Origin of the sequence: Reyranella sp. (genome assembly GCF_965229815.1) — a bacterium.
GTDB lineage: Bacteria > Pseudomonadota > Alphaproteobacteria > Reyranellales > Reyranellaceae > Reyranella.
Window position 1 is genome coordinate 1857886 of sequence record NZ_CBDDJN010000006.1, and the last position, 56797, is coordinate 1914682.

A 56797-nucleotide genomic window follows, 5' to 3' on the forward strand; every position below is an offset into this window, starting at 1 on the left:
CTGCAGCGCCACGGCGTCGAAGCCCGGCATCATCTCGCCCTGCATCTTGAAGCTGGGCTCGAGCGCCGCCAGGGTCTGCATGGTGGTGGTCGGCCGCATCAGCTCGTCGTGGCCCAGCAGCTCGATGCCGTTCTGGTCCTTCACCGGCACGATCGACTTCTTGAAATAGCCCTTGTCCCAGGCGTGCTTGGCGCGCTTCTGCGATTCGACGGCATAGGCGTCGACGTCGTCGCGGCTCATTCCGTACTTGGTGGCGATCACGTCGGCCGAGATGCCCTGCGGCACGAAGTACATCGGCATGGCGACCGCCGGATCGGTCGGCCAGGCGCCGCCGTCGGAGCCCATCGGCACGCGCGACATCGATTCGACGCCGCCGCCGATCGCGGCCTCGCTCTGACCCGACATCACCTGGGCCGCCGCCATGTTGGTGGCCTCGAGACCGGAGGCGCAGAAGCGGTTGACCTGGACGCCCGACACGGTCTCGGCATAGCCCGCCATCACCGCCGCGGTGCGGGCGATGTCGGCGCCCTGCTCGCCGACCGGCATGACGCAGCCCAGCACCACGTCGTCGACCAGGTGCGTGTCGAGCTTGTTGCGGTCGCGGATCGCCTGAAGCGCCGTCACGGCGAGCTTCACCGGAGTCACCTCGTGCAGCGAGCCGTCCTTGCGGCCCTTGCCGCGCGGCGTGCGGACGGCGTCGTAGATGAATGCGTCAGTCATGGTCGGTCTCCTGATTATGTCGTCCTGAGCGTAGCGAAGGACCTCATCGCCGCTCGCCGCTCGCCGCTCGCCGCTGGCATGAGATCCTTCGCTACGCTCAGGATGACAGATTAACTAAAGCGTCCTTCCGATCAGTTCCTTCATGATCTCGTTGGTGCCGCCGTAGATCTTCTGGACCCGCGAATCGGCATATAGGCGCGCGATCGGGTATTCCCACATGTAGCCGTAGCCGCCGAAGAACTGCAGGCACTCGTCGATCAGCGCGCACTGCAGGTCCGTGGTGTAGTACTTGGCCATCGCCGCCGTGGCGACGTCGAGCTCGCGCTTGAGGTGCTTCGCCACGCAGTCGTCGACGAAGACGCGCGCCACCTTGGCCTTGGTCTTGAGCTCGGCCAGCTTGAAGCGGGTGTTCTGGAAGTCGATGACCGGCTTGCCGAAGGCCTTGCGCTCCTTGACGTAGGCCAGCGTGTGCTCCAGCGCCGCCTCGATGGCGGCGATCGCCTGGATGGCGATCACCAGCCGCTCCTGCGGCAGCTGCTGCATGAGCTGCACGAAGCCCATGCCGGTGCCGCCGCCCAGCAGGTTGTCGGCCGGCACGCGCACGTCGTCGAAGAACAGCTCCGACGTGTCCTGCGCCTTCATGCCGATCTTCTCGAGGTTGCGGCCGCGCCGGAAGCCCGGCGTATCGGTCTCGACGGCGATCAGCGAGGTCCCCTTGGCACCGAGCTTGGGATCGGTCTTGGCGACGACGACGACGAGGTCGGCGAGCTGGCCGTTGCTGATGAAGGTCTTGGAGCCGTTGATCACCCAGTGATTGCCGTCCATGACCGCGCTGGTGCGCACCGCCTGCAGGTCCGAGCCGGTGCCGGGCTCGGTCATGGCGATCGCCGTCACCAGCTCGCCGGAGCAGGCCTTCGGGATCCACTTCTTCTTCTGCTCCTCGGTGCCGTAGTGCAGCAGGTAGGGCACGACGATGTCGTTGTGCAGCGAGAAGGCCGGCCCCGAGGCGAGCGCCCGGCCCTGCTCCTCGATCAGGATGGCGCTGTAGAGGAAATCGGCGCCGGCGCCGCCATAGGCCTCGGGCATGGTCATGCCGAGCAGTCCCTGCTCGCCCGCCTTGCGCCACAGGTCGCGCGGCACGACGCCGTCCTCCTCCCACTTCATGTGGAAGGGCACGACTTCCTTCTCGAAGAAGCGCCGGCAGGTGTCGCGGAACATCTGGTGTTCGGGCGTGTAGTGGGCAGCCAACGCAGTCACGGAACGCTCCTCCGGCGGTCTGGTCGAACGGTCTTGTTGTTGGGACTTTGGTCCGCCGGCGCAGGCTCCGCCAGCGCCTCGGATGTAGTTTACCTTTACGTAAACGTCAACCTCGCCAACGGCCGGGCCTGACCGGCCGAGCCGCTTGTTAGTTCGACGAGGGCAAGCCCGCCATCACGGCCTCGGCTCGCGCGCTGCGGGCCCGGGCCGACGGTTCCAGGTGCCCGAGTACCGCCTCCAGGAATGCGCGCTCCTCGGCCTCTGAATGGAACGAGGCGCGGCGAATGGCGAGGGCGCTGACCGGCACGAAGAGGATCCAGCAATCCTTGACCGGCATCAACTCGCTGATGAAGGGCCAATGGAACCGGACGGTCCCGACCGCCGATTCCACCAGCAGGCCGTCAGTCCGAACCGAGACGGTCATGACAGTCTGGGTCGGCGCGCCCCGCGCCTGCCATTCCTGCCGCATCTTCCTGTCGACGAACCGCCGGGCCGCGTTGTTCAAGCCGAACGCCAGGGTCAGGAACAGGACGATGACCGCCAGCCCCGGCACACCTCGCACTTCCATCGCTACGCCCAGGCCGATCACGACCAGGACGACCGCGAGCACGGGCGACGCAAGGAGCAAGATCCGCCAGCGGCCCATGATGCGGCGGCGAACCGGCTGATTGAACCGGAAGGGCCCGAAGGCCGACCCGATCGACGTCGCGCCGGGCAATTCACTGATCATGGCTCGCACTCCCCCTTTTCTCGAAAGACGAGAGTGACGGGCGCCCCGTTACACGACCTAGCCAGCCGCACGGCAGCGGGCCGCCCCTCAGCTGCAAGACGACCCCATTGTGGCAATCCCCACCTTGGCGGCAGCGCGGGCAATCATTCCGGACGCGCGGGCATGTCGGCGCGAGGCCACTCCTCCTAGGGTCCGGCCGCCCGAGCCAAGGAGGAAACCGTGTTCGGCCTGTCGCTCCCGACCTTCACCGCCCTGCATGTCGCGCTCAGTCTCGTCGCCATCGCCGCCGGCGTGATCGCGTTGCTCCGGCCGGCCATGCCGGCCCGCGCGTCGAGCGTCGCGACGCTCTTCCTCGCCACCACGCTCGCAACCACGCTCACGGGGCTGCTCTTCGCCCTGCCCTTCCCGCGCTTCGGGCTGGGCCACGGGATCGGCATCGTTTCCCTGGTCGTCCTCCCGCCGACAGCGCTGGCGCTCCATCGCCACCGCGCGTCCGGCAATTGGCGCCGGACCTATGTCGGCGGCGCGACGCTGCTGCTCTACCTCAATGCGTTCATCGGCGTCCGCCAGGCCTTCGCCAAGATCGGCTTCCTGCGCGACCTGCCGGCGACGCCCGGCGGCAGCCCGCTCCTGCTGGCGCACCTTCTCCTGGTCATGGTCTGCCTCTGGCTCGCCCTGCACGCGGCGGCGAGACTGCAGTCGGTCGCGCCGAAGCCGCGCCGCCGGGCGCGGCCGCTCTACGTCGTCGACCGCTGGGGCTGAGCTTCAAGCGCTTCCGTCATCGACGATGCGGCACGAGATCCGGGCATGGGTGGGCAGGGGAACGCACGTCGCAGGCACTCACCTTCGCGAAGTACGCCTCAAGTCGCGCCACCTGCTCGGGCGTGTCGGCGGCACGCACGGCACGCTGCACCAGATACAGTGCATCCTTGCCCTTGATGGCGCGGAACATCGTCATCTCGGGCTTGCCTGTCGACGGCAGAAGTGGACAGCGGAGCAACATGGTTGCCGCCGTGTAGCCATTGATTCTTTCTGCCGTGACCGGCGCGGAGGCGCTGCCATTGCACTCTGCCTGCCACCGGGTCTGGATCTTGGCCAGGAAGTCTTTGGGATCGAGGTCGGGCCGGTCTTTGAAAACCTGCACCGTCATCATTTCCGTCCAGTCCTCGAGTGTCTCGCCGTTCGGAACCCACTCGAAAATCCCGACGTCATCGCGCGAGCCCCTGAACGCCATCTTGAACCCCGCCGGCGGCGCCAGCAGCAGGTTTTCGCCTTCAAGCTTCTGCTGGGCCTGCGATGACAGGCCGCCCAGGAAAAGGCACGACAGCGCGCCCAGCATCGCAACCCACTTCATGGAAGCCTACTCCAGCGTCGTCGCGCTCATCCCGAGCTGCGCCCGCCGGCGCAGCCACTGGCTGGGACGGTAGCGGTCGTCGCCGGTGATGGCCTGGAGCTGCACCAGGATCTCGTGGCAGTCCTTGACGCCCAGCCAGTCGGCCAGCGCCAGCGGCCCGCGCGGATAGTTGAGGCCGAGCGTCATGGCGGTGTCGACGTCGGCCGCCGAGGCGATGCCGATCATCGCCATCTCGCAGCCGAGGTTGGCGATCATGGCGCACATGCGCTGGGCGATGAAGCCGGGCGAATCCTTGATCAGGGTCACCTTGGCGCCGGTGCGCGCCAGGATGGCGGCCGCGGCGTCGCGCACCAGGTCGTCGGCGCCCGGCGCCGTCATGATGGTCAGTCGCTTGGCGACGTCGCCGGTGACGTCGACCGCGACCGTGCGCCTCGGATCGAGGCCGCGCTCGACCACGGTCGTCGTGCAGTCCTTGCCGACCGGCGCCACCAGGATCGGGCTCTTGCCGTCGTCGACCGCCAGCGCCTGCGCGCCGGCCGCTATCACCAGGCCGACCAGCTTCTCGTTGTGGCTGTCCATCACCACCACGCGCGCCGCCGGCACGACCGACGGCAGGTGGTCGGCGCCCGGATCGACCTTGCCGCCCTTGGCGTCATAGGAATACCAGCCGCCGCCGGTCTTGCGGCCGAGCCGGCCCGCCGCATAGAGGCTCTCGTGATAGGGGCTCGGCGTCATGCGCCGGTCGTGGAAGAAGCCCTCGTAGATGATCCTGCGCGCCGGGAAGTTCACGTCGATGCCGGTGAGGTCCATCAGCTCGAACGGACCCATGCGGAAGCCGCACGTGTCGCGCATCACCGCGTCGACCTGGGCCGGCGTCGCGCGGCCCTCCTGCATGATGCGCAGGCCCTCGGTGCCGATCGCCGTGCCGCCGAGATTGACCAGGAAGCCCGGCGTGTCGCCCACGACCACGGGCACGCGCGTCTGGCGCTTGCCCAGCGCCACCATGGCGTCGACCACCCATTGCGCGGTGTCGGCGGCGCGGATCACCTCGACCAGTTTCATCAGCGGCACCGGATTGAAGTAGTGCATGCCGCACACCCGGTCGCGGTGCTTCAGCGCGCGCGCGATCGAGGCGATGCGGATCGACGAGGTGTTGGAGGCGAGGATGCACTCGGGCGCGACCACGGCCTCGAGCTCGCCGAACAGCTTCTGCTTGACCTCGAGGTTCTCGAACACCGCCTCGACCACGACGTGGGCCGCCTTGAGGTCGTCTAGCGTCTCGGCGACCGCGAGGTTGGCCTCGGTCTTCGCGAGGTCGGCGTCGGTCAGCCGGCCCTTGGCGACCAGACCCTTCAGCGTCTCCAGGATGGCCGCCTTCGCCTTGGCCGCGCCGCCCGCGGCGGCGTCGTACATCACCGCCTTGATGCCACCCTGCGCCGTCACCTGCGCGATGCCGCGCCCCATGGCGCCGGTCCCCACGACGCCCACGACCAGATCGGGGCGGTTCACATCGAGAGCCATACTACTATCCTTCCCTTCATTGCCGGGGGCGCGCCACTCTGTGGCGCGTCTTCGCGAACACAATAACCATGAGCGCCACGGAGTGGCGCTCCCCCAGCACTAACCCTTGTCGGCATACCCCGCCGTCTTCAGCCCGCCGGTGATCTCGTCGAGCGCGCCGGGATCCTCGATGGTCGCCGGCATCTTCCACGGCTGGCCGTCGGCGATCTTCTGCATCGTGCCGCGCAGGATCTTGCCCGAGCGCGTCTTGGGCAGGCGCGGCACGACGATCGCCGTCTTGAAGGCCGCCACGGGGCCGATCCGGTCGCGCACGAGCTGGACCACCTCGCGCACCGTGTCCTGCGACGGCCGGTCGACACCCGCCTTGAGGACCAGGAAGCCGAAGGGCACCTGACCCTTGAGCTCGTCGGCGACGCCGATCACGGCGCACTCGGCCACGTCGTCGTGGCTGCCCAGCACCTCCTCGATCTGGCCGGTCGACAGACGGTGGCCGGCGACGTTGATCACGTCGTCGACGCGCGTCATGACCGAGACATAGCCGTCCTCGTCGATGAAGCCCGCATCGCCGGTCTTGTAGTAGCCGGGAAACTCCGTGAGGTACGACTGGCGGAAGCGCTCGTCGGCATTCCACAGCGTCGGGAACGTGCCGGGCGGCAGCGGCAGGCGCGCCGCCAGCGCCCCGACCTCGCCCGGCTTCATCGCGTGGCCCTGCTCGTCCAGCACCTCGAGGTGCCAGCCCGGCGACGGCACCGAGGTCGAGCCCGGCTTGATCGGCATCGGATCGAGGCCGACGAAGTTGCCGCAGATCGCCCAGCCGGTCTCGGTCTGCCACCAGTGATCGACGACCGCCACGCCGAGCAGCCGGCGCGCCCATTCGATGGTCGGCGGATCGCCGCGCTCGCCGGCCAGGAACAGCGTGCGGAAGTGCGAGAGGTCGTAGGACTTCAGGAGCTTGCCGTCCGGATCCTCCTTCTTGATGGCACGGAACGCCGTCGGCGCGGTGAACAGCGCCACCGCCCTGTGCTCGGAGATCACGCGCCAGAAGGCGCCCGCATCCGGCGTGCCGACCGGCTTGCCCTCGTAGAGGATCGTGGTCGCGCCCAGGATGAGGGGGCCGTAGACGATGTAGCTGTGGCCCACCACCCAGCCGACGTCGGAGGCGCACCACCAGACCTCGCCGGGCTTGATGCCGTAGAGATTGCGCATCGACCATTCGAGCGCCACGGCATAGCCGCCATTGTCTCGCACCACGCCCTTGGGCTGGCCGGTCGTCCCCGACGTGTAGAGGATGTAGAGCGGATCGGTCGCCCGGACCGGCACGCAGGGATGCGGCTCGGCCGCCGCCACGGCGGCATTCCAGTCGAGATCGCGCCCCTCGACCATCGAGGCCTCGACCTGCGGCCGCTGCAGCACCAGGCAGTGCGGGATCTTGTGGCTGGCCAGCACGATCGCCTGGTCGAGCAGCGGCTTGTACTGCACCACGCGGCCGGGCTCGATGCCGCACGAGGCGGTCAGCACGAGCTTCGGCGTGCAGTCGTCGATGCGGGTGGCGAGCTCGTTGGCCGCGAAGCCCCCGAACACCACCGAGTGCACCGCGCCTAGTCGGGCGCAGGCCAGCATCGCCATCACCGCCTCGGGGATCATCGGCATGTAGATGATGACGCGGTCGCCCTTGCCGACGCCGCGCGCGGCGATGGCGCCGGCGAGCCGCGCCACCTCGTCGCGCAGCGCGCCGTAGGTGAAGCTCTTCTTCATGCCGGTCACCGGCGAATCGTAAATCAGGGCCGTCTGCTCGCCGCGGCCCCGCTCGACGTGGCGGTCGAGGGCATTGTAGCAGGTGTTGAGCTCGGCCCCGGCGAACCAGCGGTAGAACGGCGGGTTGGAGGCTTCCAGCACCTTGTCCCAGGGCCGGTTCCAGTCGATCGCCGCGGCCTGCTCGGCCCAGAATCCCTCGGGATCGGCGAGCGAACGCTGATGGACGGCACGATACCTGTCGCCGACGGCCATGGCTGTTTCCTTCCCTTCGGGCGGGCAGGCTTAGCCCCGCGCGCGCCGGGCTGCAACATGGCTGGAGCAACCGCCAACCGGCCATGGACCGCGACGCGCCGGATGTGTGACCATCGCGGCCGGAGGAAGCCTTGCCCAAGCCGTTGATGCACCTCGCCCAGTTCCTGGTGCACGGTCCGACCTACCACAGCCTCGCCATGTGGCGTCATCCGAAGACCGCGGCGGCGGGCTTCGACTGGTCGCGCCCCGAGCTCTACCAGCACATCGCGCGGGTCTGCGAGCGCGGCAAGTTCGACATGGTGTTCTTCGCCGACCTCAACTACGTGTCCGACACCTTCACCGGCTCGCTGGCGCCGGCGCTGCGCAACGCCACCCAGGCGCCCGAGCACGATCCCATCCCGCTCCTCTCCTTCATGGCGGCGGCGACGACCCATATCGGTCTCGGCGCCACCTACTCGGTCAGCCACCAGCACCCGTTCCATGCCGCGCGCCTGTGGGCGACTCTCGACCACCTGACGCGCGGGCGGGCCGGCTGGAACGTCGTCACCACGCTCAACCACAACCAGTCGGCCAACTACGGCGAGGAGATGCGGCCGACCGACGAACGCTACGACCGCGCCCACGAATTCATGGAAGTCTGCCGCAAGCTGTGGGCGAGCTGGGACGAGGGTGCGGTGGTCATGGACCGTGCCGGCGGCGTCTTCGCCGATCCGGAAAAGGTCCATCGCATCGAGCATGAGGGCCGCTTCTTCCGCTCGCGCGGACCGCTCAACGTCGTGCGCTCGGCCTATGGCGGACCGGCGATCCTGCAGGCCGGCACCTCGGGCAAGGGCCGCGACTTCGCGGCGCGCTATGCCGACGCCGTATTCGCCATCCAGCCCTATCTCGCCGGCGCCCGGGAGCTCTACGAGGACATCAAGCGCGGCGTCGTGGCGGCGGGGCGGCGGCCGCAGGACTGCAAGCTACTGTTCGGCGTGCAGCCGATCGTCGGCGCCAGCCGCGCCGAGGCGGCCGAACGGCAGGCCGAGCACAACGAGCTGGTGCCGCTCGAGGGCGGGCTCGCCATCCTGTCCGGCCATCTCGACTTCGACCTCGCGACGCTGCCGCTCGACACGATCATGGCGCATCGCACCGAGCCCAAGCTGCAGCGCATGCAGACACGCTACCGCTCGATGACCGGCGAGCTGCTGACCCTGCGGCAGGTGGCGCTCAACCACGGCCAGTCGGTCGGCCTGCCGCAGATGGTCGGCACGCCGGCCGACATCGCCGACCAGCTCGAGGCCTATTTCGACGCGGTCGGCGGCGACGGCTTCATGATCTCTCCCATCCATTCCCCGGGCGCGATCGAGGAGTTCGTCGACCTGGTGGTGCCCGAGCTGCAGCGGCGCGGGCGCTTCCGCCGGGACTATGCAGGCACGACGCAGCGCGACCACCTTTTGCAGGACACCTGAACGGTTCCGCGCTGCGGGGATGCCCAGCCGCGCCGGGCCGTATCTCCCGACGGACTGGGAGACTGCCGATGGACCTCGAGATCAGCCCGGAGCGGCCGCGGCGCAGACTGAGCTATGCCCTGACGGACCTGGCGGTGATCGTCGCCTGCAGCGCCGCCTTCTTCGTCGTCGTCATCGGCAGCAAGGCGCCGCCCGACCGCGAACCTCCGGTCGACCTGATCGCGCGCGACCTGGGCACCACGCCTGAGCACCTGAACGAGGTCTCGCGCAAATTCATTCCGCCCCCGCATCATGGACGGCCGAGCGAATCCCAGCGGCTGCAGGTCGCGATCGCGCTCGACATTCCCCTCGAGCGGCTGGACCGGGTGATGGAGAAGTACCGGCCCGACCGGCTGCACCAGCGCTGAGCCAGCCGGGACTTTGGCGAAGCGGCCGCTGGTATTCGGAATCACCACTGCCGATACGGGCCTGTTGTTATCCCGAGCGTAGCGAGGGACCTTTCCTGTGGCCTCAAAAGCCCCTCGCTACGGTTCGCGCGCGGACAACCCCGCGCCGGGTGACAGCACCCGGAACGGATCGGCGGCTCAGGAGAAGACGTCCGACACGTAGCGCCCGTGCTCGTGCTCGACGGCGTCCGCCCACTGCTCGGCGTCGCTGTCGCTGGCGCCGGACGCTTCCTTGTAAATGCGCAGCAGCGTGTCGCGGACCGCCGGCGCCATGAGGCGACCGTCGCCGCAGACATAGACGATGGCGCCCTGGCGGAAGAACTCCGAGACGCGGGCCCGCTCGGCCCAGACCCGGTGCTGCACGAACGACACCTCCCCTTCGGGCTTCTGGGAAAAGGCCGGCAGCAGCGTCGCGACGCCTTCCTTCTCCCAACTCGCCAGCTCCTCCTGGTACAGGTAGTCGATGTCGGGGTGGTTGGTCCCGAAGAACAGCAGCGCGGGACCGACCTGCTGCCCGCCCTGCTTCTGCGCCGCCCGCTCCTGCAGGAAGCCGCGGAACGGCGCCACGCCGGAGCCGGCGCAGATCATCACGATCGGCGTCCCGGGATCGGTCGGCGGATGGAAGCGTGCATTCGAAGGCCGGACGGCGAGCGAGACCCGGTCGCCCGCCTGCAGCCGCGCGAGATAGGAGGATGCGACGCCCTGGAAGCGGCCGGCACCGGACAGCGCCGCCGCGTCGACCACCGACACCGTAAGGGTGACATGGTCCGGCTTCCATAGCGGCGACGACGAGATCGAGTACTGGCGCGCCCGCATCGGGGGCAGCATGTCGAGATAGGGACCGAAGCCCAGCGAACAGGACTCGAAGCGTTCGAGCAGATCGATCACGCTGCACCGTCGCTCGAGGACCAGCGATTCGTATCGTTCGCCCGCCATGGCCTCCAGCTCCGCCTTTTCCGGCGGGCAGGCCGTCGCCGCGGCAAGCATCGCGACCTGCGCGCGCGTCGCCGGCTGCGCCAGCTCGACATAGCTGGACAGCAGCTCGCCGCAGCTCATCGGCCGGCCCGTCGGCAGGGCGGCCGGGCCGACGTCGCGGTGCAGGACCACGAGCGTGTCGCGGGAGAGCCCGAAGCGCCGCAGCACCCGATCGACCGCGGCGTCGGGATTGCGCGCCAGCACGGCGAGATAGTCGCCCGTGCGGTAGGTCATCCCGGCGGGCAGGAGGAACTCGATGTGCCGCTTGGAGCGGGCGCCGGGCGACGTCATGTCGACCAGTTCGCGGCTCTCCACGACGATTCCCTGCTGCAGGTCGCCCAGGCGCAGGGCGCTCTCGCGGCCCGACTTGACGAACTCGACCCGAAGCCCGGCCGGCGGGGCCGGGCGGACCGCCCCCTTGCCCATCGCCTTGTCCAGCAACGGCAGGAAGGCGGCGTACCATTCGTCGAAGGCGCCGAAGAAGTCGCCGCCCGAATCCGTCTCGCCGCGCTCGGCGATGCGGGTCGCGCCCGCCTTCGCCAGCGCCGCGTCGACGCGCTTGGGAACCGCCTGGTAGGTCCGCGCCCACTGGCGGTTGCCGCAGCCGAAGACCGCGAACCGCGCCCCGGCCAGGGCGCCCGCGGGCAATGCCTCGACGGCGGAGACGAACTGACGGGCATTGTCGGGGGGCTGGCCTTCGTAGGACGCCGTTACCACGACGATCGCGCCGTGCCGAGGCAGGCCGCCGGCAAAATCGTCCATCGGCGCCACGGTCGGCGCGTAGCCGTGCGCCGGCGCCTCGCCGGCGATCCGGTTGGCAAACGCCTCCGAGGACCCGGTGTTGCTGCCGTAGAGCACGAGCAGCGGCGCCGTCCCGCCGTCCGTCGCCGAAGGCGGCGGGGCCTGCGGGCTGAGCGCCCGCTGCGGCGTGGCCGCCACGGCGCTGCGCAGCAGAGATCCCGCGGAACGGCGCGACCGGGCGCGGATGCGCAGGTCCTCGGGCTTGAGCGTCAGGGTCTCCTTGATCTTCAGCGTGTAGGCCGGATCGTCGAGCACGATGTCGAAGCGCTGCAGCATCATCGACAGGACGAGCTGGGCCTCCTGCATGGCGAAGGGCCGGCCGATGCAGGCCCGCGCACCGTTGCCGAACGGCTTCCAGGCGTTCGGCGGCAGGCTGCCCGCCAATTCGGGCGCGAAGCGCTCGGGCCGGAAGGCCTCGACGTCGTCGCCCCATGCCTTGGGATCGCGATGGAGCATCGGCTCGAGGATCATCACGGTGTCACGCGTCGTGAGCGGATACTTGCCGGCCAGCACCGTGTCCTCCAGCGGCTTGACCGAGAAGACCGACGCGGTCGGCCAGATGCGCAGGCTCTCCATCAGGATCTGCTCGATGTAGCGCAGCTGAGCCAGGTGCTCGACCCGCGGCATCTCCTGCCCCAGCACCTCGTCGACGATCCCGCGCGCCTTCTGGAGGATCGCGGGGTTCTTGAGCAGCAGGTAGGTGGCGAAGGACAGCAGCCCGCTCGTCGTCTCGTGGCCGGCGATCAGGAAGGTGATCATCTGATAGCCGATGTTCTCGTCGCTCAGCTTCTCGCCGCTGACCGGATCGACGCCGTTGAGCATGAGGTTGAGGAGGTCGTGCTTCTCGTTGCCCTTCGGGTCGCGGCGCCGCTCGGCGATGAGCTGGCGCGCGACCTGGTCCAGCAGCTCCTTGTCGGCCTGGAACTGGCGGGCCTTAGACAGCATGAGGCTGGTCAGCACCTTCGGGCGGTTCGCGCGGCCGCCCGCCTCCTGCAACGCGCCGACCATCGCCGACACGAAGGGATGCATCTCGTTCTGGTAGAAGCTGTTGAAGCGATAGTCGAAGGCGCAGAGCGCGATCGTGTCGAGCGTGAGCCGCGTCATGTTGTCGGCGACGTCGATGACCGCGCCGGGACCGAAGCGTTCCCAGCGCACGAACATCTGGTCGGCGATATCGAGCATCCTGTCGAACATGCCGCGGATCGCGATCGGTCCGAACGCCGGCATCAGGATGCGATGGGCCTTGGCCCAGTTCGGCTCGTGACTGTGCGCCGTGAACAGGCCGTCGCCGGCCACGGCGCGGATCTCGTACAGCGGCCCCTGAATGCGCTTGCCGAAACGGGCCTCGTCGCAAAGCTCGTTCACCAGCTCCTGGGAACTGGCGACGTAGACATCGCGGTCGAGGATCGTGAGCTTGAAGAAGGCGCCGTAGGTGCGCGCCAACCCCATCAGGCTCTGGACGGGAGCGCCCCCCTGGAGCTCCGACAGGTTGCCGATGATCGGCTTGAGGGGAGGCTGCGGCACCGACGGTGTCGACGACATGCTTCCTGGCCTTCCGAGGGTCGCGACTCGCCGGGCTGACGGTCTGCGAGCGACCCCATCTTATAGAGCATAGAGTTTCCCGCCGATGCCCATCCTCCCTGCATAGGCGGGTTCAAGGAATTGGTGGAGAAGACCGGCTTTTCTGTGTGAGAGTGCAGCCGCGTCCAGCATGGGAAAGCGGGCATGGCCAAGGGAAAATCGCGCAAGGGCTCCGGCAAGACGAAGAAGCCGGCCAGGAGCAAGACGGCCAAGGCCAAGAAGCCGGCGAGCAGGAAGGTCGCCCGGCCGAAGAAGCCCGCCGTTTCCAAGCCGGTCGGCAAGCCCGTTCCCCGCCCCGCGCCGCGGCGGCCGGTCAAGAACCGCGCCTCGGTCGCGCGCGTTCCCGCGGCGCGGCCGGCGCCGCATGCCGCCGCCCACCGCGCGCCGGTCCTCACCGCCAACATCTACGAGCGCGACCTCGACCGGAATCCGGCCAACTACGCCCCGCTGACGCCGCTGCAGTTCATCGAGCGCACGGCCGCGGTCTATCCCGACCATCCGGCCCTGATCCACGGCGCCCGCCGGCAGAGCTGGGCGGAGACCTATGCGCGCTGCCGCCGCCTCGCCTCCGCGCTCGACAGGGTGGGGATCGGCGTCGGCGATACGGTCGCGATCATGGCGCCCAACATCCCCGAGATGTACGAGGCGCATTTCGGCGTGCCGATGACCGGCGGCGTGCTGAACTCGCTGAACACGCGGCTCGACGCCGCGATGATCGCCTTCATCCTCGACCACAGCGAGACCAAGGTCCTGCTGGTCGACCGCGAATTCCATCGCGTCGTGACCGAGGCGCTGGCGATCGCCCGGGTCCAGCCGCTGGTGGTCGACATCGACGATCCGGCCTGCGAGGACCGCGCCCAGATCGGCGACACGACCTACGAGGAGTTCCTCGAGACCGGCGAGGCGGACTTCACCTGGGCCTATCCGGCCGACGAGTGGAACGCGATCTCGCTGAACTACACGTCGGGCACGACGGGCAATCCCAAGGGCGTGGTGTTCAGCCACCGCGGCGCTGCGCTGTCGGCCTACGGCAACGCCACCCAGTGGCCGATCGGCCTGCATCCGGTCTACCTCTGGACGCTGCCGATGTTCCACTGCAACGGCTGGTGCTTTCCGTGGACCCTGGCGCTGGTCGCCGGGACGTCGGTCTGCCTGCGCCGGGCCAATGCCAGGACGATCTACGACGGGCTGGCCGACCACGACGTCACGCACATGTGCGGCGCGCCCATCATCATGCAGTTCATCATCGCCGCCGGCCCCGACGAGCGCCGGCCGCTCGGCCGCCGGGTCGAGTTCATGACCGCGGCCGCGCCGCCGCCCGCCGCCGTCCTGGAGGCGCTGGAGAAGGAGAACTTCCGCGTCACCCATGTCTACGGGCTGACCGAGGTCTACGGCCCGGCGACGATCTGTGCGTGGCACGGCGAATGGGACTCGCTGCCGGCGCACGAGCGGGCGCGCCTCAAGGCGCGGCAGGGCGTGCGCTATGCCGCCGAGGACGGCGTGACGGTGATGGACCCGACGACCATGAAGGAAGTGCCGCGCGACGGCGCGACCATGGGCGAGGTCATGTTCCGCGGCAATCTCACGATGAAGGGCTATCTCAAGAATCCGCAGGCGACGCGCGAGGCGTTCGAGCACGGCTGGTTCCATTCCGGCGACCTCGGCGTGCTGCACGAGGACGGCTACATCGAGCTGCGCGACCGCTCCAAGGACATCATCATCTCGGGCGGCGAGAACATCTCGACCATCGAGGTCGAGGGCGTGATCATCGAGCACCCGGCGGTCGCCAACGTCGCCGTCGTCGCCAAGCCCGACGAGAAGTGGGGCGAGACGCCCTGCGCCTTCGTCGTGCTGAAGCCCGGCGCCTCGGCAACCGCCGAGGAGATCGTGGCCCACTGCCGCGCCAACCTCGCCTCCTTCAAGTGCCCGCGATACGTCGTGTTCCGCGACCTGCCCATGACCTCGACCGGCAAGGTGCAGAAGTTCGTGCTGCGCGACTGGGCGAAGACCCTTTAGTGGTCGAACGCATACCGGGCGGCGCAATCATCGCGCCGCCACAATCGGTTGGCTAATCTGGCCGAGGAATGGCCGGCGAAACCACGTTGATCGCGACGACGCGCGGCGGTGTCCGCCCCCTCGGGGTGCGCGGCGAGCCGCTGCACAACGCGGCCGCCCAGCTCCGCCGGGTGGTGCGCCGCCGGCTGGGTGACGCCACGGCGGGCCTGCTGGCCGACCCGCAGCCGCACGAGGACGGCAAGGCTATCGACTGGTACGCCGACGGGACGGGTCCGGTGCAGCCGCTGGACGCCCTGCCGCCGGAACGGCAGCGCGAGGTGATGGCTGACGTCGAGCGCGCCCTGGCCGACATCCGGCGCCTGGGCGACACGCTGGCCGGCGCCGGCCCCAAGGAAGAGAGGGGAATCGTCGGCCTCTCGCTCCAGCTCGCGGCCCGCGCGCCGGCGCCCTCCTTCATCTTCGTCGTCGGCGACCGTCCGGTGATCGCCTGCTGGGGCTACGAGAAGGACACGGCCGGCAGCGTGCTGCCGGCGCTCGCCGCAGCTCCCGAACCCGTACCCGCGCCGGCGCTGCCGGCCGTCGACCGACCGGTGCATCATCAGGTGCTGCGGGCGCCCGCCGCCCTCCCGGTGGCGAGGCCCGCCGCCGCGACCATTCCATGGCTGCGCACCCTGCTGCTCGCCCTGCCGCTGCTGCTCCTGCTGCTGGGCGGTGCCTGGCTGCTGCGCGAGCTGCTGCCCGACGAACCCGACCTTTCGCTCGCCACGCGCGAGGGGCCGGAGGCGCCGGCTGCCGCGGAAGCGCCCGCCGATCCCTTGCCGGCCCTGAAGGCCGCCTACACGACCGAGCAGTCGCGCGCCCGCGTCCTGCAGGTGGAACTGTCGCTGATCGAGGCCGAGCTTCGGAAGCGCATCGCCGAGTGCAAGCCGCCCGAGGCGAAGAAGCCCGCACCCAAGCCGCCGCAGGTGGCGGTGGCACCGCCCAAGCCGGCGCCTGCCCCCCAGCCGCCGCCGCAACCGGTGCGGCCAAACGACAATCGACTGCGCCTGCCCGCGCCGACCAACGACTATTCCTTCATGTCGGGCTGCTGGCGCACCGATCCGTTCCGCCACGAGACGGTGCAGATGCAGCCGGGAATCTCCTCCTACTGCTTCGATGCCCGCGGCAACGGCCAGCTCGAATGGCGGCGCGGCCGCACCGCCTGCCGCACGCGCGCGCAGGCTCGCTTCGAAGGCGCGGTCCTGCGTCTGCGCGACAGCGACACGACCTGCAACGACGGCTCGCACTGGTATGCCGACCAGCTCGTGTGCCGGCGCGGCGCCGACAATGTCGCGTTCTGCAGCGGTTCGTCGCGCGGCGCCTTCGGTCCCGTTTCCTGGACTGTAAACCTGCATAAGCTGAGGTAGACTCCGCCCCATCAGCCTCGTCCCCGTGCCGTTCGAGAGTTCAAGAGTTCCGTGTCCCTTTCCGCGCGCGTGACGTGGCGCAGCTTCCAGGCCGGTGCGTGGCGCATGGTGCTGCCCGGCCTCGCTTCCTTTCCCTTCGGCATCGGCTTCGGCGTCGCCGCCGCCCAGAAGGGGCTGAGCGCCTTCGAAGTCTGGCTGATGAGCCTCACTGTCTTCGCCGGCACCAGCCAGATGGTGGCGCTCGACCTGTGGGCGCAGCCGCTGCCGCTGGCGGCGATCGCGGTGTCCGTGTTCGTGGCCAACCTGCGCTACTTCGTGATGGGCGCGGCGCTGCAACCTCACCTCCCCCGCCTGCCCTGGTACCTCCAGCCCCTCGTCTGGCACGTCACCGTCGACCAGAACTGGGCGGTCGGCATCGCCGAGTACCGTCGCGGTCGCGGCGATCTCGGGCGGTTCATGGGCGGTGGCTTCACGCTGGCCTGCATCTGGTCGGGCTCGTCGCTGCTCGGCCACCTCGCGGCAGGCGGCGTGCTGTCCGACCCTGCCGTCGCGCGCCGGCTCGGGCTCGATTTCGTGGGCGTCGCCGTGTTCGTCGTCGTCGCCGCCATCCTGTTCCGCGGCCGGCGCGATGTCGCTCCCTGGGCGGTCGCCATCGCCGCAGCGCTCGGCGCCCGACTGGCGATCGGCGGCAACTGGTACATCGTGGTCGGCGGACTGGCAGGCGGACTGTTCGGCGCCTGGCAGGAGTTGCGGCATGACCGCCAGTCCTGAGAACCTGGTGGCCATCTTCGTGATGGCGCTCGCCGCGCTGGGCGCCAAGGGCGGCGGCTTCTTCCTGATGCGATGGCTGGGCAAGCACCGCCTCGTGGCAGCCTGGCTCGATCATGCGCCGGGCGCTGTCATGGTGTCTGCCGCGATCGTTCCGATCGTGCAGTCGGGCGGCGCCTATTGGCTGGGCGCCGCCGCAGCCGTCATTGCGACCCGCCTCGCGGGCGGGTTCACCGGCGGACTGTTCGCCGCCATCGGCGCCGTCGCCCTCGCCCGGTGGGCGGGGCTGGGCTGACGCCCGTCAGCTGTCGGTGTTCAGCTGTCAGTGGGTGGTGGCGCGGGATCTTGTGTCGGACACAGGGGACGAAAGCCTGACGATCTCGTCTTTGATTTGAAGCTTTCGCTTCTTGAGGCTGCAGATCGCATCGTCGTCGGGATGCGGTCGCGTGCTCTCCTGGGCAATCGCCTGCTCAAGGGACGCATGCTTGGCCTTGAGCGCTTCGATATGGTCCACTGTGCTCACGGGCGACCTCCGGGCTGGTTGCGGACAAAACGACTGTGACTCTTACATTGCGACGAGTCACGCCGTTTCAAGGGTGTTTTCCACCACCGCGCCGGATACCGAAATGGTCCTCGGGCACGAACCATCATGGTCGTTCACGATTGACACCGGCTGCGTCCGCGGCGCAGCGCGGCCGTCAGGTGCCGACGACCTGCGCAATCTCCGCGCGCGTGAGCGTCGGGAAAGTCCCCTGCATCATGGTCACGACCGACGCGCGGTCGCGGCTGTCGGGAACGACGCCGAGGCACACGGCATAGATTCCGAGATTGCCCACGGCCGCGCGCAGCCGCTTGTCGAGCGGCCGGTCGCGGTCGGCCATGGGCGCATGGAGGCCGGCCAACTGGATCTGCTCGGCGTGCTCCGCAGCCAGCTCGGCGTCGGCGACGCGACGGCGCGCGGCATCGACGGTCTCGGGCAGGGCGCCGGGCCAGGGCTTGTCCTTGAGCAGGCGCCGCACCGCGCGCAGCGGCTGCACGATCCCGGCCTGCCAGGCGTCGCTCGCCTTCAGGATCGCGCGCAGGCGGTCGGCGGTGAGGGTCGGCCGGCCGGACGCGCCGAGCCAGCAGCAGAACAGCAGGATGTTGACGTCGCAGCCGCGCCTTTCCTGGAGGTCGAGGCAGGCGTCGGCCACGCCCTCGGCGGCATAGAGCTCGAGCGAGAAATTCCAGAACGGATGAGGCAGGAAATCCGACACAGGTACTCGGGTTCCTCGTGGATCGTGAGTGCTTCCCTTTGGCCGGGCGAAGGGGTACACGGCGCAGGTCGAGGTGGCTAGAGCATGAGCACCCCCCCTTCGGAGCCTGTTGACGCCCAGGTCATCAAGGCCAAGCTCGAGGCGCTGAAGAGCGAGCACCGCGACCTCGACGAGGTGATCGATCGCCTGATCGAGAAGCCGCCGTTCGACCAGCTGCAGCTCCAGCGCCTCAAGAAGCGCAAGCTCGGGCTCAAGGACGAGATCCTGAGACTGGAAAGCCGGTTGATTCCCGATATCATCGCCTGAGAGAGCATGGCCAAGACCAAAGCGAGCCGCCGGCCCGCCGCCAGACCGGCGGTCGGCCTGATCATGGGCAGCCAGTCGGACTGGGCGACCCTGCGCCACGCCGCCGAGACCCTCGAGGCTCTGGGCGTGCCCTTCGAGACCCGCATCGTGTCGGCCCATCGGACGCCCCGGCGCATGATGAGCTACGCCTCGAGCGCCAAGCGCCGCGGCCTCAAGGTGATCGTGGCCGGCGCCGGCGGCGCGGCCCACCTTCCCGGCATGACGGCCGCGATGACTCCGCTGCCGGTGCTGGGCGTGCCCATCGAAAGCGCGGCGCTCAAGGGGCAGGACAGTCTTCTTTCCATTGTCCAGATGCCGGCGGGCATCCCCGTGGGGACCCTGGCGATCGGCCGGGCCGGGGCGATCAACAGTGCCCTGCTGGCGGCCTCGATCGTCGGTCTTGGCGATGCCAGGATCATGGCTTCCGTGGAGCGCTGGCGGGCCCGCCAGACGGCGGCGGTCGCCCGGGTCCCGACGGACGACCCGCCCGCCCCTCACCGCTAGCCTCGATGGCCCTCCCCCCGCCCCTCCCGCCCGGATCGACCATCGGCATCCTGGGCGGCGGCCAGCTGGGCCGCATGACCGCCCTGGCGGCCGCCCGGCTGGGCTACCGCTGCGTGGTCTATTCCCCCGAGGCGCACGCGATCGGCGGCGACGTGGCCGTCGCCCATGTCCAGGCCGACTACGGCGACATGGCTGCCTTGGCGCGCTTCGCCGCCCAGGTCGACGTCATCACCTACGAGTTCGAGAACGTGCCCGAGGCGACGGTCGAGGCGTGCCAGCGCCACAAGCCGGTCCGGCCGGGCGTGCGGGCGATCCACGTCGCACAGCACCGGCTGCGCGAGAAGGCGTTCTTCCGCGAGCTGGGGCTGGCCACGGCCGACTACCAGGCGATCGCCAGCGAGGCCGACATCGCCGCGGCGACGGCGCTGCCCGGTATCCTCAAGACCTGCACCGAGGGCTACGACGGCAAGGGGCAGGTCCGCGTCGCCGACCGTGCCGCCCTGGCCGCGGGCTGGGCGGCCCTCGGCCGGCGCGGATGCATCCTGGAGGCGCTGGTCGACTTCACGGCGGAGACGTCCGTGATCGTGGCGCGTGGCCTCGACGGCGAGACGCGCTGCTTTCCGATCGGTCGCAACGACCATCGCGACGGCATCCTGCGCACGACGATGGTCCCGTCGGGCCTGCCGGCCGCGACCGTGGCGACGGCGGAGCGCTACGGGATCGCGCTGGCGCGCGGCCTCGACCTCGTAGGCCTGGTGGCGCTGGAGCTGTTCGTCGCCCGCGACGGGTCGGTGCTGGCCAACGAGATGGCGCCCCGGCCGCACAATTCAGGGCATTGGACCCTCGACGCCTGCGCCACCAGCCAGTTCGAGCAGCTCGTGCGGGCCGTCTGCGGCCTGCCGCTCGGGCCCACCGACATGCTCTTCCCGTCGCGCATGGAGAACCTGATCGGCCACGAGGCCGACGACTGGCTGCGCTACCTGGCCGATCCGGCCGCCCGGCTCCATCTCTACGGCAAGACGTCGGCGCGTCCCGGCCGCAAGATGGGCCACGTCACCTTCGTGCCGGCCGCGGCGCCGTCGCGGTCCACGACCTGACCCGCGCCTTGGCCTTCTCGACCTTCATGACGTCGTCGATCCGCCGGTCCAGGAAGGCCCAGGTGGCCTCGGCCCCCGGCGATCGGTCGTTCAGCCAGTAGAGCAGGGTCGAGGAGTAGACGCCGGCCAGGGTCGCCCGCTTGGTGTAGAAATTGAAATCGGCGCTGCTGTCGCCGGCGGCGTACCAGAGCGCGTCGACCGTGCGGTAGAGGAGCTTTGCCGCCAGCCCCGCCCGGAACGGCAGGGCCAGGGCGGCCAGCGCCCGCCGGACGGCCTCCCGAGTGCCGGCATGGCGCTCGAGGCGCAGCCGGACTGCCCGCCGGATCCGCTCCCGGATGGGCAGGTTGAGGATTCCGTCCCGCGCGAGCTCGTCCACGGTACGCTGGTCGGACCGCTCGCTGAGGAAGGCCAGGACCTGCACCGGCCCGCCCGGGAAGAGGCGGTCGGCCTCGCCCGCCGGCAGGCCGAGCTGGCGCCCGGCGGCCGCCAGGGCGGCCCGGTTCCAGCCGTCGAACTCCGCCTCGGCGGCCGTGGCATCGGCCAGCCGGTCGCGGGCGGGGGCGTCCGGATCGTCCGGAGGGGCGGAATTGGGTCCGTTTTCGTCGGTCATCGGCCGGAATATAAGCGTTTCCCCGGCCTTCCCAAGGGTCTTTGGCTGTGATACCACCGCCGCCTCTGAATTGCCCCCGGGTCGGTCCGGGGCGCCGCACCATGCATGGAAGGAAGCGATCGAAGTGCAGGTTCTCGTCCGTGAAAACAACGTCGATCAGGCGCTGCGCGTCCTGAAGAAGAAGATGCAGCGCGAGGGGATCTTCCGCGAGATGAAGCTCCGCCGCAATTACGAGAAGCCGTCCGAGCGCCGCGCCCGCGAGCGTGCCGAGGCGATCCGCCGGACCCGCAAGCTGATGCGCAAGCGCATGGAGCGCGAGGGCTACTAGGCCCTCACCCTCCGACCGAGCCCGACCCCCGGCTTGTCCGGGGGTTTTTTGTTGGGCCGACGGCGTCAGGTCGGCCGGCGCTCGTAGGCCGGGATGCCATCCGGGATCTGGTGGAACGGCTGCTTGTCGACCGTGAAGATCGCGAGCTGCGGGCCGCCGAACGACTTCGGCTCGTCGAGCGTGCCGACCTTGATCACCACGACGGGACGCTGCGGCCGGGTCGCCACGTGGGTGCCGCACTCGGGGCAGAATTCGCGCGTCACCGGCTTCTCAAGATCGCTGCGCGTGAACTGCCGGGGCGTGCCCTGGGTGTAGCGGAAGCCGTCGGGCGGCATCACCATGAACATGTTGGGAGCGCCGCCCGAGATGTACTGGCACTCGCGGCAATGGCACTGTGCCTTCAGCATCGGCTCGCCTTCGGCGACGTAGCGCAGCTTGCCGCAATAGCATCCGCCCTCGAACTTCATCGCGTTTCTCCTCTGGCACTTTGTTTGCGAGACTGGCGGCCATGGCCAGCAAGATCAAGCATCCCTACTCCATCGTCCGCGGCGGCAAGCTGCTCGACGCCGACAAGCGCGTCGCCCGGCCCGCCGACATCCTGATCAAGGGCGACACGATCGCCGAGATCGGCCGTCCCGGACTCGCGGCCCCCGAGGGCGCGACGGTCGTCGACGCCCGCCACCGGCTGCTTCATCCCGGGCTGATCAACGCCCACACCCACAGTCCGGGCAACCTGGGCAAGGGCATGGGCGACCAGTGGTCGCTCGAACTCCTGCTCACCGCCAGCCCGTGGATCGGCGGCGGCCGCACGCTGGAGGACAAATACCTGTCGGCGATGATCGGCGCGGCCGAAATGGTGCTGAAGGGCTGCACCGCGGCCTACGACCTCGCCGCCGAGTTCCCGCTGCCGTCGGTCGAGGGCCTGTCGGCCATGGCTCGGGCCTACGAAGAGGTCGGCATGCGCGCCGTGCTGGCGCCGATGGTGGCCGACACCACCTTCTTCGAGGCCATTCCCGGCCTGATGGAGCGCCTGTCGCCGGCGCTGCAGAAGGAGGTCGAGGCCTACCGTTACGCGCCATGGAAGGCGACCACGAAGCAGATGCGGAAGGCGCTGCAAAAGTGGCCGTTCGAGAAGGTCATGCTGGCCGTGGCGCCGACCATCCCGCACCATTGCAGCGACGACTTCCTGGTCGCCTGCCGCGACCTCGCCCGCGAGTTCGACGTCGGCATCCACAGCCATGTCGCGGAATCCAAGGTGCAGGTGGTGGCCGGCTACAAGCGCTACGGCACGACGCTCGCCGCCCACATGGACGAGCTCGGCCTGGTGAACGAGAAGTTCACGGTGGCCCACGGCGTCTGGCTGGACGACGAGGACATGAAGCGGCTGGGCGGCCGCGGCGCCTCGGTGGCGCACAATCCCGGCTCCAACATGCGGCTGGGCAACGGGCTGGCCGACGTGCGCGGCATGCTGTCGGCCGACGTCAATGTCGGCATCGGCACCGACGGCGCCAACTGCTCCGACAACCAGAACATGTACGAGGCGATGCGCCTGGCGTCCTTCGCCTCGAAGGTCCAGGGACCGGACTGGCAGCGCTGGGTCACCACGGGCGAGGTCCTGCGCGCCGCCACCGAGGGCAGCGCCCGCGCGCTCGGCCTGCACAAGCAGATCGGCCGGCTGGCGCCCGGCTACAAGGCTGACATCGTGTTCCTCGACCTGCACCACATCAACTGGATCCCGACCAACGATCCGGTCAATGCGCTGGTGCACACCGAGGACGGCACGGCCGTGCATTCGGTGATGATCGGCGGCCGCATGGTGGTGCAGGATCGCAAGCTGCTCACGGTCGATCTCGCGAAGCTGGCCGAGAAGGCCGAGGCCTCGCGGGTGCGGCGCGAGAAGATCACGGCGCCGGCGAAGAAGCTTTACGACCGGCTGGAGAAGGTCGTCGGCACCTTCTGCCCCGGCCTCGCCAAGGCGCCGCTACACATCCACCGCTTCGGCGCCAGCCACCACCATCACTGAGCGAGAAGCGCGTCGATCGCCCGCTCCAGCTCCAGCGCATCGGTCACGACGGCGTCCGGCTCCTCGGCCGCCGTCCGCGGCCGCTGCCGGCGATGGCGACCGCCGCGCACCAGCACGGTCGCCAGGCCGAGCGCCCGGGCCGGGGCGATGTCGTTGTCGATACGGTCGCCGACCATGATCGTCTCGGCCGGAGCCGCGCCGAGCGCCTCGCAGGCCATCGCGAAGGCGCGCGGGTCGGGCTTGCGCAGGCCGGTCAGCCCGCTCAGCCCGAGATGGGCGAAGAGATGGCCGATGCCTTCCCGTCCCAGCCGGTCGGCGAGCCGCGCCGGCTGGTTGGCGACGATGCCGAGCTTCAGGCCGCGGTCGGCGAGCCCCTGCAGCAGCGCCGGCAGGCCGGGCCGCATCTGGAAGACGTCGAGATTGCCGATCATCGCCCCCACACGCCGGCCGACCCGCTCGACGGTCAGCGGATCGCCGCCGCACAGCGACTCGATCATGTGGCCATAGGCATCGGGCGCGAAGGCCGCGACCGCCGCCTCCGACGCCGCCTCGACCATGGCCGGATCGACCCGGATCCCTTCCAGGCCGCAGGAGGCGGCGATTGCGCCGTCGACCGCGATCTCCCACGCGAATTCGAGGTCGATGGGACCGCCGACGTCGAACAGGACCGCACGATACGGCATCACGGCACGACAAGATCCATGCCGAAGTGTAGTGCAGCGGGCGCGCCGCCGCCCCGGCGATGTTGGCCGCCCCGTGGTGCGCGACGCGCTACAGGCTCAGGCGCAGGCCGACATTGAGGGCGTGGTTGTCGGTGCCGCTGCCGATGTCGCCGTCGTATCGCAGGAAGATCGAGGTCCGCTCGCCGATCGTCGTCGATGCCGAGAAGCCGAGCACCGCCGCGTCGCGCTGCGGCGTCGCGCCGTACACCGTGAAGGAGGCACCGGGCGCGCCGGCGAACGCCGCCGTGATCGGCCGGTCGACGTTGGCGAACTCGTGCAGCCAGCCCAGCCGGAACGCGAGGTCGAGCTTGCGGTCGCTTCCCAGGCCGATGGTGCCCGCCAGGTCGGCGCCGAACGTGGTTCGCAGGGAATTGGTGGTCTGCTGCGCGACGCTGAGGCTGAGCGCGTTCGCGCCCCATTCCGAGAAGGCGTTCTGGGTGACGCTCGAGACCTGCAGCCGCGCGAACGGCGTGACGGTCGCGGCGGCCGGCGCGTAGACGGCGAGCCGGTAGCCGGTCTCGGCCTGCCCGAGGAACTGGTTGGCGCCGGCGCTGCCGCTCGCCTGGCGCGTCGGGAGGCCCGGGATCGAGATCTGGCGCTGCAACTGGTTGTTGGAATAGGCGTAGCCCGCCAGGGCGTCGGCGTAGAAGCCGTCCTGGGTGAAGCTGCCATAGGCCGCGACGCTGATGCTGTCGCTCCAGCCGCGGCCCTGGAAGCCGTTCACCCACTGGGTCCCGCTCGTGTAGCCGACGCTGATCCCGGCCAGGAAGCGCGGATCGAGCCGGTAGTCGATGCCGGCAGCAGCGCCGCCGAAGTTGTACGTGAGCGCCGCGCCATTGCCGTTGCCCAGGACCGAGCCCAGGCCCCCCAGCGCGCTCGCCCAGGCGCTGAACGGCGTGGTGCCGTCGCACGCCTCGACCTCGCAGCCCTGCGCCAGCGCCACCCGCGCCGCCGAGCCCGTGCCGCGCGCGGCCGCGGCCTGCTGGCCGACGGCGTTCATGAACAGCGCGCCGCCGTTCAAGTTCATCGTGCCGAAATCGGCCCAGGGCTGGCCGCTGATCGTATCCAGCGCAGCGGGCCCCTGCTGCGTGCTGAGCACGCTGAGCGCCTGCGTCACCGCGGCGAAATCGCCGCTGGCGCCCGCGAAGGAGCGGTCGAGCGCCGCGCCAACAGCCTTCTGGTTCGCCGTGTTGCCGCCGAACGAGAAGGCATTCTGCTGCATCGCCAGGGTCAGGAAGACGCTGTTGGCGTCGTAGGCCAGCGACGGCGTCAGGAAGGCGAAGTTGCTGCTGACCGACGAATAGGTGCCGGACAGGCCGCCGGCCGCGCTCAGGATCGTGTAGGTCGTCCGGGGGGCGTAGGAGCCCGACTCCGCCACCACCTGCACGGCCGTGCCCTGGATCGAGGCCGTCCCGGAGACGTTGAGGCGATCGCTCTGGCCGGCGGCATTGGCCTCGACGACATAGACGCCGCCGTTCTGCGCCAGGTTGCCGCTGACGTTCAGCGTGCCGATCGAGTTGCCCGGCGACACCGTGCCGCCGCTCGACACCAGGCCGCCGATCGTGCCGTTGCCGCCGATCGTGCTGGAACTGTCCAGCGTCACCGTGCTGCCGACAAGGCTTCCGTTCACAACCACCTTGCTGCCGGTGACGGCGGTCGTGCCGGTGAACGTGTTCGTGCCGGTGAGGGTCAGCACGCCGCCGCCCTGCACGGCGAGCGTCCCGCTGCCGGTGATCGACGCGCCGAAGGTCGAGGCGCCGGAGCTGTCGTAGGTCAGCGTGCCGCCGCCCAGCATGACCGAGCCGCCGCTGCCGGCCAGCGTGTTGAGCGACAGGTTGGCCTGCCCGACGTCGAACAGGCCGCCGTTGATGGTGAGCGCGCCGCCCGTGGGCAGGCTCGCGCCCAGCCCGAGCCGCAGCGTGCCGGCATTGATCGTCGTGCCGCCCGCGTAGGAATTCGCGCCGTTGAGCGTGAGCGCCCCCGCTCCCGCCTTGGTGAGTCCGCCCGCGCCGGTGATCGTCGTCGCGAACGCGACATCGTTGCCGTTGGTGTCGAAGGTGCCGCCGCCCGCTCCCAGCGGTGCGAGGCGGCCGGACATGTCGGTGGTGTTCCCCGCCGCCCATTGCAGGCCGCCGCCGTTCAGCGTGATCGCCCCGCTGCCGAAATTGCCGGCCGCCGAGAAGTTGACCAGGCCGCCGGTGAGCGTGGTGCCGCCCGTGTAGGTGTTGGTTGCCGTCAGCGTCACCGTGCCGGCGCCGCTCTTGACCATGCCGCCGCTACCCGCAAGGACGGCGTTCACCGTCCCCGACGAGAGGGCGAAGCCACCCGCCGACGACAGGGTGCCGTTGCGGATCGTCCCGCCCGAGAGCCTGACGCCGCCGTTCTGCACCTGCGTCGAGCCGCCGAGATCGAGCGTGCCGCCCGCCACCGTCGTCGTCCCCGAGACGGTACCCAGCGTGCCGGCCCCCGAGAGCAGCAGGAGACCGGCCGTCACCGCCGTGCCGCCGGTATGGGTGTTGGCCGCCGTCAGCGTCAGGGTGCCGTTGCCGGCCTTGACCAGTGTGCCGGCGCTGGCGCCGTCGGCGATCGCGGTGGCCTGGGTCACGGTCTGGCCGGAAGCGACGTCGAGCGTCGATTGGCCTGCCACGGTCAGGGCGTGGGCGTAGAGGCCACCGGCGGTGAAGGCGAGCGTCGCACCATTGCCCAGCGCCACGGTGCCGCCGCCGAGGTTGGCATCCGACGAGATGCTGAGCGTGCCGCCGGCCACGGTGGTGCCGCCCGTGTAGGTGTTGACGCCCGACAGCGCCAGCGTGCCGCCGCCGGCCTTGACCAGCGCGCCGGGGCTGCCGCCGTCGGCGATCGTGGCGCTTTGCGTCGCCGTCTCCCCCGACGCGACGGCGAGGGTCGATTGACCCGTCAGGGTGATGGCATGAGCGTAGGTGCCGCCGGCCATGAAAGCGAGCGTCGCCCCGTCGGCCAGCGCCACCGCGCCGCCAATGCCGAGGCTGGCGTCCGACGAGATGCCGAGCGTGCCGCCGGTCACGGCGGTGCCGCCGGTGTAGGTATTGATGCCCGACAGCGTCGCCGTGCCGTCGCCGCTCTTGGTCACGCCGCCGCTGCCGGCCAGCGTCGCGCTCACCGCGCCCCCCGACAGGGCGAAGCCGCCCGCCGAGGACAGCGTGCCGTTCCGGATCGTGCCACCCGACACAGTTACGCCGCCCTCCTGCGTCTGGGTCGTGCCGCCGAGATCGAGAGTGCCGCCCGAGACCGTCGTCGCCGCCGCGGTGTCGCCCAGCGTGCCCGCACCCGACACCTGCAGCGTTCCGGCATTGACCGTCGTGCCGCCGGAATAGGTGTTGGTGCCCGACAGGATCGCCGTGCCGCCGTCGTTCTTCGCCACGCCGCCACTGCCGGCCAGCGTCGCGCTCACCGTGCCCGCCGAGAGGCCGAAGGTCGCCGCCGAGGACAGGGTGCCGTTCTGGATCGTGCCACCTGACAGGGTCACGCCGCCATTCTGCGTCTGGGTCGTGCCGCCGAGGTCGAGCGTGCCGCCCGAGACCGTCGTCGCCCCCGCCGTGCTGCCCAGCGTGCCGCTTCCGGAGACCTGCAAGGTGCCTCCGCTGACCGTCGTGCCGCCGGTGTAGGTGTTCGCGGCCGACAGCGTCGCCGTGCCGGCGCCGCGCTTGGCGACGCCGCCGCTGCCGGCCAGCGTCGCGTTCACCGTGCCGGCCGAGAGGGCGAAGGTCCCCGTCGAGGACAGGGTGCCGTTCTGGACGATGCCGCCCGACAGCGTCACGCCGCCATTCTGCGTCTGGGTCGTGCCGCCGAGGTCGAGCGTGCCGCCCGCCACCGTCGTCGCCCCCGCCGTGCTGCCCAGCGTGCCGCTCCCGGACAGCTGCAGCGTGCCGTCGTTGACAGTGGTGCCGCCGGTGTAGGTGTTGGCGCCGGACAGCGTCACCGTTCCGGCGCCGTTCTTCGTCACGCCGCCGCTGCCGGCCAGCGTCGCGCTCACCGCGCCCGCCGACAGGGCGAAGCCGCCTGCCGAGGCCAGGGTGCCGTTCTGGATCGTGCCGCCCGACACAGTCACGCCGCCGTCCTGCGTCTGGCTCGTGCCGCCGAGATCGAGCGTACCGCCGGCAACCGACGTCGCTCCCGACGTGCTGCCCAGCGTGCCGCCGCCCGAGAGCCGCAGGGTCCCGTCATTCACCGCCGTGCCGCCGGTGTAGGTGTTGGCCGCGGTCAGGACCAGCGTGCCGATCCCGCCCTTGCTGAGCGTCCCGGGGCTGGCGCCATCGGCAACGATCCCGCTCTGGGTCGCGGTCTGGCCGGAGGCCACGGTCACGTTCACGCCGCCCGAGATCGCCATGGCGTGGCTGTAGGTGCCGCCCGCGGTGATGGCGAGCGTCGTCCCGTCGGCCATCGCCAGCAGGCCGCCATTGCCCAGGTTGGCATCCGACGAGATGCTGAGCGTGCCGCGATCCACTGCGGTGCCGCCGGTATGAGTGTTGGTGCCCGACAGCGTCAGCGTGCCGTCGCCCTCCTTGACCAGCGTGCCCCCGCCCGAGAAGACGCCGCTCCAGGTCGCGCCGAGGCCATTGGTGTCGATGGTCGAGCGCGTACCGTCGACCAGGGTCGCCCTGACCGATGTCGAGAGCGCCGAACCGATGACCCGAACGGTTCCGCCGCCGAGATTGAACGCATAGGGGACGGTGCCGCTGCCATAGTTCCCGCGCAGCGAGGACCCGCCGATCTCGAGCGCGCCGCCGTTCAGGTTGTACGTGCCGCTGCCGTAGCCGCCGAGATAGAGCTCGGACGTGCCGACGACGCGCAGCGTGCCGCCCGTCTGGTTGACGACGCCGGTGCTGTTGGCGATGCCGCCGCTGCTGGGATCGCGGTCGCCGATGACGAGGAAGCCGCGGCTGAGGCCTGACGGGCTCACCTCGACGAGCCCCGTGCCGCTGATGTTCAGCGTGCCGCTGCCCGGTGCGTTGCTGCCGGCGTTCCGCCCGATCGAATGGCTGCCGCCGTTCAGCTGCAGCTCGCCGCCGCTGATATTGTAGGTGCCGGTGCCGCCCTGGTTGCCGATGTTGAGCGCGGCGCAGTTGTTGGTGTTGTCGCAGGTCTGCTCGACCCGCACGACGCCGCCCGTCTGCTGGACGATGCCGGTGCCGCCGAAGTCGCCGACGCGCAGCGCGGTGTTGATGGTCAGGGATCCGCCGCTGACGTTGAGCGTGCCGGTGCCGCCGGTGCCGGTGCCGACGTTGATGTCAGACCAGGCCGTCGTGCCGGCGCTCTGGGTCATCGAGCCGCCGACGATCGAGCCTTCGCCCCGCAGCATTGTCGAGCCGTTGATGACGAGGTCGCCCTCGCCGGCTTTGCGGAACTCACCGTAGTTCGCCTGGTAGGCCCAGGCATCGGACACGATCGTGCCCGAAAAGGCCGAGCTCTGGCCGCTGCCGATGGTCGAGACCAGGGCGCTGTCGCCCAGCAGCACCATGCCGGAACCCGACAGGGCGCCGATGTTCACGCTGGCGCCCGCCGCCAGGCCGGTAAGGTCGAGGTTGGTCCCCGTCGCGGTCGCGACGGCATTGTTGGCGTTCAGCCCGTTCATGTTGCCTAGCGCGATCGTGCCCTGCTGCAGGGCGACGCTGCCGGCGTAGCTGCTGTTGTTGCCCGACAGGGTGAGCGTGCCCGCCCCCGTCTTGGTCAGGCCGCCGCCGCCCGACAGGGCACCGCTCCAGGTCGCGGCCAGCCCGTTGGTGTCGAAGGTCAGGCGCGTCCCGTCGACCAGGGTCGCGGCATGGCTGGTCGTCAGGTTGGCGTTCTGGACGCGCAGTGTCGCGTTGCCGAGGTTCAGCGTGCCGGTAGCGCCGGAAATGGCGTTGGTTCCGCCGATCGCCAGGGTGCCGCCCGACAGGTTGTAGGTGCCGGTACCGCTGCCGAACTGCAGCCGGCCGCTGCCGTTGAAAGAGACCGTGCCGCCGGTCTGGTCGACGACGCCGGTCGAGCCGGCCGTGTTGCCGACGATCAGGGAGACCGCGACGTTGGCCGTCCCGCCCGCGACCTCGAGCCGTCCGGTGCCGCCGGACGCGGCGCCCAGTTGCAGGCGGTCGGAGCCGCCGTTCAGGAGGTTGAGGGTGCCCGCCTCGAGGCGGTAGGTGCCCGTTCCGCCCCCGCCCGGCTGGTTGCCGATGTTGCTGCCGAACAGGATGGAGTTCGTCACGCCCAGCGTCACGACACTGCCGGCGCCGGTCTGGCGGATGGTCCCGGTGGCGCCGGCATCGCCGACATAGAGCTGGCCGCCGCCGAGGACTCCCGAGGTCATCGTGAGCTGCGCATTGTCCTGGATGGTCAGCGTGCCTGTCGAGGCCTGGCCGCCCGTCCCCTTGCGCGACCCGACGTACATCGTGAGGCCGCCGTTGCTGGCGTCGAAGGTCGCGTTGTTGCTGAGCGTGTAGCTGCCCGTGCCGCCCTGAGTGCCGAGGTCGACCGCCGCGATGCTGCCGAAGCGGACGGTACCGCCCGTCTGGTTGACGGTCCCCTGCACGCCGGTGCTGCGGCCGACCGCCAGGCCGCCATAGTTGGTGTTCGGCGTCACGACGTTGGCGAATTCCAGCAGCCCCGACGAGATGTTCAGCGTGCCGGTGCCGCCGGTCGTGTTGGTCAGGCCGCCGCCCACCCAGATGCGCCCGATCGAGGTCGAGGCCGACGTCGTCCCGGCGGCGACGTTCACCCTGAGCGTGCCTCCGTTGATGTTGAGGGTCCCGCTGCTGCCCGAACCGTTGCCCAGCTCGATGCGCGACGCGGTGCTGCCGTTCGCGGTGTTCATCTGAACCGTGGCGCCGGCATTGACGTTGACGGTACCGACGCCGGTCTGCCCGACGACCAGCGCATCGGAGAAGGACTGGCTGGCCGGCGGCGGGAAATCGACGACCTGGCCGTTGTCGACGATGCTGTCGGCCCGGGCGGCAACCGGCAGGCCGGTCACCACAGCCGCGCTGCACAGCAGCAGCATTCGATAAGACCGACGCCGCGCGCGCGCCTGGTCAGAACTGTATCGAACGGGCGCGGTCGGTCCGGCCGACTGCGCCCCCAACTCCGGTCCCCTTGCCACAGCATGCCCCCCAAGAACATGGCCGTTTCGCCGCCGGAACAGGCGCTGGCGCGGGAACCATCGAGGAAGAAGCGGTCCTGAAAGCCCCGGAACCGTGCGTCACAGTCCGGCGTCTACACGTAATGCGGGAACCTATCTCCTAATATTTTGAGTCTCAAACGAATCATAACGCATTGAAAATGCGGTCTTTTTGACTCATAAAAGTTCTCTCATCAGTTGTGCAATCATAATGCTCATTCTGGGCATTTGTGGGAGTTGATTGCATCGCCGGACAAGAAATCCTCGCGCAGGCACAGGCCAGCAACCGTTGCCGCGCCGGCATGCAAATCAAGACGGCGCCGGCCTCGCCGGCCAGCGCCGTCTTTCACGAAAGTTGAGAGATGGATCCCGCCGGGATCGGCGTCAGTGCGCCGATCCCTCGAGCGCCTTGACGATGTTCTCACACATCGCCTTGGCGTCGGCGAACAGCATCATCGTGTTGTCACGGAAGAACAGCTCGTTGTCGACGCCGGCATAGCCCGAGGACATGCCGCGCTTCACGAACAGGACGGTCTGCGCCTTCTCGACGTCGAGGATGGGCATGCCGTAGATCGGGCTGGTGGGATCGGTCTTGGCCGCCGGGTTGGTGACGTCGTTGGCGCCGATCACGAAAGCGACGTCGGTCGAGGCGAAGTCGCGGTTGATGTCGTCGAGCTCGAAGACCTCGTCGTAGGGCACGTTGGCCTCGGCCAGCAGCACGTTCATGTGGCCCGGCATGCGGCCGGCGACGGGATGGATGGCGTAGCGCACCTGCACGCCGTCCTTCTTCAGGAGATCGGCCATCTCGCGCAGCGCATGCTGGGCCTGCGCCACCGCCATACCGTAGCCCGGCACGATGATGACGGACTGGGCATTCTTCATCAGGAAGGCCGCATCCTCGGCCGAGCCCGCCTTGACCGGCTTGTCGGTCTTGGCGTGGGCCGCGCCCGCCGCCGCGCTGTCGGTGCCGAAGCCGCCCAGGATCACGTTGAAGATCGAGCGGTTCATGCCCTTGCACATGATGTAGCTCAGGATGGCGCCCGAGGAGCCGACCAGCGCGCCGGTGACGATCAGCGCGGTGTTGCCCAGCGTGAAGCCGATGCCGGCCGCCGCCCAGCCCGAGTAGGAGTTGAGCATCGACACGACCACCGGCATGTCGGCACCGCCGATCGGCAGGATCAGCAGGAATCCCAGGGCCAGCGACAGGGCGATCAGCAACACGAAGGTGAGCGGGTGGCCGCGCATCGCGAACCACACCAGCAGCACCACGATCACGATGCCGATCAGGGCATTGAGCGGATGCTGGCCGCGGAACACCAGGGGCGCTCCCGACACCAGCCCCTGCAGCTTGGCGAAGGCGACGACCGAGCCGGTGAAGGTGATGGCGCCGATCACGGTGCCCAGCCCCATCTCGATCAGGCTGTGCATGTGGATCTTGCCCGGCACGCCGATGCCGAACGCCGCCGGCGACACGAAGGCAGCGGCCGCCACGAACACCGCGGCAAGGCCGACCAGCGAATGGAAGGCGGCGACGAGCTGCGGCAGCGCCGTCATCTGGATGCGCAGCGCCACGACCGCGCCGATCGCGCCGCCGAGCACCAGGCCGCCGACGATCAGCCAGGGCGACAGGACGCCCGGCGAGGCGACGGTGACGCCGATCGCCACCACCATGCCGACGATGCCGTAGAGGTTGCCGCCACGCGACGTCTCGGGCGAGCTGAGGCCGCGCAACGCCATGATGAAGCAGACGGCCGCGATGAGATAACCGTAGGCGGCCAGTTCGTGGGTGATCACCGTGCCTCTCCCGTCCGCTACTTCCTGACCGGCTTCTTCTTGAACATCGACAGCATCCGGTGCGTGACGATGAAGCCGCCGAAGATGTTGACGGCGGCCAGCACCACCGCGATGGCGCCGAACAGCTGGGCGGCGCCCAGCCCCTTCAGGCCGGCCGCCAGCAGCGCGCCGACGATGATCACCGAGGATACGGCGTTGGTGACCGCCATCAGCGGCGAATGCAGCGCCGGCGTCACCCGCCACACGACGTAATAGCCGACGAAGCAGGCCAGGGCGAAGATGGTCAGCAGCGACACGAACGGCATCTGGCCGTCGGGCGGCGGCACGGCGCCCTGGGCGGCCGCGTCGATGACCTGCTGGGCGAGGCCCTTGAGGGAGGTGGCGAGATCCTGCGCCTGGGTGGCGAGCGCCGCGGCCTCGCCGGCAATTCTGTCGTCCATTCAGCAGCTCCCGAAACAGGCAAAGACAATGTCATCCCGAGCGAAGCGAGGGACCTTTCCTGCAGCCTCAAAGGTCCCTCGGGCTGCGCCCTCGGGATGACAATGGAGATGCAGGTCAACGCTCACGATTGCACCAGCGAAGGATGCACGACCTGGCCGTTCTGGATGACCAGCGTGCCCTTCACGACCTCGTCGGCAGTGTCGATCTTGAGCGCCTTGCTCTCCTTGTCGACCATCGGCGTGATGAAGTTGAGGAGGTTGCGCGAGAACAGCGAGGAGGAATCGGTCGCCAGCTCGCCCGGCAGGTTGGCCGGACCGACGATCCTGACCCCGTGATGCTCGACGATCTTGCCGAACTCCGACAGCGGGCAGTTGCCGCCCTGCTCCACCGCCATGTCGACGATCACAGAGCCGGGCTTCATGCTGGCGACCATCTCCTCCGTCACGAGCACCGGCGCCTTGCGGCCGGGGATCAGCGCCGTGGTAACGACGATGTCCTGGGTCCTGATGTGCTCGGCGACCAGCGCCGCCTGCTTGGCGCGGTACTCGGCGCTCATCTCCTTGGCGTAGCCGCCGGCGGTCTCGGCGGCCTTGAACTCCTCGTCCTCGACGGCGACGAACTTGGCGCCGAGCGACTGGACCTGCTCCTTGGTCGCCGGCCGGACATCGGTCGCGGTCACGATGGATCCCAGCCGGCGCGCCGTGGCGATCGCCTGCAGGCCGGCCACGCCCACGCCCATGATGAAGGTGCGCGAGGGCGCCAGCGTCCCGCCGGGCGTCATCATCTGCGGCAGGATGCGGCCGTAGTTGTTGGCCGCCGTCAGCACGGCCTTGTAGCCCGCGAGATTGGCCTGCGAGCTCAGGATGTCCATCGACTGGGCCCGGGTGATGCGCGGGATGAGCTCGAGCGCGAAGGCCGTCACGCCCTTCGCCGCCAGCATGTCGACCAATTCGCGGTTCGTCAGCGCGCCGAGCGGCGCCATCAGCACCTGGCCCTGCCGCAGGAGTGCCACCTCGTCGATCCCGTCGGCCGCCACCATCGGCCGCTGGATCCGGAAAACGATGTCAGCCGCTCCCATGGCCGCCGCCGCGTCCGGCACGATCATTGCACCGGCCTCGCCGAAGGCGTGATCCGTGTAGGCGGCCGCCGTGCCTGCCCCGGTCTCGACCAGGACTTCTTCCACTCCCAGACCCTTCAGTTTCTTGACAGTCTCGGGAGTCGCGGCCACGCGGGTCTCGTGCGGCCGACGTTCTTTGAGGATGGCGATTTTCATGGAGGCGCTGGACCGGTTGGAGACGCGAAATCGGCTAGAGCGGCTTGCGATAAATCGGGACCGCCCGAGCGGTCCCGATTTATCGGAAACGCATCAAGTCGGGCAGTTCCCGCCTTCGGCACCGATCGTCCGGCCGATCCCGACCGAACGCTCGATGCTTTAGGCCGCCGCACCTTGCCCAGCGTTGCCCTCTTTGCCAAGGCGCATTTTCGCCGCGTGGCAGAGGCTCGTTTACCGCTGCCGGGCGACACGGGATACTGAGCCCATGTCCCAGCGTCCCGTCATCCTCACCGGCTTCCATTTCACGAAGACCACCTTGGCCGCCTTCTCGGAAAAATACGAGATCGCCGGCCACATGGACCATCCCGATCCGGCGCTGGTGCCCCCCGCGGCGCAGCCGCACGTGCAGGCCCTCGTGACCACCGGCAGCGTCGGCGCTTCCGATGCGCTGATGGCGTCGATGCCGCGCCTGTCGCTCATCTGCTGCTACGGCACCGGCTACGAGCGCATCGACCTCGAGGCGGCACGCAGGCGCAACATCATGGTGACGCACGGCGCCGACGCCAATGCACCGGACGTCGCCGAGATGGCCGTCGCCATCCTGCTCGCCTCGACCCGCCGCATCGTCCGCGCCGACAAGATGATCCGCCGCGGCGACTGGACCAAGCGCATCCCCAACCGCTTCGGCGTCATCGCCGGACTGACCGGCGGCAAGGTCGGAATCCTGGGCCTGGGCGCGATCGGGCTTGAGTTCGCCAAGCGCATCAAGGGCTTCGACGTCGAGATCGGCTATTGCAACCGCACCAAGCGCAGCGACGTCGACTATCCCTATTTCCCCAATGTCATGTCGCTGGCCCACTGGTGCGACTACCTGATCGTCTGCCTGAGGTCGGACGCCTCCAACCGGCACATCATCAACGCCGAGGTTCTGAAGGCTCTGGGTCCGCGGGGCCATCTGGTGAACATCAGCCGCGGCTGGGCGGTCGACGAGGCGGCGCTGGCCGAGGCGCTGCGCCACAACGTCATCGAGGGCGCGGCGCTCGACGTGTTCGACGAGGAGCCCTACGAGGGCGAAGAGCTGCTGCCGCTCGACAACCTTGTGATGACGCCGCACTTCGGCGGCGGCACCGAACATGCCCAGCGGCGCATGACCGCGCTGGTGCGGCGCAACCTCGACGCCCACTTCGCCGGCCAGCCGGTGATCTCGCCCCTGCCCGAACTGCGCGACATGGCCGCGAAGCCCGAAGGCCGGCTGCGTTAGAGTCAGGTCAATCCGCCGGATCGACGCCGACCCGCACGCGTGGGCCGTCGATGCTGCGCGGCGCGCCGCCCAGCCAGGCGTCGACATGGGCCCGCAGTGCCGAGGGAAAGCGTCGCAGGTCCGTGACGATGCTGTAGGGCCGCTCGACATCGCGCGCCTCGTAGCCCCAGGCCTCGATCCCGAGGTCGCGGGCGATGAACAGGGCGCGGCTGAGATGGAAGCGCTGCGATACGACGATCAGGCGCTTCTGGCCGTAGACGTCGCGCGCCCGCAGCATCGAATCCCAGGTGCGGTAGCCGGCTTCATCCCGGTAGATGGCCGGCGCCGGCACGCCGCGCGCGACGAGGCCGGCCTTCATCGCCGCCGGCTCCTCGCCGGCGCCGCTCACGATGATGTGCCGCACCTTGCCCGCCTTCCACAGCGCGGCGGCGGCATCGAGCCGGCGCACGAAGTAGACGTTGGGCCCGCCTTCGGGCCCGATCGGCGCGGTGCCCAGGACCACCGCCGCGTCCGCGCCCGGCACGCGGGCAACGTCGTCGAACGACCAGGCTTCCGCCGTCGCATCGAGCCGGCGCTCGGCCAGCCAGGCGAGCAGCACGACGAACAGGATCGCGGCGCCGGCTGCGAACAGGAGGACCAGGATCAGCCGCACGGCCGCCGCCTTGCTGGACCGCGGCCGCGTCGGTAGACCGGCGACATGCCCCGCCTCACCACCGCCGAAGCCACCGTCGAAACCCTCCTGCGTCACGGCCTCGACACGGTCTACGCCCTGCCCGGCCTGCACAACGATCCGCTGTTCGACGCCTTCTATCACGCCAGCGAGAAATTGCGCGTGATTCATCCGCGGCACGAGCAGACCGCTGCCTACATGGCGCTGGGCGCTGCCCTCGCGACCGGCAGGCCGCAGGCCTTCGCCGTCGTGCCGGGGCCCGGACTCCTGAACGCCGGCGCCGCGCTGCTCACGGCCTACGGCATGAACGCGCCGGTGATCGCCCTGGTCGGCCAGATCCCGCAGGCCGACATCGACAGGGGCCACGGGCATCTGCACGAGATCCACGACCAGCTCGGGCTGATGCGGCACATCACCAAGTGGGCGGCGCGCATCCGCAGCCCGCAGGAGGCGCCGGCACTGGTCTCCGAGGCCATCCGGCAGGCGACCACGGGGCGGCCCCGGCCGGTGGCGCTGGAATGCGCGCTCGACACCTGGGCCCGCCGAGCCGAGGTCGTGTTGCCCGACGGACCGCCGCCGCCAGAGGCAGCGCCCGTCGACGAGGAGGCGATCGAAGCGGCGGCGAAGATCCTCCGGGACTCGCGCCGGCCGATCGTCGTGGTCGGTGGCGGCGCCATCGACGCAGCCCCGGAGGTGCGCGAGATTGCCGAGCTCCTGGAAGCGCCGGTCAGCTCCTATCGCCGCGGCCGCGGCGTCCTGCCCAGCAGTCACAGCCTGGCGGTCGACATGCCGGTCGGGCACCGGCTGTGGAAGGACGCCGACGCGGTGCTCGCCGTCGGCACGCGCTTCCTCATCCAGAACGGCAACTGGGGCGTCGATCGCGACCTCAAGGTGGTGCGCCTGGACATCGACCCCGACGAGCACGAGCGATTTGCCCGTCCCGATGTCGCCCTGGTCGGCGATGCCGCGCCGACCCTGCGCGCCCTCATCGCGGCACTGCGCCGCCACGAACGCCCGCGACAGTCCCGCGCCGCCGAGATCGACGGCCATCGCGCCTGGCTGGCCGGGCGCCTGTCGCGGCTCGAGCCGCAGCTTTCCTTCCTGAAGGCGATTCGTGCCGCCCTGCCCGAGGACGGCATCTTCGTCGACGAAGTCAGCCAGATCGGCTTCGCCTCGCGCGTGGCCCTGCCGATCGAGCGGCCGCGCACCTTCCTCTCGCCCGGCTACCAGGACAATCTCGGCTGGGGCTTCGGCACGGCGCTCGGCGTCAAGGCGGCACGGCCCGACGCCAAGGTGCTGGCGATCGCCGGCGACGGCGGCTTCATGTACCAGGTGGGCGAGCTCGCGACGGCCGTGCGCCACAGACTCGCCGTCGTGGTCGTCGTGTTCGACAATGGCGGCTTCGGCAACGTGAAGCGCATCCAGCAGGAGCGCTACGGCAACCGCCTGATCGCCTCTGACCTGCAGAACCCCGACTTCTGCAAGCTCGCCGAGAGCTTCGGCGTCGCCGCCTTCAAGGCGCTCGATGCGGCCGCGCTCGAAGCCAGCCTGAAGAAGGCCTTCGCCCTCGACGCACCCGCGCTGGTCTGGGTCCCTCACGGCGACGTGCCGAGCCCCTGGGACCTCATCATGATGCCCAGGGTGCGCGGGTGATCGCCGGTTAGACTAGCCGCGCAGCGCCGGCAGGTTGGTGGCGAGCAGGAAGAGCCAGGCCGCCACGGCACCCGCCCACAGGACGGCGAGATAGGCGGCCGTGCGGCGCCCCCGCGCGGCGCCTCTCGCGGCGATCGCATGGTCGACCACGCCCGCCACCAGGAAGCTCAGGGACCAGATGATGCCGGCGCCGATGATCAGCGGCCATACGGTGTCGCCGCGCCACGACGTAAGCGGCGGGTAGACGAGGCCGACGACCGGATAGGCGAGGTAGTAGAGGACGTATCCCAGCAGCCCAAGGCTGAGGAAGCTCGCGAAAATCGCAAGGCCGCAGGCGGCGACGGACCATTTGAGCGACCAGATGTACTGAAGAAGGGCCACGGCGGCGGTGTCTCCCCGTTGCTGGCTGTGCTGCCGCCAGCCCGGCGGTCAGACCAGGAAGAACGACGGCGCGGACCGTTCGTTGCCTCAGCCGAGGCTCTCCAGCACCTGCTTGAAGCCCGTGCGGCAGACGAAGCCCAGCCGCCGCGCCGCTTTCGAGGCGTCGTAGACGCGGTCGATGGAGTCGAACATCGTCCAGCCGCGCCGGGCGTAGAGTTGCCGATACTCCGGGAAATAACGCGCGACGACGGATGGCGCGTCGGCGATCAGCTGGCGGCAATCCTCGCGCGCGAACGGCGTCATGGCCGAGACGATGAAGGTGTCGAAGCCGATGTCGCAGGCGCGGTCGAGCGCGGCGACATGCGCCTCGGCGGCGTCCTCGACGGTGAGTCGGCGGAACAGGAACTCGTTGGCCTTGGTGTTCTCCGACGACTGAACGATGGCGTGCGCCATGTCGTCCTCCTCCGGGAAGAAGCGCGAGGTGCGGAGGATGACGATCGGCAGGCCGTGCAGGTGGTTGAACAGGCGGCACAGCTCCTCCGCCGCCCGCTTGGTGACGCCGTAGATGTTGCGCGGCTCGAGCGGCGACAGCGTCTCGTCGATCCAGGTCGCCTCGCGCGCGCCGCCGCCTTTGCCGTCGCGGATGCGCTGGGAAATCATCAGCGAGGTCGTCGAGGTGAAGACGAAGCGGTCGACCGTCGACGCCGGCGCCACCGACGCCTCGAGGAGGTTGAGCGTGCCCTGCACGTTGACCGCGACGAACTCCGAATTGTCGTGGGTCTCGATGTGCGGCTTGTGGCGCGCGGCGGCATGGACGACCGCCTGTATGGCATGCTCGCGGATCAGCCGGTCCACCAGGGCGCGGTCGACGACCGAGCCGACAACCTCGGTCGTCGCCCCGGGCGCCGGATCGAGCCCCACCACCCGGTGCCCGTCGCGGCGCAGCCGCGGGACCAGGAACTGGCCGAGCCATCCCGAGGAGCCCGTGACCAGGATGTTCATCGGCCGGTGGCTTCGCCGGCGACGCTCTCCAGCACGTCCTGCATGACCTCGAAGGTGCCGTCGTCGGCAAGACCGTGGCGGCGGGCGATCCACGCAGGCTCGTTGTAGCCCAGCCAGGTCACGCCCTTCTCGTCCTGCCAGATCAACGCCTTCAGCGGCAGGTCGATGCCGATGGTCTGCCGGGCCTGCATCGTGGGCGTGCCGGCCTTGGGATTGCCGAACAGCACCAGGACGGTCGGCCTCAGCTCCATGCCGATCTTGTCGGCCGCGGCACCGTGGTCGATCCTGGCGAACACGGTCATGCCGTGGCGCGACACGGCGGCGACCAGGCGATCGAGCGTCTCCACCGGTCCGTTCAGGCTCTGCAGGGTGCGCAGCCCGGGCGGCGGCATCACAGGCCCGCCTCGCGCAGGGCTGTTTCCTGACGGCGGGCCAGCGACTCGACGTCGAAGCCGTCGATCAGGGTCTCGAACAGGCGGTGCCAGTTGATCGAGGCGCGGAGGTGGATGAACACGGCGCCCAGCCCGATGGCGGCGCGGTCCATGAAGACGAACTCGCGCGGCGGCCGCACGCCGCCCATCCGACGCAACTCGCCGAACACGTTCTGCGCCATCTCGCGGCCGTGGCCGTCGGCCATGCCCTCGGTCAGCCGCCGCGGCCGGTCGTCCATCAGCGGGCCGTAGAGGAAGGCCGCCCAGCGATTCAACACGGCGATCATCTCGCGGCTCAGCCCGCTGAAGCCCCAATCCTCGTAGGCGGCGACCGCCCGGTCCTGATCGTCGGCCATCAGCGCCCGGTAGAGCTCGATCGAGCCGCGTACGAAGCGCGGCGGGAAGATCCGCACGCAGCCGAAATCCATCAGGTTCACGGAGCCGTCGGCGCGGACCGTGTAGTTGCCGAGATGCGGATCGCCGTGGATCACGCCGTAGAAGTAGAACGGCACGTACCAGGCTCGGAACATGTTGATGGCCAGCCGGTCACGCTCCTCCTGGGACCGGGTCTTCCAGTTGAGCAGCGGCTCGCCCTCCAGCCACGTCATGGTGAGCAGCCGGTCCGTCGAATGCGACGCCACGACGTCGGGCACGTGAACGCCCGCCTCGTCGCGCAGCATGTGGCGGTAGAGCGCGACGTGCTTCGCCTCGCGCCGGTAGTCGAGCTCCTCGCGCAGCCGCGTCGTGATCTCGGCATGGATCTCGTCGGTCCGGATCGCCGGATCGAAACGCTGGCCGACGGCGAAGACCAGCTTGAGCTGGTTGAGGTCGGCCTCCAGAGCCGAGGCCATGTCGGGATACTGCAGCTTGGCGGCGACCGGCGTGCCGTCGGGCAGCGTTGCGCGGTGGACCTGGCCCAGCGAGGCGGCGAACGACGCCTCCTTGTCGAAGCGGCCGAACCTCGACGTCCAGTCGGGGCCGAGCTCGCTGCCCATGCGCCGGCGGACGAAGGACCACCCCATGGCCGGAGCATTGGCCTGCAACTGGGCCAGCTCGCGGGCATATTCAGGCGGCAGGGCATCGGGAATGGTGGCAATGAGCTGGGCCGCCTTCATGAGCGGACCCTTGAGCCCGCCCAGCGCCGCCTTCAGTTCGCCGGCGTGCTTGTCGCGATCGATCGACCAGCCGAGATAGCGCTGGCCGGCCAGCTTCACCGCCAGACCGCCGACCGAGCTGCCGACCCGGGCATAGCGCCCGAGCCGGCCGCCGAGGGAATCGCCCTCGTCCTGGCTCATGCGCCCCCGCTCATGCCCGGATCGCGAAATGAAGGTCCCGCATCCCGACCGATATAAGATCGATCGGGTGCGGTTGCCACCTCGACGGTCAGGCCGCCTGCCGGTCCGGCGCCATGATCGCCAGGATCATCCGCATGCGCTGGACGACGTCGGTCGCCTCCAGGATCTGCTGTCGCTGCTCGACGGTGAGCGACAGGTATTGGGCGATCATGTCGGCCGTGCTGCCCGGATCGCGAAGATGCGGCAGGGACAGCAGGGCCTGAGGCGGCGCTGCCAGGTCGATGTTGGCGTGGGCGGCGAAGCGCTGCAGCAACTCCTGCAGGACGGCCGCCGCTTCCTCCCGCGCGGCCCCCTCCCGGGACACCGGCGCCAGCTCCGCGACCAGGCAGGCGCCGTCGCCGGCGATGCGGATTACGCGCGCGCGCCGCAGGCCCTGCACCATCAGCTTGTTCGAGCCGTCCGGCATCTTCGTCAGGTCGATCGTCCTGGCCACGACGCCGAGGTCGTAGAGGTCCTCCGACGACGGATCGTCATCGGCGACGCGGCGCTGGGTGACGAAGAAGATCTCCTTGTCGCCGGCCATGGCCTGCTCGATCGCCGCCACCGACTTCGGCCGCATGGCGTAGATCGGCGAGGTCATTCCGGGAAAGAGCACCAGGTCGCGCAGCGGCATGACCGGCCGCGTCACCGTCTGCACGGCCGGCGCGGAAGCCTTCGGCGCCGCATTGATCGCCGCCGACAGCGTGTTCCAGTCGGCAACGCCCAGGACCGCTGCGATCAGCTCCAGGCTTTCGCTGTGGGTCAGGGAAACCGACTTCTCCTTGAGAGCCTGGCGCAGGGTCTGCGCCATGGCCTTGGCGTCACGATAGTCTCGCATTGTTCATCCTCTGCAGGCGGCAGAACGGAAGAGTCAGTGGCTTGCGTTACTGATCCGTTGCCGCGGCAAAGGGAGTGCCTGAGCGAGGCTCGATACGTTCACCATACCCGAAGGGCGCAAGCGGCAGGTCGTATCCACCCGGCGGGAAGGTGCGGCCGGCCCGGCGGGCTGTCAATGCTTCCGGAGCCCCGCCCTGCTGTCATCCTGAGCGCAGCGAAGGATCTCATACCGGTTGCAATCGGCGATGAGGTCCTTCGCTGCGCTCAGGACGACAAAAGAAGAAAATACGTGCGCCGGTCCTAGAGCGTCTCCAGCTCGTCGACGAGCCCGGAGATCACGCCCAGCCCCTTGTCCCAGAAGGCCGGGTCGGAGGCATCGAGGCCGAACGGCGCCAGCAGCTCCTTGTGCCGCTTCACGCCGCCGGCCCGCAGCATGTCGAGATACTTGGCCTGGAAGTCCGCCTGCCCCGCCTGATAGGCGGCGTAGAGCGAGTTCACGAGGCAGTCGCCGAACGCATAGGCGTAGACGTAGAACGGCGAGTGGATGAAGTGCCCGATATAGGACCAGTAGCTCCGGTACTCGTCGTCGAAGGTGAAGGCCGGCCCCAGGCTCTCCGTCTGGACGGCCATCCAGATCTCGCCGATCGCCTCCGGCGTCAGCTCGCCCTGGCGGCGGGCCCCATGGACGCGCGATTCGAAATCGTAGAAGGCGATCTGCCGCACCACCGTGTTCAGCATGTCCTCGACCTTGGCGGCGAGCATCGCCTTGCGGGTCTTCGGGTCCGGCGCCGACTTCAGCAACGACTGAAAGGTCAGCATCTCGCCGAACACCGAGGCGGTCTCGGCGAGCGTCAGCGGCGTGTCGGCCATCAGCGGCCCCTGCGCCGCCGCCAGCACCTGGTGGACGCCGTGGCCGAGCTCGTGGGCGAGCGTCATGACGTCCCGCACCTTGCCCTGGTAGTTCAGCAGCAGATAGGGATGCGCCGACGGCACGGTGGGATGGGCGAATGCGCCCGGCGACTTGCCGGGCCGCGCCGGCGCGTCGATCCAGCCCGAGCCGAAGAAGCGCGCGCCGACCGCGGCCAGTTCGGGCGAGAAGGCCTTGTAGGCATCGAGCACGATCTTCTCTGCCTCGCCCCAGGGGATCACGCGGTCGTCCGATTCGGGCAGCGGCGCGTTGCGGTCCCAGTACGGCATGCGCTCGACGCCGAACCAGCCGGCCTTGAGCCTGTAGTAGCGATGCGACAGCTTCGGGTACGCCGCCTTCACCGAGGCGACCAGCGCGTCCACGACCTCGTCCTCGACGACGTTGGCGAGGTTGCGGAACGACTGCGGCCGCGCGTACTTGCGCCAGCGGTCGTCGATCTCCTTCTCCTTGGCCAGCGTGTTGGTGATCAGCGAGAAGATCGCGATGTTCTCGCCCTGCACCTTGCCGAAGGACTTGGCCGCCTCCTTGCGCACCGCGGCGTCCTTGTTCGACAGCTTGTCGAGGATCTGCGGCTCGGTCAGCATCTCGTTGCCGAACGGATAGCGCAGGCGGGCGATGGTCTCGTCGAACAGGCGCGACCAGGCCGCGCTGCCGACCACTGACTGGTCGTGCAGGAAGCGCTCGAGCTCGTCCGACAGGTCGTGCGGACGGAAGACGCGGACATCGCGCAGCCAGGGCGCATACTTCGCGAGCGCCGGCTCCTTCAGGTGCGTCGCGAGGACCGCGTCGTCGATCTTGTTGATCTCCAGGCGGAAGAACACCAGCTTGCCGCTGGCGTCGTTCAGGGCCTCGGACACGTTCTGCGAGAAGCGGCCGCGCTCGGGATCGGCCATGTCCTGCGCATAGTAGAGCGAAGCGTAGGAGCCGATGCGGCCCATCAGGTCGCTCAGCGCTTCGTAGCGCGCGATCGCGATGCCTAGCGCCTTGCCGTCGAGCGTCGCCACCTTTCCTTCATAATCAGCGGCGAACGACGCGGCATCGGCGGCGGCGCGCTTGAGGTCGGCGTCGAGATCGGTGCCGCTCGGGCTGGAATAGAGATCGTTCAGGTTCCAGGTCGGCAGTTCCCCCAGCATCGCGGTCATTCGGACACTCCTCAGCTTCTGCCGATATCGGGGTCCAGGGCGATGGCGTCAAGGAAGGGCCCGATCATCAGGGCGGCGAACGGCTCGAGCCGCACCGGATCGCTGTCCTTGTAGTGGCCGGCGACGTCCAGCAGGTTCATGGTGCCGAGCACGCGCCCAGCATAGACGACCGGCTGGTTGATCGCCGATTCGCAGCCCAGCGAGCGGATCAGCTCGTGATCGAAGAACGCCCACTTTACATCCTCGTAGTCGTGGCCGACCCAGGCGCGGCCCTCGCCGACAACGCGCTTGTGCCAGTCGCTTTCGGTGACCGGCTTGTAACCGCCGACCGGATACTCTTTGGGCATGTTGGTGTAGAGGCGCTTTACGCGCTTGCGGTCGGGCGCGACGTAAAGCAGCGTGAACAACCGGTGGCCCACCACCTCGGCCAGCGCCTTGTCGAGCACGGCGAAGAACGATTCGGCGGGTCCGGGCCGGCGCAGTGCCGCGAGGCAAGTCTCGAACGGTGTCATTGTCTCTCCTTCAGGATGGGCGAGGCGCCGGCGGAATCCGCTCCGGCAGCAGGCCGGACGGTTTCAGGCGCAGCACCACGATCAGGGCGACGGCGATCAGCAGTTCCTTCAGCGCCGCGCGCTGCACGGCCGACACGGCGGGAATCCATTCGACCAGGAAGCGGAAGGATTCCAGCAGCGCCATCACGACGTAGGCGCCGAGCAGGCCACCGGCCGGCCGGCCGGTGCCGCCGGAGGCAACGGCAAGGAAGATGTAGACCGTGATCAGCGGCAGGAACATGTCCGGCGCGATGTAGGACGTGAAATGGCCGTAGAGCGCCCCGGCCAGCCCGGCGATCGCCGCCGAGAGCATGAAGGCCTCTGTCTTGAAGCGCAGCACCGGCTTGCCGGCGACCTGCGCCACCTGGGCGTCCTCGCGGATCGCACGCAGCGCCCGGCCGTAAGGCGCGCGGTCGATGCGGCGCATCACGACGAAGACGACCAGCAGCGCCGCCAGCACGATCAGGAAATAGACGGCATTGAAGTCGGGGCCGAGCGCCCGCCGCCACGGTCCCGGAATGCCCGAGATCCCGTCGGTGCCGCGCGTCAGCCAGATCTCGTTGGCGGCAAGCAGTCGCACAACCTCGGCGAAGCCCAGCGTGACGATGGCGAGATAGTCCTCGCGCAGGCGCGTCGTCGACAGGGTGACAACGAGGCCGGCGAAGCCCCCCACCACGAAGGCCAGCAGCCAGCCTGCCGCGATCGGCGCCTGTCCGGCCGTGGTCAGCAGCGCCGAGGCGTAGGCACCGAGCGCGAAGAAGCCGGCGAGGCCGAGATTGACCATGCCGGTGCCGCCCCAGATCAGGTTGAGGCTGAGCGCGAGCAAGCCGTAGATGCCGCCCACCGTGGCGATGAAGAGGAGATAGTTCAGCATGGCGGCCCGAGGCCCGCTGTCATCCCGAGCGGAGCGAGGGACCTTTGCGGAGGCAAAAAAAGCCCCTCGCTCCGTTCGGGGTGACAGTTCCTCAAAACGCCCGCTCCCCCAGCAGCCCGCGCGGCCGCAGGCTGAGCACGACCAGGATGGCGACGAAGCCGACGGCGGCGCGGTATTGCGAGCCGACCACCAGCACCGAGAGTTCCTCGGCGATGCCGATCACGAAGGCGCCGAGCACGGCGCCCGGCACGCTGCCCAGCCCGCCCAGCACCGCGGCGGCGAACAGCGACAAGAGGATGCGCGTGCCGGTCAGCGGGTCGATCGAGCTGTCGAGGCCGAGCAGCATGCCGCCGACGCCGACCAGGCCCATCCCGACGAAGCTCGCCAGCGACGCCACGCGCTCGGGCCGGATGCCCTTGAGCGCCGCCAGCTCGGGATTGTCGGCCGAAGCGCGCATCGCCTTGCCGACGCGGGTGAAGGCGAGCGCGGCGAAGACCAGGACCATGAGCAGCAACGCCAGCCCCATCGTCTCGAGCTGCTGCGGGCTGACCCGGATGTCGCCGAAATGCATGTCGCGCGCGATCGGCCGGTCGTAGCCGCGCGGGTCGTTGCCGAAGCCGAGCCGCACGACATTCTCCAGGACGAGCCCGGTGGCGATCGAGGCGATGGCCGCCGGCAACGCGCCCTGGCGGACCAGCGGCAGGTGCGCGGCCTTGTCGAAGGCGAGGCCGGCGGCGCCGGCAACGGCGAAGGCCGCGACCAGCGAGGCGGCCATCTGCAGGCCGGCGCCATAGGCCAGGTAGCCCGCGAAGGCGCCGAGCGTCGCCACGCCCGATACCGAGAAGTTGGGGAAGCGCAGCACGGCGAACATCGCCGTGAAGCCGATGGCGGGCACCGCCAGCAGGGTGCCCGACACCAGCCCATTCACGAGGGCCTGGAGGACGATCATGGGCTGGGGGCGCGCCACTCCCGTGGCGCGTCTCGTCCCTTCATCGACAGCATGATCGCGCCACGGGAGTGGCGCGCCCCCGGCAGATCACGCAATCTTCACCAGGGTGAACTTGCCGCCCTTGATCTGCTCGTAGCGGAACTTGCAGTCGAGGATGTCGCCCTTGTCGTCGAAGTCACAGGGGCCGGATGCGCCGTCGTAGTCGACCTTCTCGCCGGCGGCGATCGCCTTGATGCCGTCGACGGCGCTGTCGACCTTCTTGCCGCCGCCCTGGGCCTTGCGGATGTTGTCCTTGATGGCGTCGCCCGTCGCAGCCTTGGCATTGGCGATCGCCAGGAGCACCAGGTTCACATGGTCGTAGACCTGGCAAGAATAGGGATCGGGATTGGCCGAGCCGGCGGCCGCCTTGGCCTTCTCGTAGGCCGAGCTGCCCTCGGCCGGCGACGGCGAATAGGTGTAGACGCCCTCGACCACCTCGGGCTGGCCGATCTGGTCGACCAGCTTCTGGTTGATCGAGTAGCCGAAGCCGATGACCTTGCCCTTGAAGCCCGCGCGGTAGATGTCCTTCAGCAGCACGACCGTGTCGGGCGTGTAGCCGGCGGCGAAGATCAGGTCGGGCTGGGCGCGCAGCGCCTGGTCGACCTCGGTCCGGTAGGTCGTCTTCTTGTCGTCGTAGATCAGATGCTGGTGGGTGGCGCCGCCCTTGGGCAGGACCTGTCCCATCAGGTCGAAGGTCGACTGCGTGAAGGGCGTCTGGGGGATCATGGTGAAGACCTTCTTCGCCCCCAGCGACAGCATGAACTCGCCCGACCGCGTCACCTGCAGCGTCGAGTTCGGCTGCGTGCGCACGAGGTAGCCCAGGTGCGGCAGGCGGGTGATCGAATCGGCGCCCGACACGGTGCACAGGAAGGTCTTGCTCTCCCAGCACAGCGGCGCCACCGCGGTGGTCACCGAGGACGCCCAGGTGCCCATGATGGCGGCGACCTTGTCGACGTCGATCAGCTTGCGGGCGGCGCGCACGCCGGCCTCGGGATTGGTCTGGTCGTCCTCGCTCACCAGCACGACGCGGCGTCCCAGCACGCCGCCCGCCTTGTTGACCTCCTCGACCACGGCGGCCGCGACCTTGGCCATGGTCGGCCCGTAGCTGCCGCCGGCGCCGGTGAGCGGCGTCAGGGTGGCGAGCTTGATCGGGTCGGCTTGCGCCCGAACCACGGCGGGGCTCGCCAGGGCGGCGACGCCTGCCGCCAGGGCGGTGCGGCGGCTCATGCGAATGCTGGTCATCTGCTGGTTCCCATTCCCTCGTTCGAAGACTCCCCGGTGCCACCGAGCATAGGCTCGGCCTTGCCGCCGAGAAAGAGATCGCGGACCGTCGGGTCGGCCGCCAGTTCGGCGGCGCTGCCTTCGCGCTGCGGCCGGCCCTGGACCAGCACGTAGGCCCGTGCCGACACCGCCAGCGCCTCCAGCGCGTTCTGCTCGACCATCAGGATCGCCACTCCCGTGCGGTTGAGAGCAACAATGGTGCCGAACAGCTCGTCCGCCGCCCGCGGGCTGAGCCCGGCCGTCGGCTCGTCGAGCAGCAGGAGGCGCGGGGCGTTCATGAGCGCGATCGCCATGGCGAGGATCTGGCGCTGGCCGCCGCTCAGTGTCCGTGCCGCCGCGCGGCGCTTCTCGGCCAGCAGGGGAAATCGTTCGTAGAGCTCGGCCGCGCGCCGCCTGGCCTGGCGGCCGTCGACATAGCCGCCCATCTCGAGGTTCTCCGCCACGCTCATCGTGCCGAAGACGTTGCGCTCCTGCGGCACGAAGGACAGGCCGAGCCGGCTGATCTCGGGCGCCCCCAGCCCGGCGATGTCGCGGCCCTCCAGCCGAACCGCGCCGCCGCTCGGGCGGAGCAGGCCGGCAATGAGCTTCAGCAGGGTCGACTTGCCGGCGCCGTTGGGCCCGATCAGGGCCACGATCTCCCCCCCCCCGACGGCCAGGTCGGCGCCCTTCACGATCTCGTCGGCCGCGGCGTAGCCGCCGCGCAGCCCTGCCACCTCGAGCAGGCTCATGCCGCGCGCGCCCCGAGATAGGCCTCGCGCACGCGATGGTCGCTGCGCACGGCGTCGAACGTGCCCTCGGTCAGCACCGTCCCCTCGGCCATGACGATCACCGGGTCGCACAGGCGGGCGATGAAGCCCATGTCGTGCTCGATCAGCAGCACGCTGATGCCCCGGCGCGGCAGCTCGAGCAGCCGCTCGCCGATCTCGTTCTGCAAGGTCGGGTTGACGCCCGCGGTCGGCTCGTCGAGCAGGACCAGGCGCGGCTCGGCCATCAGCGCGCGGCCGATCTCCAGCAGCTTCTTCTGGCCGCCCGACAGTGCCGTCGCGGGATTGTCGATGAGATGGTCGAGGCGCAGGAAGCGCGCCGTCTCCCACGCCCGCTCGGCGAGCGCCGCCTCGCGCTCGCGCGCCGCGCGGGTGCCGACGATCGCCTGCCACAGGCTCTCGCCCGGCTGGTCGCGGCCGTAAAGCATCAGGTGCTGGAACACCGAGAGCCTGGGGAAGCCGCGCGCCACCTGGAAGGTCCGCACCAGGCCGCGCCGGCTGATGCGGTCGGCCGACCAGCCGGCGATCTCCTCGCCGTCGAGACGGATCGAGCCGGCATCCGGCGGTACCAGGCCCGACACGACGTTGAACAGCGTCGTCTTGCCGGCGCCGTTGGGCCCGATCAGGCCGGTGATGCCGCCGGCCGCGACGGACAGGTCGACGCCGCGCAGGACGTCGAGGCCGTAGAAGGCGCGCCGCAGGTTCTTGATCGTGAGGAGAGACATTGGATCGTCTCCCCTTCTACAGCCGATTGTACTCCCTGAACCAGTCCACGAACCGCGGGATTCCCTCCTCGACCGGCACCTTCGGGGTCCAGCCGAAGGCCTGCGTGGTGGCGGCGATGTCGGCTTCGGTCTCCTGCATGTCGGACGGGTCGCCCGGCCGCGGCTCGACCCGGGCGGTCCGGCCGAGCGCCTTCTCGAACAGCCGAATGACGTGGCCCAGGTCCTCGCTGCCCGCGCCGCCGAGATTGTAGACGCGGTGCACCGCCTCCCCCGGCGGCCGGTCGAGGATCGCCAGCGTGCCGGCCACGATGTCGTCGATGTAACTGTAGTCGCGTTTCAGGATGCCGTTGTGGAAGAGCTGGATCGGCCGCCCCTCGTGGATCGCCCGGGCGAAGATCCAGGGCGACATGTCGGGCCGCCCCCACGGTCCGTAGACGGTGAAGAAGCGCAGGCCGGTCGCCGCCAGGCCGAACTGGTGGCAGTAGCTCTCGGTCATGAGTTCGTCGGCCCGCTTGGTGGCGGCATAGAGCGACACGGGATGATCGGCGCGGTCCGCCACCGCGAAGGGCAGCTTGCGGTTGCCGCCGTAGACCGACGACGACGAGGCGTAGACGAAGTGGATGAGGCCGGGGAGCTTGCGCGCCAGCTCCAGCATCACCAGATGGCCCATCACGTTGGTCTGCACGTAGACGTAGGGATCGACCAGCGAGTGGCGGACGCCGGGCTGGGCCGCGAGATGGACGATCCGGTCGATGTCGCGATGCGCCTCGGCGAGCCGCGCGGCCTGCTCGCGGTCGGCGATGTCGGCCTCCACGAAGGTGAACCGCCCATCGTCGCGCAGCGGCTTCAGGCGCGCGAACTTCAGGACGGGATCGTAGTAGGGACTGAAATTGTCGACGCCCACGACCGTCTCGCCGCGCGAAAGCAGGGCCTGGACGACGTGGCTGCCGATGAAACCTGCGGCACCGGTGACAAGAACGGACATGGCAATCGGTGCGTACAGGAAAGACGTTGCAGTTTTGGGAGGGCCGCGACGCTTACAACGTTTCGCATCGGGGCGGAACCTTGAAACGCGGCCCGGACGGGGTGGGCCCGGACTTGCCCAAAACGTCGTTTTTGCGCCATCGCCCCGTTCCCGATTGCGTGCGGGAAGATTCTGTCGTTACCGTGCAATGATGATGTCAGGGAGGTCAGCTTGTCGCTCGCGGTGACCCTGGACGACAAGTACGTGCTGGACAGCGGCCGCGTCTACCTGACCGGCACGCAGGCTCTGGTGCGGCTGCCGATGATGCAGCGCCAGCGCGACCTCGCCGCCGGGCTCAACACCGCGGGCTACATTTCCGGCTATCGCGGCTCGCCGCTGGGCGGCTTCGACCAGGCGCTGTGGCAGGCCAAGCGCTTCATCAAGACGAACCACATCGAGTTCCAGCCGGGCGTCAACGAGGACCTCGCCGCGACCGCGCTGTGGGGCACGCAGCAGATCCATCTCTATCCCGGCGCGCGCTACGACGGCGTGTTCGGCATGTGGTACGGCAAGGGTCCCGGCGTCGACCGGTCGGGCGACGTTCTGAAGCACGCCAACTATGCCGGCACCTCGCGCCACGGCGGCGTGCTGGCGCTGGCCGGCGACGACCACATGGCCAAGTCGTCGACCACCGCGCACCAGAGCGAGCCCGCCCTGATCGCCGCCGGCATCCCGATCATCCACGCCGCCTCGGTGCAGGAGTATCTCGACCTCGGCCTGCACGGCTTCGCCCTGTCGCGCTACTCGGGCCTCTGGGTCGCCTTCAAGGTGCTGAGCGAGACGGTGGATTCCTCGGCCTCGGTCCATGTCGATCCACATCGCGTCGAGATCCGCACGCCGACCGACTTCGTGCTGCCGCCCGACGGGCTGCACATCCGCTGGCCCGACGACTGGGTCGGGCAGGAGCGGCGCGTCGTCACCGTCAAGCAGCCGGCGGCCCTCGCCTACTGGCGCGCCAACCGGCTCGACCGGCTGATGATGGGCCGCGCCGACGCCCGCTTCGGCATCGTCACGGTCGGCAAGTCCTATCTCGACGTGCGCCAGGCGCTGGAGGATCTCGGCATCGACGAGGCCGAGGCGGAACGGTTGGGTCTCGCCGTCTACAAGGTCGCGCTGGCGTGGCCGCTCGAGACCGAGGGCGCCTCCGCCTTCGCGCTCGGCAAGCGCGAGGTGCTGGTCGTCGAGGAGAAGCGGCCGGTCATCGAGCAGCAGCTCAAGGATGCGCTGTTCAACGCCGCGGCCGACCGCCGCCCCGTCGTCGTCGGCAAGACCGACGAGCGCGGCCAGAAGCTCCTCAAGGCCGACGGCGAGCTGACGCCCTTCGAGATCGCCTCGGCCCTGGTGGCGCGGCTCGGCCTCGATTCGCTCGGCAGCCACAGCCGCCAGCGCTGGGAGGCGCTGCAGCGGCGGGCCGGCCGGCAGGTGCGCAACGAGGCCGGCCTGGCGCGGGTCCCCTATTTCTGCTCCGGCTGCCCGCACAACTCCTCGACCAAGGTGCCCGAGGGCTCGATGGCGATGGCCGGCATCGGCTGCCACACGCTCGCGATCAACATGGAACGCAACACCAAGACCTTCACCCACATGGGCGCCGAGGGCGCGACCTGGGTGGGCGCCAGCCATTTCAGCGACATGCCGCACGTCTTCCAGAACCTGGGCGACGGCACCTACTTCCACTCCGGCTACCTCGCGATCCGCCATGCCGTCGCGACCGGCACCAGCATCACCTACAAGATCCTCTACAACGACGCCGTCGCCATGACCGGCGGCCAGCCGCACGACGGCAACGTGCGCCCCTGGACGATCAGCCAGCAGGTCCATGCCGAGGGCGTGCGCCGCATCGCCCTGGTGAGCGACGAGCCGGACAAGTATCCGGTCGGCACCGAATGGGCGCCGGGCGTCACCTTCCATCACCGCAGCGAGCTCGACGAGGTGCAGCGCGGCCTGCGCGAGTACAAGGGCGTGTCGGTGCTGATCTACGACCAGACCTGCGCCGCAGAGAAGCGCCGCCGCCGCAAGCGCGGCACCTTCCCCGATCCCAACCGCCGGGTCTTCATCAACCGCGCGGTCTGCGAGGGCTGCGGCGACTGCTCGGTCCAGTCCAATTGCCTCAGCGTCGTGCCGGTCGAGACCGAGTTCGGCACCAAGCGGGCGATCGACCAGTCGTCCTGCAACAAGGACTTCTCCTGCCTGAACGGCTTCTGCCCGAGCTTCGTCACCATCGAGGGCGGCGGCCTGCGCAAGGGCAAGGCGGCGCGGCGGACCGAGGCTCCGGCCAAGGAGCCGGCGTTGCCCGACGCTCCCGCACTGCCGTCGGTGGCCGAGCGGCCCTACGGCGTGCTGATCACCGGCGTCGGCGGCACCGGCGTGGTCACGATCGGCGCCATCATGGGCATGGCCGCCCATATCGAGGGCAAGGGCGCCACCGTGCTCGACCAGCTCGGCATGGCCCAGAAGGGCGGCGCGGTGGTGAGCCATGTCCGCATCGGCGCCACGCCCGAGGCGCTGAACGCCGTCCGCCTGGGCGCCGGTGGCGCCGACCTGCTGCTGGGCTGCGACCTGGTGGTGAGCGGCGGGCCCGACGCGCTGGCCCGGCTCGAGGCCGGCCGCTCGCACGCCGTGATCAACACCCACGAGACCATCACCGGCGAGTTCACCCGTCGTCCCGACCTCGCCTTCCCCGCCAACACGCTCAAGCTGTCGATCGAGGCCGCGGCCGGGGCCGAGGCCTGCGACTTCATCGAGGCGACCGCTCTTGCGACGGCCCTGATGGGCGATTCGATCGCCACCAACATGTTCCTGCTGGGCTACGCCTACCAGAAGGGGCTGGTGCCGCTGGGCCACGAGGCGATCGAGCGGGCGATCGAGCTGAACGGCGCCTCGGTCGCCTCGACCCTGGCCGCCTTCCGCTGGGGCCGCCGGGCGGCGCACGACCGGGCAGCCGTCGAGCGGCTGGCCGCGCCGCCGGCCAACGTCGTGCCCTTCACCAAGGTCGCCCGCAGCCTGGAAGAGATCGTCGCGGCGCGCACGGCCCATCTCACCGCCTACCAGGACGGCACCCTGGCCCGCCGCTATGCCGCTCTCGTCGAGAAGGTCCGGGCCGCCGAGGCCACCCTCGGCAGGAGCGGCCTCGCCGAGGCGGTGGCGCGCAGCTACGCCAAGCTCCTGTCCTACAAGGACGAGTACGAGGTCGCGCGCCTGTTCGCCGACCCGGCGTTCCGCGCCGAGCTCGATCGCCAGTTCGAGGGCGACTGGACGCTCAAGTTCCATCTCGCGCCGCCGCTGCTCGCCGGCCGCGACCCGCGGACGGGCCATCTCCTGAAGCAGGCCTTCGGCCCCTGGATGCTCCCGGCCCTCCGCCTGCTCGCGAAGCTCAGGTTCCTGCGCGGCACGGCGCTCGATCCGTTCGGCTACACGGCGGAGCGCAAGGCGGAGCGGGCGCTGATCGGCGACTACGAGCGGCTGATCGATGAGCTGCTGGCCGGTCTCGCTGTGGAAAACCATGCGCTGGCCGTCCGCCTCGCCAACCTGCCCGAGGAGATCAAGGGGTACGGGCACGTGAAGGAGGCCAGCATCGAGCGCGTCCGAGCCAAGCAGGACGGGCTTCTCGTCCAGTGGCGGGATCCGGGCAGCGCGCTTCGCGCGGCGGAGTGACGCAAGGGCAGTTGGAGAGCAACGCACTGCAATTTGTTGCCGTTGGGCCTCGCAGTAAAGAGAGGCTCACATGCGGGAAATTCTCGGCGTCGCGACCAGCTTCTTCTTCGGGTTCCTCGTGACGAGTGCGGTCGCGTCATCGATGGAGACTGTGCAGGTCGCTCACCCCCAGCCCGACCTGCCTTGCGATCTCTACGGCATGTTCGTGTCCGTGAGCGGTTCCGGCCATTTCGTGAGCCTGGCCCCGCAGGCGCCGGCCCCCGCCATTGGGTCGACCGCGCCGCTCTGACAGCGATCCTCCAGCAAGAAGGGCCGCCCGCGGGCGGCCCTTCCTGACGGATGTTACGGCGTCGTCGTCGCGTTCAGGAGCCCCTACCTTCGGGGCGTCTGGATGGTGCCGCTGGCGCCGGTGCCCGTGTTCACGCCGACGCCCGGCTGCTGCGCCTGGTTGGTATCGATCATCGGCTGCGTCGACGCGCCGCCGCTCGCCCCGCCCGACGCGCCCGCACCGACCGAGGCCGGCGGCGTCGTGACGGAGCCGCCACCGCTGATCCCGCTCGACGCGCCGCCGCTCGCGGTGCCGTTCGAGCCGCCGACCGTGGCGCCGCCGGAGACGCCCGCGCCGGCCGAACCGGATGTCTGGGCGACAGCCGCACCGGACAGCGCCACGGCGCAGACGGTCGCGATGATGAAGGTCTTGGTCATGGACTCCTCCGAGGGTTGGTTGTGCGGAGGACAACAAGGCCGCTTGGCGCGAGGTTGCCGCGCGGGAAACGGGCATTTCCGCCTCACTTGGGGCGGGCGCGGGGCAGCGGAAAGCGATGCTGCAGGGCCAGGAGAGCGAAGCCGACCAGCGGCAGGCCGATGTCCGCATAGAAGATCGCACCGGCATTGCCCGGCGCAAAGTTGTTCGCCGCGAGCATCTGGTGCATGTGCCCGGCGGCGGCGCCGAGCGTGAACAGCGACGGGCCGAGGATGGCCGCCAGGCGCAGATCGAAGCTGCGGAACGCCGCCACGAAGGCTACCGCTGCGAAGCCCAGGCTCGCCATGCCGACCTCGAGCTGGAAAGGGCTGTCGGCCCAGCCGATGTAGGCGGCCGCCATCCGGCCGTAGAAGACGTGATAGACGAAGTTCAGGAGGTTCGAGGCGCCGATCGCCCAGAACACATGCCAGGCGATCAGCCGATCGACGATCGCCGCGGTGCTGCGCGGCGGCGGGAGGCGAAGGATGGCGATGGCGGACGACAGGAAACCGATCACCAGGAACGTCGACGGAAATTCGCCAGGCCCACGCCGATCGCTGCCGCGATGAAGCCCGACATCCGTCCTCCCGATCAGGGTCCCCAGAGCCCGCCCTGCGATCCTGTTGCCGGCCGCGCGCATTGACAATAGCGGCCGGGAACGCGCCCAATTGATGATCCTGATTCCGCCGAGGCCGTCCCATGAACGACGCCGCCCTGTCGATCCGCAAGCCCGATCCAGTCGCGCGCGCCCGCGCGCTCGGGCCGGCGATCGCGGCCGCCGCCGACGAGATCGAGGCCCGCCAGGACATCCCCGAACCGCTGATCGGCGCCCTGCACGAGTCCCGGCTCTGCCGGCTGCTGCTGCCGCGGTCGGTGGGCGGCGAGGAAGTCGAGCCCTGGGTCTATCTCGCGGCGATCGAGGAGATCGCGCGCCACGACGGATCGGTCGGCTGGAACGTCTTCGTCGCCAACAGCTCCTCGCTCATCGCGCCGTTCATCTCGCTCGATGCGGCGCGCACCATCTACGGCGATCCGCGCGGACTGATCTCCTGGGGCCCGCCCAGCCGCGACAGGGCCATCGCGTCTCCCGGCGGCTACCGCATCACCGGCCAATGGCACTTCTCGTCGGGTTACCGGCAGGCCAACTGGATCGGCGCCCACGCTCTCGTCGTCGAACCCGACGGCTCGCTGCGGCTGAACCGCGCCGGCCGGCCGACGATCCGCACGCTCCTGATGCCCAAGGAGCGGACGACACCCATCCACGACTGGCATACGCTCGGGATGCGCGGCACCGCGTCGGAAGGCTATTCGTGCACCGACGTGTTCGTGCCGGAGGCCTTCTCCGGCACGCGCGAGGACCAGAGCCTGCGACGCGACGGCGGCCCGCTCTACGCCTTCACCATGGCCGGTCTCTATGCCTGCGGCGTGGCCGGCGTGGCGCTCGGCATCGCCCGCGCCATGCTCGACGCCTTCGCCGAGCTCGCGATCGACAAGACGCCGCGCAACATGGGCCGTCTCGCCGACAGTCCGACGGTGCAATCCGACTTCGCGCGGCGCGAGGCCGACATCGGCTCGGCCCGGGCCTGGCTGATTGAAATCCTGAAGGACGTCCACGGCCGCGCCGGGGATCGCGACTCGATCGGCACCGAGGATCGCGCCCGCGTGCGCCTGGGCTGCACCCAGGCGATCCACCAGGCCGAGAAGACCGCCGACTGGGTCTACAAGACCGCCGGGACCTCGGCGATCTTCGTCGGCACGCCGTTCGAGCGCCGCTTTCGCGACATGCACACGCTCTCGCAGCAGATCCAGTCGCGCGAGGCCCATTTCGAGACGGTCGGCCGCATCCTGTTCAACGGCGATCCCGACGGCACGTTCGTCTGAACGTTCATCTGATCCAGGGCTATTGCGGCTGGACGAGCCGGCGCGCCGTCACCGCGGCGCGACCGGCATCCGGCGCCGCCTCGGCGACCTCGCACCCCGGATTGGGGAAGCCCGGCGTC

The 56797-nt window shown here is 69.6% G+C and carries 50 protein-coding genes (2 of these 50 running past the window's edge); 17 read left to right on the forward strand and 33 right to left on the reverse strand.

Translation table 11 applies throughout. The features are described 5' to 3' along the window. The 3 genes from ACO073_RS20195 to ACO073_RS20205 all read right to left on the reverse strand — a co-directional run. Positions 1–720, reverse strand: partial view of an acetyl-CoA C-acetyltransferase gene (locus tag ACO073_RS20195; RefSeq protein WP_421999712.1) — the 5' portion only. The gene continues 492 nt to the left of window position 1, outside the view; the window shows 720 of its 1212 coding nt (coding positions 1–720); its start codon is at positions 718–720; the stop codon falls past the left edge of the window. Positions 721–834: 114 nt separating this feature from the next. Next, entirely contained in the window at positions 835–1977 is a 1143-nt protein-coding gene (locus ACO073_RS20200; RefSeq protein ID WP_421999713.1) for an acyl-CoA dehydrogenase family protein, read from the reverse strand. A 148-nt stretch (positions 1978–2125) separates the two neighbouring features. Next, positions 2126–2707, reverse strand: a complete 582-nt coding sequence (locus tag ACO073_RS20205; RefSeq protein WP_421999714.1) for a hypothetical protein — start codon at positions 2705–2707, stop codon at positions 2126–2128. Positions 2708–2926: 219 nt separating this feature from the next. On the opposite strand from ACO073_RS20205, the gene ACO073_RS20210 reads away from it, so the two are divergent. Beyond that, a complete protein-coding gene (locus tag ACO073_RS20210; protein WP_421999716.1) occupies positions 2927–3469 on the forward strand; it encodes a hypothetical protein in 543 nt (180 codons plus the stop codon). A 16-nt stretch (positions 3470–3485) separates the two neighbouring features. Here the strand turns inward: ACO073_RS20210 and ACO073_RS20215 are convergent, their stop codons facing one another. The 3 genes from ACO073_RS20215 to ACO073_RS20225 all read right to left on the reverse strand — a co-directional run bounded on the left by ACO073_RS20215 (position 3486) and on the right by ACO073_RS20225 (position 7589). Next, positions 3486–4061, reverse strand: a complete 576-nt coding sequence (locus ACO073_RS20215) for a hypothetical protein (RefSeq protein WP_421999718.1) — start codon at positions 4059–4061, stop codon at positions 3486–3488. A gap of 6 nt (positions 4062–4067) precedes the next feature. Next, positions 4068–5582, reverse strand: coding sequence for a 3-hydroxyacyl-CoA dehydrogenase (locus tag ACO073_RS20220; RefSeq protein WP_421999720.1), 1515 nt, complete (start codon positions 5580–5582; stop codon positions 4068–4070). A 99-nt stretch (positions 5583–5681) separates the two neighbouring features. Next, a complete protein-coding gene (locus ACO073_RS20225) occupies positions 5682–7589 on the reverse strand; it encodes a propionyl-CoA synthetase (protein WP_421999722.1) in 1908 nt (635 codons plus the stop codon). 131 nt (positions 7590–7720) lie between these two features. Here ACO073_RS20225 and ACO073_RS20230 point away from each other — a divergent pair, with 131 nt between their 5' ends. Then, positions 7721–9040, forward strand: a complete 1320-nt coding sequence (locus ACO073_RS20230) for an LLM class flavin-dependent oxidoreductase (protein ID WP_421999724.1) — start codon at positions 7721–7723, stop codon at positions 9038–9040. A 68-nt stretch (positions 9041–9108) separates the two neighbouring features. After that, positions 9109–9447, forward strand: a complete 339-nt coding sequence (locus tag ACO073_RS20235) for a hypothetical protein (RefSeq protein WP_421999726.1) — start codon at positions 9109–9111, stop codon at positions 9445–9447. Between the two features lie 177 nt (positions 9448–9624). On the opposite strand, the gene ACO073_RS20240 is transcribed toward ACO073_RS20235, so the two are convergent. Then, the gene (locus ACO073_RS20240; protein ID WP_421999727.1) at positions 9625–12804 is read right to left on the reverse strand and encodes a bifunctional cytochrome P450/NADPH--P450 reductase; all 3180 of its coding nucleotides are present in this window, start codon (positions 12802–12804) and stop codon (positions 9625–9627) included. Between the two features lie 183 nt (positions 12805–12987). On the opposite strand from ACO073_RS20240, the gene ACO073_RS20245 reads away from it, so the two are divergent. From ACO073_RS20245 to ACO073_RS20260, 4 genes are all read left to right on the forward strand, one after another. Next, positions 12988–14859 (forward strand): acyl-CoA synthetase, encoded by a 1872-nt coding sequence (locus ACO073_RS20245; protein ID WP_421999728.1) that lies wholly within the window; start codon positions 12988–12990, stop codon positions 14857–14859. A gap of 68 nt (positions 14860–14927) precedes the next feature. After that, positions 14928–16265 carry an SrfA family protein gene (locus ACO073_RS20250; RefSeq protein ID WP_421999729.1) on the forward strand — a complete coding sequence of 446 codons (1338 nt, stop codon included), beginning with the start codon at positions 14928–14930 and terminating at the stop codon, positions 16263–16265. Positions 16266–16316: 51 nt separating this feature from the next. Beyond that, positions 16317–17036 (forward strand): AzlC family ABC transporter permease, encoded by a 720-nt coding sequence (locus ACO073_RS20255; protein ID WP_421999731.1) that lies wholly within the window; start codon positions 16317–16319, stop codon positions 17034–17036. Then, positions 17020–17328 carry a hypothetical protein gene (locus ACO073_RS20260; protein WP_421999732.1) on the forward strand — a complete coding sequence of 103 codons (309 nt, stop codon included), beginning with the start codon at positions 17020–17022 and terminating at the stop codon, positions 17326–17328. Before ACO073_RS20255 ends, ACO073_RS20260 begins: the two co-directional genes overlap by 17 nt. Before the next feature lie 27 nt (positions 17329–17355). On the opposite strand, the gene ACO073_RS20265 is transcribed toward ACO073_RS20260, so the two are convergent. Beyond that, the gene (locus ACO073_RS20265) at positions 17356–17556 is read right to left on the reverse strand and encodes a YdcH family protein (RefSeq protein ID WP_421999734.1); all 201 of its coding nucleotides are present in this window, start codon (positions 17554–17556) and stop codon (positions 17356–17358) included. Positions 17557–17731: 175 nt separating this feature from the next. Then, entirely contained in the window at positions 17732–18289 is a 558-nt protein-coding gene (locus ACO073_RS20270) for a TIGR02444 family protein (protein WP_421999736.1), read from the reverse strand. An 84-nt stretch (positions 18290–18373) separates the two neighbouring features. On the opposite strand from ACO073_RS20270, the gene ACO073_RS20275 reads away from it, so the two are divergent. From ACO073_RS20275 to ACO073_RS20285, 3 genes are read left to right on the forward strand one after another with little or no spacing between them, the layout of a single operon-like run. Then, complete coding sequence (locus tag ACO073_RS20275) at positions 18374–18595, forward strand: YdcH family protein (RefSeq protein WP_421999738.1); 222 nt, start codon at positions 18374–18376, stop codon at positions 18593–18595. A 6-nt stretch (positions 18596–18601) separates the two neighbouring features. Continuing rightward, positions 18602–19138 carry a 5-(carboxyamino)imidazole ribonucleotide mutase gene (purE, locus tag ACO073_RS20280; RefSeq protein WP_421999739.1) on the forward strand — a complete coding sequence of 179 codons (537 nt, stop codon included), beginning with the start codon at positions 18602–18604 and terminating at the stop codon, positions 19136–19138. Positions 19139–19143: 5 nt separating this feature from the next. After that, positions 19144–20235: a 5-(carboxyamino)imidazole ribonucleotide synthase gene (locus ACO073_RS20285; RefSeq protein ID WP_421999741.1), complete on the forward strand. Its 1092-nt coding sequence runs from the start codon at positions 19144–19146 to the stop codon at positions 20233–20235. On the opposite strand, the gene ACO073_RS20290 is transcribed toward ACO073_RS20285, so the two are convergent. Next, positions 20192–20845 (reverse strand): COQ9 family protein, encoded by a 654-nt coding sequence (locus tag ACO073_RS20290; protein ID WP_421999742.1) that lies wholly within the window; start codon positions 20843–20845, stop codon positions 20192–20194. The genes ACO073_RS20285 and ACO073_RS20290 overlap by 44 nt on opposite strands. 124 nt (positions 20846–20969) lie before the next feature. On the opposite strand from ACO073_RS20290, the gene rpsU reads away from it, so the two are divergent. Then, positions 20970–21173, forward strand: coding sequence for a 30S ribosomal protein S21 (gene rpsU / locus ACO073_RS20295; RefSeq protein ID WP_020696578.1), 204 nt, complete (start codon positions 20970–20972; stop codon positions 21171–21173). A 65-nt stretch (positions 21174–21238) separates the two neighbouring features. On the opposite strand, the gene ACO073_RS20300 is transcribed toward rpsU, so the two are convergent. Continuing rightward, positions 21239–21640 carry a GFA family protein gene (locus ACO073_RS20300; RefSeq protein ID WP_421999744.1) on the reverse strand — a complete coding sequence of 134 codons (402 nt, stop codon included), beginning with the start codon at positions 21638–21640 and terminating at the stop codon, positions 21239–21241. A gap of 41 nt (positions 21641–21681) precedes the next feature. On the opposite strand from ACO073_RS20300, the gene ACO073_RS20305 reads away from it, so the two are divergent. Next, complete coding sequence (locus tag ACO073_RS20305; protein ID WP_421999746.1) at positions 21682–23196, forward strand: amidohydrolase family protein; 1515 nt, start codon at positions 21682–21684, stop codon at positions 23194–23196. On the opposite strand, the gene ACO073_RS20310 is transcribed toward ACO073_RS20305, so the two are convergent. The 5 genes from ACO073_RS20310 to ACO073_RS20330 form a co-directional block, all read right to left on the reverse strand. Continuing rightward, positions 23190–23879, reverse strand: coding sequence for an HAD family hydrolase (locus tag ACO073_RS20310; RefSeq protein ID WP_421999748.1), 690 nt, complete (start codon positions 23877–23879; stop codon positions 23190–23192). The two genes, ACO073_RS20305 and ACO073_RS20310, sit on opposite strands and share 7 nt — an antisense overlap. Before the next feature lie 88 nt (positions 23880–23967). Beyond that, entirely contained in the window at positions 23968–30933 is a 6966-nt protein-coding gene (locus tag ACO073_RS20315; protein ID WP_421999749.1) for an autotransporter-associated beta strand repeat-containing protein, read from the reverse strand. A 501-nt stretch (positions 30934–31434) separates the two neighbouring features. Next, complete coding sequence (locus tag ACO073_RS20320) at positions 31435–32841, reverse strand: NAD(P)(+) transhydrogenase (Re/Si-specific) subunit beta (protein ID WP_422002185.1); 1407 nt, start codon at positions 32839–32841, stop codon at positions 31435–31437. A gap of 20 nt (positions 32842–32861) precedes the next feature. Then, the gene (locus ACO073_RS20325) at positions 32862–33284 is read right to left on the reverse strand and encodes an NAD(P) transhydrogenase subunit alpha (RefSeq protein ID WP_421999751.1); all 423 of its coding nucleotides are present in this window, start codon (positions 33282–33284) and stop codon (positions 32862–32864) included. 122 nt (positions 33285–33406) lie between these two features. Beyond that, positions 33407–34558: a Re/Si-specific NAD(P)(+) transhydrogenase subunit alpha gene (locus tag ACO073_RS20330; protein ID WP_421999752.1), complete on the reverse strand. Its 1152-nt coding sequence runs from the start codon at positions 34556–34558 to the stop codon at positions 33407–33409. Between the two features lie 265 nt (positions 34559–34823). Between ACO073_RS20330 and ACO073_RS20335 the strand changes: the two genes are divergently transcribed. Then, positions 34824–35819, forward strand: a complete 996-nt coding sequence (locus ACO073_RS20335) for a 2-hydroxyacid dehydrogenase (protein WP_421999754.1) — start codon at positions 34824–34826, stop codon at positions 35817–35819. 7 nt (positions 35820–35826) lie between these two features. Here ACO073_RS20335 and ACO073_RS20340 read toward each other — a convergent pair whose 3' ends face one another. Beyond that, complete coding sequence (locus ACO073_RS20340; RefSeq protein WP_421999756.1) at positions 35827–36471, reverse strand: SanA/YdcF family protein; 645 nt, start codon at positions 36469–36471, stop codon at positions 35827–35829. 45 nt (positions 36472–36516) lie between these two features. Here ACO073_RS20340 and ACO073_RS20345 point away from each other — a divergent pair, with 45 nt between their 5' ends. After that, positions 36517–38142 (forward strand): thiamine pyrophosphate-dependent enzyme, encoded by a 1626-nt coding sequence (locus ACO073_RS20345; RefSeq protein WP_421999758.1) that lies wholly within the window; start codon positions 36517–36519, stop codon positions 38140–38142. 12 nt (positions 38143–38154) lie between these two features. On the opposite strand, the gene ACO073_RS20350 is transcribed toward ACO073_RS20345, so the two are convergent. The 13 genes from ACO073_RS20350 to ACO073_RS20410 form a co-directional block, all read right to left on the reverse strand. Further along, on the reverse strand, positions 38155–38523 hold the full coding sequence (locus ACO073_RS20350; protein WP_421999760.1) for a hypothetical protein: 369 nt from the start codon (positions 38521–38523) through the stop codon (positions 38155–38157). Between the two features lie 87 nt (positions 38524–38610). Further along, complete coding sequence (locus ACO073_RS20355; RefSeq protein WP_421999762.1) at positions 38611–39525, reverse strand: NAD-dependent epimerase/dehydratase family protein; 915 nt, start codon at positions 39523–39525, stop codon at positions 38611–38613. Then, the gene (locus tag ACO073_RS20360; RefSeq protein ID WP_421999764.1) at positions 39522–39917 is read right to left on the reverse strand and encodes a DUF302 domain-containing protein; all 396 of its coding nucleotides are present in this window, start codon (positions 39915–39917) and stop codon (positions 39522–39524) included. Before ACO073_RS20360 ends, ACO073_RS20355 begins: the two co-directional genes overlap by 4 nt. Beyond that, a complete protein-coding gene (locus ACO073_RS20365) occupies positions 39917–41251 on the reverse strand; it encodes an ABC1 kinase family protein (protein ID WP_421999765.1) in 1335 nt (444 codons plus the stop codon). Before ACO073_RS20365 ends, ACO073_RS20360 begins: the two co-directional genes overlap by 1 nt. An 88-nt stretch (positions 41252–41339) precedes the next feature. After that, positions 41340–42128 (reverse strand): LON peptidase substrate-binding domain-containing protein, encoded by a 789-nt coding sequence (locus ACO073_RS20370; RefSeq protein WP_421999767.1) that lies wholly within the window; start codon positions 42126–42128, stop codon positions 41340–41342. 299 nt (positions 42129–42427) lie between these two features. After that, on the reverse strand, positions 42428–44197 hold the full coding sequence (locus tag ACO073_RS20375; protein ID WP_421999768.1) for a M3 family oligoendopeptidase: 1770 nt from the start codon (positions 44195–44197) through the stop codon (positions 42428–42430). 11 nt (positions 44198–44208) lie between these two features. Then, positions 44209–44709, reverse strand: coding sequence for a GAF domain-containing protein (locus ACO073_RS20380; RefSeq protein ID WP_421999770.1), 501 nt, complete (start codon positions 44707–44709; stop codon positions 44209–44211). 10 nt (positions 44710–44719) lie between these two features. Beyond that, the gene (locus tag ACO073_RS20385) at positions 44720–45622 is read right to left on the reverse strand and encodes a branched-chain amino acid ABC transporter permease (RefSeq protein ID WP_421999771.1); all 903 of its coding nucleotides are present in this window, start codon (positions 45620–45622) and stop codon (positions 44720–44722) included. A gap of 91 nt (positions 45623–45713) precedes the next feature. Beyond that, entirely contained in the window at positions 45714–46571 is an 858-nt protein-coding gene (locus ACO073_RS20390) for a branched-chain amino acid ABC transporter permease (protein WP_421999773.1), read from the reverse strand. Between the two features lie 87 nt (positions 46572–46658). Further along, entirely contained in the window at positions 46659–47852 is a 1194-nt protein-coding gene (locus tag ACO073_RS20395) for an ABC transporter substrate-binding protein (RefSeq protein ID WP_421999775.1), read from the reverse strand. Then, positions 47849–48619, reverse strand: a complete 771-nt coding sequence (locus ACO073_RS20400) for an ABC transporter ATP-binding protein (protein WP_421999777.1) — start codon at positions 48617–48619, stop codon at positions 47849–47851. The genes ACO073_RS20395 and ACO073_RS20400 overlap by 4 nt, the downstream gene beginning before the upstream one ends. Further along, the gene (locus ACO073_RS20405; RefSeq protein WP_421999779.1) at positions 48616–49380 is read right to left on the reverse strand and encodes an ABC transporter ATP-binding protein; all 765 of its coding nucleotides are present in this window, start codon (positions 49378–49380) and stop codon (positions 48616–48618) included. Before ACO073_RS20405 ends, ACO073_RS20400 begins: the two co-directional genes overlap by 4 nt. 16 nt (positions 49381–49396) lie before the next feature. Then, on the reverse strand, positions 49397–50365 hold the full coding sequence (locus tag ACO073_RS20410) for an NAD-dependent epimerase/dehydratase family protein (RefSeq protein WP_421999781.1): 969 nt from the start codon (positions 50363–50365) through the stop codon (positions 49397–49399). A gap of 210 nt (positions 50366–50575) precedes the next feature. On the opposite strand from ACO073_RS20410, the gene ACO073_RS20415 reads away from it, so the two are divergent. Together ACO073_RS20415 and ACO073_RS20420 are read left to right on the forward strand one after the other, a co-directional pair. Then, positions 50576–54055: an indolepyruvate ferredoxin oxidoreductase family protein gene (locus ACO073_RS20415; protein WP_421999783.1), complete on the forward strand. Its 3480-nt coding sequence runs from the start codon at positions 50576–50578 to the stop codon at positions 54053–54055. Between the two features lie 70 nt (positions 54056–54125). Continuing rightward, positions 54126–54344 carry a hypothetical protein gene (locus ACO073_RS20420; RefSeq protein WP_421999785.1) on the forward strand — a complete coding sequence of 73 codons (219 nt, stop codon included), beginning with the start codon at positions 54126–54128 and terminating at the stop codon, positions 54342–54344. A gap of 83 nt (positions 54345–54427) precedes the next feature. Here the strand turns inward: ACO073_RS20420 and ACO073_RS20425 are convergent, their stop codons facing one another. Together ACO073_RS20425 and ACO073_RS20430 are read right to left on the reverse strand one after the other, a co-directional pair. Next, the gene (locus ACO073_RS20425) at positions 54428–54760 is read right to left on the reverse strand and encodes a hypothetical protein (RefSeq protein ID WP_421999787.1); all 333 of its coding nucleotides are present in this window, start codon (positions 54758–54760) and stop codon (positions 54428–54430) included. A gap of 83 nt (positions 54761–54843) precedes the next feature. Then, positions 54844–55314: a DUF6790 family protein gene (locus tag ACO073_RS20430; RefSeq protein WP_421999789.1), complete on the reverse strand. Its 471-nt coding sequence runs from the start codon at positions 55312–55314 to the stop codon at positions 54844–54846. Between the two features lie 182 nt (positions 55315–55496). Between ACO073_RS20430 and ACO073_RS20435 the strand changes: the two genes are divergently transcribed. Continuing rightward, the gene (locus tag ACO073_RS20435; protein WP_421999791.1) at positions 55497–56678 is read left to right on the forward strand and encodes an acyl-CoA dehydrogenase family protein; all 1182 of its coding nucleotides are present in this window, start codon (positions 55497–55499) and stop codon (positions 56676–56678) included. A 19-nt stretch (positions 56679–56697) separates the two neighbouring features. On the opposite strand, the gene ACO073_RS20440 is transcribed toward ACO073_RS20435, so the two are convergent. After that, a protein-coding gene (locus ACO073_RS20440) for a hypothetical protein (protein ID WP_421999792.1) crosses the window boundary here: on the reverse strand, positions 56698–56797 show its 3' end. Its footprint extends 335 nt past the window's final position; 100 of the gene's 435 nt are visible here — the last part of the coding sequence; its start codon lies beyond the right edge, outside the window; it ends in the stop codon at positions 56698–56700.

Excerpts from the sequence above, each read along its gene's own strand:
- ACO073_RS20205 (WP_421999714.1), bottom strand. The coding sequence starts at position 2,707 with ATGATCAGTGAATTGCCCGGCGCGACGTCGATCGGGTCGGCCTTCGGG.
- ACO073_RS20215 (WP_421999718.1), bottom strand. The coding sequence starts at position 4,061 with ATGAAGTGGGTTGCGATGCTGGGCGCGCTGTCGTGCCTTTTCCTGGGC.
- ACO073_RS20220 (WP_421999720.1), bottom strand. The coding sequence starts at position 5,582 with ATGGCTCTCGATGTGAACCGCCCCGATCTGGTCGTGGGCGTCGTGGGG.
- ACO073_RS20225 (WP_421999722.1), bottom strand. The coding sequence starts at position 7,589 with ATGGCCGTCGGCGACAGGTATCGTGCCGTCCATCAGCGTTCGCTCGCC.
- ACO073_RS20235 (WP_421999726.1), top strand. The coding sequence starts at position 9,109 with ATGGACCTCGAGATCAGCCCGGAGCGGCCGCGGCGCAGACTGAGCTAT.
- ACO073_RS20240 (WP_421999727.1), bottom strand. The coding sequence starts at position 12,804 with ATGTCGTCGACACCGTCGGTGCCGCAGCCTCCCCTCAAGCCGATCATC.
- ACO073_RS20245 (WP_421999728.1), top strand. The coding sequence starts at position 12,988 with ATGGCCAAGGGAAAATCGCGCAAGGGCTCCGGCAAGACGAAGAAGCCG.
- ACO073_RS20250 (WP_421999729.1), top strand. The coding sequence starts at position 14,928 with ATGGCCGGCGAAACCACGTTGATCGCGACGACGCGCGGCGGTGTCCGC.
- ACO073_RS20260 (WP_421999732.1), top strand. The coding sequence starts at position 17,020 with ATGACCGCCAGTCCTGAGAACCTGGTGGCCATCTTCGTGATGGCGCTC.
- ACO073_RS20275 (WP_421999738.1), top strand. The coding sequence starts at position 18,374 with ATGAGCACCCCCCCTTCGGAGCCTGTTGACGCCCAGGTCATCAAGGCC.
- purE (WP_421999739.1), top strand. The coding sequence starts at position 18,602 with ATGGCCAAGACCAAAGCGAGCCGCCGGCCCGCCGCCAGACCGGCGGTC.
- ACO073_RS20285 (WP_421999741.1), top strand. The coding sequence starts at position 19,144 with ATGGCCCTCCCCCCGCCCCTCCCGCCCGGATCGACCATCGGCATCCTG.
- ACO073_RS20290 (WP_421999742.1), bottom strand. The coding sequence starts at position 20,845 with ATGACCGACGAAAACGGACCCAATTCCGCCCCTCCGGACGATCCGGAC.
- ACO073_RS20300 (WP_421999744.1), bottom strand. The coding sequence starts at position 21,640 with ATGAAGTTCGAGGGCGGATGCTATTGCGGCAAGCTGCGCTACGTCGCC.
- ACO073_RS20305 (WP_421999746.1), top strand. The coding sequence starts at position 21,682 with ATGGCCAGCAAGATCAAGCATCCCTACTCCATCGTCCGCGGCGGCAAG.
- ACO073_RS20310 (WP_421999748.1), bottom strand. The coding sequence starts at position 23,879 with ATGCCGTATCGTGCGGTCCTGTTCGACGTCGGCGGTCCCATCGACCTC.
- ACO073_RS20315 (WP_421999749.1), bottom strand. The coding sequence starts at position 30,933 with ATGCTGCTGCTGTGCAGCGCGGCTGTGGTGACCGGCCTGCCGGTTGCC.
- ACO073_RS20325 (WP_421999751.1), bottom strand. The coding sequence starts at position 33,284 with ATGGACGACAGAATTGCCGGCGAGGCCGCGGCGCTCGCCACCCAGGCG.
- ACO073_RS20330 (WP_421999752.1), bottom strand. The coding sequence starts at position 34,558 with ATGAAAATCGCCATCCTCAAAGAACGTCGGCCGCACGAGACCCGCGTG.
- ACO073_RS20335 (WP_421999754.1), top strand. The coding sequence starts at position 34,824 with ATGTCCCAGCGTCCCGTCATCCTCACCGGCTTCCATTTCACGAAGACC.
- ACO073_RS20345 (WP_421999758.1), top strand. The coding sequence starts at position 36,517 with ATGCCCCGCCTCACCACCGCCGAAGCCACCGTCGAAACCCTCCTGCGT.
- ACO073_RS20355 (WP_421999762.1), bottom strand. The coding sequence starts at position 39,525 with ATGAACATCCTGGTCACGGGCTCCTCGGGATGGCTCGGCCAGTTCCTG.
- ACO073_RS20360 (WP_421999764.1), bottom strand. The coding sequence starts at position 39,917 with ATGCCGCCGCCCGGGCTGCGCACCCTGCAGAGCCTGAACGGACCGGTG.
- ACO073_RS20365 (WP_421999765.1), bottom strand. The coding sequence starts at position 41,251 with ATGAGCCAGGACGAGGGCGATTCCCTCGGCGGCCGGCTCGGGCGCTAT.
- ACO073_RS20370 (WP_421999767.1), bottom strand. The coding sequence starts at position 42,128 with ATGCGAGACTATCGTGACGCCAAGGCCATGGCGCAGACCCTGCGCCAG.
- ACO073_RS20375 (WP_421999768.1), bottom strand. The coding sequence starts at position 44,197 with ATGACCGCGATGCTGGGGGAACTGCCGACCTGGAACCTGAACGATCTC.
- ACO073_RS20380 (WP_421999770.1), bottom strand. The coding sequence starts at position 44,709 with ATGACACCGTTCGAGACTTGCCTCGCGGCACTGCGCCGGCCCGGACCC.
- ACO073_RS20385 (WP_421999771.1), bottom strand. The coding sequence starts at position 45,622 with ATGCTGAACTATCTCCTCTTCATCGCCACGGTGGGCGGCATCTACGGC.
- ACO073_RS20390 (WP_421999773.1), bottom strand. The coding sequence starts at position 46,571 with ATGATCGTCCTCCAGGCCCTCGTGAATGGGCTGGTGTCGGGCACCCTG.
- ACO073_RS20395 (WP_421999775.1), bottom strand. The coding sequence starts at position 47,852 with ATGACCAGCATTCGCATGAGCCGCCGCACCGCCCTGGCGGCAGGCGTC.
- ACO073_RS20400 (WP_421999777.1), bottom strand. The coding sequence starts at position 48,619 with ATGAGCCTGCTCGAGGTGGCAGGGCTGCGCGGCGGCTACGCCGCGGCC.
- ACO073_RS20405 (WP_421999779.1), bottom strand. The coding sequence starts at position 49,380 with ATGTCTCTCCTCACGATCAAGAACCTGCGGCGCGCCTTCTACGGCCTC.
- ACO073_RS20410 (WP_421999781.1), bottom strand. The coding sequence starts at position 50,365 with ATGTCCGTTCTTGTCACCGGTGCCGCAGGTTTCATCGGCAGCCACGTC.
- ACO073_RS20420 (WP_421999785.1), top strand. The coding sequence starts at position 54,126 with ATGCGGGAAATTCTCGGCGTCGCGACCAGCTTCTTCTTCGGGTTCCTC.
- ACO073_RS20425 (WP_421999787.1), bottom strand. The coding sequence starts at position 54,760 with ATGACCAAGACCTTCATCATCGCGACCGTCTGCGCCGTGGCGCTGTCC.
- ACO073_RS20435 (WP_421999791.1), top strand. The coding sequence starts at position 55,497 with ATGAACGACGCCGCCCTGTCGATCCGCAAGCCCGATCCAGTCGCGCGC.